Source organism: Ruegeria sp. CH8 (assembly GCF_056536985.1).
Genome location: NZ_JBQFQR010000007.1, coordinates 1 through 57,420 on the forward strand (window position 1 = coordinate 1; position 57,420 = coordinate 57,420).

The following is a 57,420-nucleotide window of genomic DNA, read 5'->3' on the forward strand; positions in this document are numbered from 1 at the left end:
GCAGCTCCATGCAATACCAGGCCGTAGAGAAGAACGATGATGCTCTTCGACTGGCCATGATCCGTCTGGCCAAGAGCTATGGCCGGTATGGCTACCGTAAGGTGGCGCAGCTACTTCGGGTCGAGGGCTGGCGTGTCAATCACAAGAAGATAGAACGGCTGTGGCGGGAGGAAGGTCTGCAACTCCCGCAGCGGCACAAGAAGAAGCGTCGCCTGTACCACAAGGACAGCTCGATCATTCGACTCCGACCGACGCATCCTAACCATGTCTGGAGCGTCGATTTCGTTCACGACAAGCTGAGCAATGGGCGGAGCTACAAGATGCTCACGGTTTTGGATGAATACACCCGCCAGGCGCTCGCAGTGGAAGTTCGGACCCGCATGGGTTCTGAAGATGTGCTGGAGGTTCTCTACGGGCTGTTCCTGCGCCACGGAAAGCCTGATTTCGTTCGAAGCGATAACGGCCCAGAGTTCTCTTCACGGGCAACCCAGAGTTGGCTCGAGAAGGTCGGTGTGAACCCGATCCGGATCTACCCGGGCTCTCCCTGGGAGAACGGATACAACGAGAGGTTCAATGGAACGCTCCGCCGCGAGGTTCTCAATTCCGAATGGTTCACAACGACCAAGCAGGCACAGATCGTGATCAATTGCTGGCTCAGGCAATACAACCACACCCGACCGCATCAGGCCCTCAACATGCGCCCACCAGTCCCCGAAACTCTAGTCCGAGATGGCCCAGAACAAGGGGGCTAGACAGGGTGCCGATCACAAAGCAATCCTTCGCACGGTCTCTGAGGAAAGCGGGTTCTCATACGAGGACCTTCGGACAGCCGTAATCGATGCCTCCACCGTGAGGGCCAACTGATGTCTGTCGACCTGCTCAATAGCCGCCCCTTGCCCACCGAGATCGATGGGCGCTGGTGGATGCCAATGGAATACACCGAGCAGGTCGAGGACGCTCTGCGCGAGGACATGCGCGAGAAAGCCGCCCTGCGCGGCTACATGGCCGAGATCAATAAACTCTGGAAGAACATCCCCGAAAAGTTTGACAGTGCGCCGTGGGCAAAGTCTGCGGACGCCTTCCGCAAATTCGGGCTGATCAAGACCGGATACTGCGACGTCTCGATTGATTGCTACGCAACAACAGAAGACGCAATCAGAGCAGCAGCGCGGATCGGATACATGGCCCGTATGGCGCATGGCTTCGCAATCACCCGCGCCAAGGGTGACACCGTGGAGTGCATCACCCCCCACAGCCAAAGCCTGAAAGACATGGGCAAGGAAGAGTTCAAGGCGTCGAAAAACGCTGTTCTCGACTACTGCCACGGGATCGTCGGGGTGATCGAATGACCGCGCGCCGTATGTCCACCTGCTCACGTCAAGGGGGCATGGCCGATCTTTGACCAATCAATTCACCAGCACGAGGGCACGACAATGAAGAACAAACTCGGAGATCTGAATAACCATCTGTTCGCGCAGCTTGAGAGACTGTCAGAGGAAACCCTGACGGCTGAGCAGATCGAGCAGGAAGTCAAACGTGCCGGCGCAATGGTCGACGTCGCTGACAAGATCACTGGCAACGCCGAATTGCAGCTGAAGGCGGCAAAACTCTACGCAGAGCATGGTGAGAAAATCGTCGGCCACCTGCCCCAAATCGGAAAGAGCGTAGAATGAAGGGGCGGCAAATCCACTATAGCGCCGAGGAACTGGCGTGGATCGAGGCGAACAAAACGAAGGTTCGCTGGAAAGCGCACGCCGAGTTTGTCGGGAAGTTCGGACGCGATGACGTATCGTTGACGAATTACAACGCTCTCTGCAAGCGCAAGGGTTGGATGACAGGAAGGACGGGCCAGTACGAGCCAGGACGCACGCCGGAAAACAAAGGCAAGAAGATGCCCTACAACGCGAACAGCGCTGCCACTCAGTTCAAGAAGGGTCAGGTGCCACCTAACCGGGTTCCGATGTGGACTGAGAGGATAGACAAATACGGGTACATCGAAATGAAAGTACCGTTGGTTAACCCGCACACCGGCCACTCAACCCGGTTCATGCACAAGCATCGCTATCTTTGGGAAAAGGAAAACGGTCCGCTGCCAGAAGGCCGTGCGCTCAAATGCCTGGATGGGGATCGCACCAACACGGATCCGTCGAATTGGGAGGCCGTACCGCGCGCCCTCCTGCCACGTCTGAGTGGCCGTTGGTGCCTCGGCTATGACGATGCTCCTGACGATCTGAAACCAACCCTTATGGCAACGGCGAAGCTCAAGCACGCCATGAACGAAGCGGTGAAAAATGCCCCCCCCGTCCTCGGTGAGGGCGCAAGGCCGCGCACCTAGGACCGACTACAACGAACGACATAAGGAGGCGGAATGAGCTTTCAGTTTCCACCAAGACTTATGCAGGCAAAGGCGGCCGCGTACTATTTGGGGGTGTCGACCTCCAAGTTTTACGGCCTCGATCTGCCGTGCAGAATCGACGGTGGAAACAAGTTCTACGATTTCGCCGACCTTGACGCCTACGCTGACAAACTCCCCTATGAGAAAGAACCAGAGAATCTAAATGAGTGGTGATGTGGTAAAATTGGGGTATGACGGGCTTCTGATCGAGCCCATGAAATCAGGGAACATGCGTTACCGGGTTCGGGTTCGAGGCGACAAGAGGCGCCGCATAACGCTGCCAGTAGGCCCGGAACACCCCGAGTTTCATCAGATCTACCTTGCCGCCCGTGAAGGCGTGAAGATCGCCCCCAGCGAAAGCCACTCAGGCGCGAGCCGTGGCACTTTGGAATGGCTGGTCGATGAATACCTTGCTAACCTGGCGCAACAGGTCGACAAGGGTCAATCCTCCCCCTTGACGCTCAAACAGCGCAGAAGCTATCGCCCCCTTCTGCTGGAACACACAAGTTCAACTGGTAAGAGCGTCGGTCGAAAGTATGCCGGCCTCCCTGCCGAAATGCCCGCGCACGAATTGATCCTTTTCCGTGACACGTTGATGGGCACGCCGGGTAAGGCAAAGAACGTGTTCAAGTTCCTGAAAGCCATGTTCAAATGGGCGGGTGAACGCGGCTACTGCCAGACCAACCCGGCCGCCACCATCAAAGTCGAATACAAGAACCAGGGCGGCGCAATTCCGTGGACGCTGGAAGACCTCAAAAAGTACCGGGAGAAGCACCCGCCGGGAACAATGGCACACCTGACTTTGACTGTGTTCATGTTCACCGCCTGTAGGATCAGTGACGCGGTTTGGCTGGGGCGCAGTCAGGAGAAGACCGTAAACGGTCAGACGTGGCTTGGATGGCAGCCCAGAAAGAAGGGCTCTAAATACGTCGAACTGCCCATGCTCGGGCCGCTGCTGACCGCCACTCGCGCGCAGAAGGTTGTCGGCCCGACCTATATTTTGAATGACCACGGCAAGCCATTCGCCACCCCCGAGGCATTGCGAAACAAGTTCAAGGATTGGTGCGTCGAGGCGGGCCTGCCCGACCGATCAAGCCATGGCATCCGGAAGGCAGCGGGACATCTCCTCGCCCTTCAAGGTGCCACCCAATACGAGATCATGTCCATCCACGGACACGCCCAAGCAAGCACATCCGAGGTCTATACCGAGAGCGTCGAGCGCATAAAACTGGCGGAAATGGGCGCGTCCAAACTGGCCAACATGGACTGGTAGTCACTCAGGAACGACTTCTCAGTGAATTTTCAAACAGAAGAAAACTATTCGGGATTGCTCGCATTTAATGAACGTCAGGCGAACCTGGTCCAACCGACATAGTGTAACCATTAGTGAGGTGATCGCTCAGCATCAGATGGCGCCCCAAGCCGAACTGTCCTTATCAAATGATATTGGCTTCGAGCCGTAGATGCGTCCGACGACGCACTGCAGAAAACGTCTGCAATGAGCCCAAAGCGGCCTATTGTGATCCATCGCGTGCCGGATCGATACGGTGGCAGAGACCATTGTATGACCTCAGCCTTATCCCTTTTTGGAAGGCGGGTTTTCTCCACCTTTCGACGCCCAATTTGGACCAACAATGCTAAGAGCTTTGGGGGGGCGGAAGCTGTGGGACGAGTTGTTCCATTGGTGGCGACATAAGAAACAACAGGTACGCCTTATGAGGTTGCGCTGCGGACGACGCCTATTTTTCAACAATTCCCACAGCGAGACCTTCCGTGAAGCTCAGAGCTACTCTGTCTCCCGGGCTAAGCTGTTCAACAAACTCACGACCAACATCCGTTTCAACCTCGATCATTTGTTCCGTGCCGCTGCTGTCCGTCACAGTGGCGATTGAGCTCGCGGCGTCGAAGGAAACAAAAGTCAGAATTAACGTAACCATCGTTCCGGCAGCCACGCCCGGTGTTGATCCCTCTGCAACCTGGGCTTCCAATTCAACCATACTGTCAACCTCGCCGGGGAACGCCATGCTTGCAGCTACCCCCAGTGTGTAAACCGCTTTGACTGTGTCGCCTTCTTCAATTTGGTCGAAGTTTACGACTTCCGGTCCCGCAACAATGGTCTCTTCTTCGCCCGTCTCTGAGTTTTGCAGCACGATAAGGCGAGTGTCCGGATCGACCGACTTAACTGTCGCATCGGCTTCGATGGTCACGCTGCGCTCAGCTGTTTGAGCGAAACTGAGCGCGGGCAAAATCAAGAAAAATGCGGACGCAAGAAGTTTGATTAGCATGTCTTCTCCTAATGAGATTGATGATGGAAGTCTGCAAAGTAGCACACAGTTTCGCAGGATAGCCAAACGTTGCCACACCGCTTCGCAGTTTCAAAGATGTTTGTCAGTCAGCATCAGCAAGGACCGAAGTTCTCGAGCATCAGATTTCCACCAGAGCGCACACGTAATCTTGAGTGCTTGGGCGGACAACGCTTCAGGTTTCGGTCTCTTGCTTGCCATTCTTGGTCCTCCGTTTCCTAAATATAGCAGTGGACCAATTCAGTTGGGGAAGCTCATACAAGGCTGACCGAACCGAGCCCTTTTCAGACTTTGGGTCAGGCGCAGCATCCGTTTCGAAGGCGGGTATCAGCTATTCGCTTCATCTGAATAAGCAATACTCTTACCGGCTTTCACTTCGCTAAAATAAAGTAATCGGCTTCACTGATGCGACATAATACGCATGCTAAAATCCTACGCAGAGAATGTTGGTTCATGAGAGGTGCGCGGTTTTTTTGCGCACGGTGAAGGATTTGAAACATGGAGCTTCTGGCGTTGAAACCACTGGCCTTGGCCGTCTTGGCGGCAGTGGGGTATGGCGTTGCAACCATCGGAATGAAACTGGCCTCAGCCGAATGGACGGCGGTGGCGCTCGCTCTGATCATTCTGGGTTTTCTTGCCGCCACCCAGTCCGAGGTGGTGCTGATGCGCACAGTTCCACTTTCCGAGCTGTATCTAATAATAATTGCGCTCGAGACGCTGATCGTACTGACCTACGCCTACAGTATCGGCGAAGGGCTAGAGCCGCGCGATTGGACAGGCGGCGCGCTCATATTTGCGGGGCTCGCGATCGTCTCGCACTGACCGGACATGGGGTGGCCGGCGCGATACGCTACGCTCGGGCCAACGATGACTTGTTTGCCCAATGGGGCCGGGAGCAATTTCTAAGTGTTCTGACGGCAACGGCGGGTATGTCCGCGTTGCGGTCATTCCCTAAGTCCGTCTCGAACGGCTGCTTCGAGTTCAGAGTGGTCAAAATTTTCTGCTATGGTGTGCCCGACGTCTGAAACTTTAGGTATCGGGACAATTGTATGATTTAGTCCCGACAACAAATTACCAATGAAGGTTTTCGATGGCACGCAGGCTTGCAGCAATTCTCGCCGCTGATATGGTCGGATACTCGCGGTTAATGGCAGCCGACGAACCGGGGACAGTCGAACAACTGAGAATCCGCCGTCGGCTGTATTTCGAACCCGAAATAAGTCGCTTTAGTGGTGAAATTGTCAAACTTACAGGTGATGGTCTACTTGTGATTTTCGACAGTGTCGTGAACGCGGTAGAAGCCGCAGTGGCCATACAAAATTCCCTGACTACAGCGAACGCGGACGTGCCTAGTAAAAGTAGAATTGACTTTCGCATTGGTCTTCACGTCGGCGACGTGATCCTTGGCGAGGATGATATCTATGGCGACGGTATAAATGTCGCCTCTCGACTGGAAGCTCTCGCAGAACCAGGTGGCGTAATAGTGTCCGACGACGTATATCGCCACGCGCGGGGAAAGACTGATCTTTCATTTGTTGACTTAGGCGAACTGGAATTGAAGAACATTCCCGAAGCTTTGCGCTGTTACAAGATCAGTCCGTTTGACAAAGCTGAATCCACTCTGTCGCTAACGGGGAAGTTTTCTTCCGACAAACCTTCGATCGCAGTGCTGCCATTTCAGAATATGTCAGCAGACCCGGAGCAGGAGTATTTTTGCGATGGTGTCGGCGAGGACGTAATTACCGAGCTTTCCAGGTTTCCCGAACTATTCGTGATCGCGCGAAACTCATCTTTTTCGTTTAAGAATAAAACGATAACTCATAACGATATCGCGCGCGAACTTTCGGTCCGCTACATGTTGGAGGGAAGCCTCCGACGTGCTGCGAACCGTGTGCGCATCACAGCTCAGTTAATCGAGTGCGAGACAGGCACACACATTTGGGCAGAACGCTACGACCGTAGCGTTGAAGATATATTTGAATTGCAGGATGAGATCACCAGCAGCGTGGTTGGCGCTATTGCACCGCAAATAACTCAGGCCGAGCTCGAACGGGCCAGTAGAGAGCGAAACATTCAGTTCAGTTCCTACGATCTTGCGCTTAGAGCAATGGCGCTTTTCCATGAAGGCGGTTTTTCGAGTAACGAGGGATACGAAGCTGTTGTGACCACGGCACAGCGAGCCCTGGATATTGACCCTCGCAATGCGCTGGCGCATTGGATTCAGGCTTACGCACACACGATGCGCTATCTCTTTCAGGTCGATGAGAAACCTGAAGACATGCTGAAACTGGCTCAAAAAGCTGCCGATGCTTTGTTCCAGCGCGATCGATTGGATCCTCGCGCCCTTACAATTCGGGGCATGATCAGGCATTTCCAGCAGGCCTATGATGAGGCGACCGCGGATTTTCAACGTGCGTTCGAACTCAATCCGAATTTCGCGCTGAACATTTTTTTTATGGCCTGGCACGAGTCTCTTGTTGGGCGTACCGATGAAGCAAAAATGCATGCAAAGCTAGCGCTGCGCCTGTCCCCGAGAGACGCAGATGTCTGGGTCGGCGATGCATATCTTGCTTTGGCTCAATCTCATTTCGCAGAAGGAGATTTCGAAAAGGTTCAGGAGTGGGGCAAACTTGCTGTACAATTCACCCCGCGAGCTCCAATTCGGCGGGCTTTGCTAATTGCCAGTGCGGCCCATCTTGGTCGGCCAGATGATGGAATTGTCCATGCCGAGGCATTGGCCAGTTTCGCACCAACTTTTTTGGACAGTATCGTTTCTGGGCGCCTCTCTCTTTACCGCCAACCCAAGCACAATGCCCTTCTGATTGATGGGATTGTGAAGTCGGGTTGCAACCTTACTTAGATTCCGCGTTGGTCGGCGGATAATTCTTGAGTGACCGCTTCTTGTTTCTTTACAGAACCAGAGGTTACCCCGCGCAGCCAATGGCTGCTCTGTCCGCACAGCCGCTGTTGATTACGTCACGGCAGGCCGAATGCCCCTCAGAATTCGACGGATGACCGCTTCGAGCCCAATGTGTCGAATGCTGTGCTTTGCTCGAATGTCCGAAAAGTGGAACAGTCCAGACAGTGAACAGACGTCGCCATGAAGTAATGCGGTCCAGAACAGCAACTTCTGCAATCTTTTCAGGACCTGCAAGCCTCAATCAGGGCATTGGAAGCTTCACGGGAGTAGACCATCCGTCTTTGACACGGACTAGAATAGATGATCTCTAAAACTTTAGATAATAAAGTCGTGGGGAATTCGCCGTGTTCTACGTCCCGGAAACAGCCCAACCCGGCTTGAGCCGAACGGCTCTTGGCGTCTGTGCCTTTTGCGCGATGGTGAATAGAAATCCGGCCTATCGCGATGTCTTTTACGATCCTTTTGCAGAGCGGCTGTTTGCTGAGGGGGCGGTCGATGGTCAGCGCATTCTACACGGATTGACCGACTGGCCATCCGTGCTCACTTTCGCAGACGAAAATGGTATAGCTCGGCGACTTGTCGCCCACGTTTTGTGGCGCAAGACTTTCATGCAGAGCCGGGCTGAACAAGCTGTGGCCAACGGCGCTCAACAAATCGTAGTCCTTGGTTCCGGACTTGACACAATTGGGCTGCGCTTGTCCGGCAGCTATAGCCAAGTCCCTGTTTTTGAAGTTGATCGGCCTGAAACGATAGCCGCCAAACGCGTGCTGATTTCCCGCAATTTCGGTGTTCCGCCGAATATCCGCTATACCGCAGTGGATTTTGCACGTGAGACGACACTGAATAAACTTTTGGAACTCGGCTATGACCACAACGCCGGTACCGTATTCATCGCCGAAGTCTCGCTGGAATATGTTCCGCCAGCTGAGGTCGCAAAGGTCTATCAGATGGTTAGGTCCAACCGGTCGCCTGCGACCCGTTTCCTGACAAGTTATGCGTCCACCGCCAGTGCCTCTCAATCGATGGGCGAAACAGACGGCATCGGAAATGCCGTCGCGGGGGCGGGAGAACCGTTCCTGTTCAATGTGGCTCCCGACGAGGTATCCAGCTTTGCTTCTGAGCAGGGCTTTTCCGTACTCGATCACCTTTATGGCAGCGCGCGCATCGGCGACTACATCGCGGCGCTCGGCCTAAGTGCCGAGATGATGGACTTTCCCATGAAACAACTTGACGCCTCTTCGTTTTCTCTTTGTCAGTTGAAGCCTGATTGAGTTCTGCGAAACAGCGAATTGTGAAGGTGTGTTTCATCAAGTTTTAGATAGCTGTTTCATTCTGTTGGTACCGCGAAAATAGGCGCAGCGGACATTCAAAGCGGCGCGAAGAACGGCAGCAATGTCCGCAGACCGGACGTCGAAGCCTTATTTCGCGCTGCTGCGTCGCCGCAAGTCCGATTTGACCCGTTGCTGCCTATTCGCTGGGGCGCTGCTAATGTCAGGTGCGCAAAACAACTCGAAGGAACAGGGGAAGACCAAATATCATCACGGCTCATTCCACTATTGCATCGAAACCGCGTCTGAGGCGTGCAAAGAAATCCTCATGAAAAGTCGAAATCGGATAAACCGTATCTGGCTCTTCAAGAAAAAAAAGACCGCACTGAAATTGCGAAGACACCAGCTGAGGATCTCAGTAGTGTTTCACCAAAATTGCATGCTGCGCCGCTGCCGAAACTCCGGCAACCGACGATGCAACGAGCAATTCCGACGGTTCAAACAACAAAAAAAATCAGGCAACCAGAAACCAAAAGCTAGCTAACAAAGTGATCGAGGTGTCCCACGGGGTGTTCCGCCGTGGGACACCAGCGTTGATAATAAACAATAAAATCTGGAAATCCGCAGTCCTGCCGGGCCTACCAAATCCTCGCCTTTTGTGATGGTCTTACCGATCCGCGAAATCGCTTCGGTGCTTGCGTCATCTCCCCAAATCGCTTTCCTTTTGATCTGAAGGAAATGCAAACAAGGGCAACAGGACATGGTTGAGACGATCCGGCGCACAACCCGCATAGCCGTGATCGTTGCGCCCAGCTTCAACATGTCGGCTACTATGGGCTTTATCGATCCATTCCGGGCGGCCAATTACTTAGATGGCCGCCCCTATTTCAAATGGGAGTTCGTATCTGAATCTGGTGGTCTCTGCGTATCCAGCAACGGTGCAGGAATTGAGACCAAGGCGCTGACTGACCTCAGCCCCGAGCGACCCGAGATCGCAATCGTCTCGACCAGTTGGAATCCCGAAAAACACCTGACCGACAGGCTGGGCGGTACGTTGCGTCAATGGGCTCGATCCGGCGCGACACTAGGTGCATTGGACACAGGCGCGTTTGTACTGGCACAGGCTGGGTTGCTGAAAGGTCGGCGCGCGACTGTTCATTATGAACATATCGACGCCTTCCAGGAGCTTTACCCGGATATCGAAGTCGTCGAGAATCTCTATGCGCTGGATGGCAACCGAATCACCTGTTGCGGCGGCGAGGCCTCGGTAGATTTCGCGCTGCAGATATTGCAGGGAATACATGGCAGCGCGCTGGCCAATGCGGCAGCGCGGTATATCTTCCATGACCGCCTCCGGGGGCCCGTCTCGATGCAGCAACCTGAAGGCAGTGAACCGCTGGGAACTTTGGTACCGGCCACTTTGAAAACGGCCATTCAGGTAATGGAAGCGCATCTGGAAGATCCCCTGCCCATCCCTGAAATCTGCCAACACGTCGGGATCTCACATCGCCAACTCGACCGGCTGTTCGCAATTTACATCAAGAAAACCCCTGCTCTCTATTATCGCGACATCCGGCTAGATCGCGCCCGCGGTTTAGTCACACAGACCGATCTACCAATTGCTGAGGTCGCTATCGCGTCGGGGTTTGCCAGTCAGGTTCATTTCAGCCGGTCCTACAAGGACCGCTTTGGGCTGCCACCCAGTCAGGACCGGACCGAGGGCCGCGTACCGTTCGAATACCGCGCCTGGCCAATGCATCGGAAACCAAAAACGTGAGCCTACTGTATGGCGCAAATAGTTAAACTGCTGGCGTAAAAAGTTTAGCGTCTCAGCACGTTTCCAGGGATCATACCTCCAGCAAGCCAACACTCCGGGCCAAACCCGGACGCGTCATGTGGAGCCCCGAAATGAGCGCGCTACCCTCCAAAGAGCAATTCGACCGGATTTCCGACGGGTTCAGCCCTGACCCGTTCAACACCCAATCCTTGAAGGCCGAGGCCTATGTAGATCCGGCGTGGCATCAGGTGGATCTGAACGATATACTCGCCAAAACGTGGCAATGGGTGTGCCATGTCGAAAAGCTCCGCGCGCCGGGGTCCTATGTGACGGTAGAGATTGCCAACCGTCCCATTGCCGTGGTGCGCGACCGCGAAGGCACGCTGCGCGCCTTCTACAACGTCTGCAAACACCGCGCCCATCACCTATTGTCTGGCGAGGGCGAAACGACCCGCATCATGTGCCCCTACCACGCCTGGGTCTACAAGCTGGACGGCCAACTGGTGCGCGCGCCGGAGACTGAAAGCCTAACCAACTTCAGCACCAAGGACATCTGCCTGGATCAGGTGCAGGTCGAGGAGTTCGCGGGCTTCATTTATGTCAATCTCGATCCGGACGCGCGGCCTCTGCGCGAAGTTTCCGGCAATCTGGAGACCGAGATCCGCCACTGGGCACCGGATATCGAAAACCTGACCTTTGGTCACCGCCTGACCTATGACATCAAGTCGAACTGGAAGAACGTCGTCGACAATTTCCTCGAATGCTACCACTGCCCGACCGCGCATAAGGACTTCTGCGATCTGGTGGACATGGATACCTACAAAGTGACGACCTACGGCATCTATTCCAGCCATATGGCTGAGGCGGGCAAAGGCGCGAACACCGCCTATGACGTGTCGAATGCGACAGTGCGAACCCATGCAGTTTGGTGGCTGTGGCCTACGACCTGTCTAATGCGTTATCCGGGGCGGTCGTCGATGATCGTACTGAACATCATTCCGGTCGGACCAGACCGGACTCTGGAAACCTATGATTTCTTCCTAGAAACCCCTGAACCGGACGAGGCAGAACTGGAGGCGATCCGCTATCTCGACGAGGTGCTGCAGCGCGAGGATATCGATATCGTCGAAAGCGTGCAGCGTGGCATGAGCACACCAGCCTTCACCCAAGGCCGCATCGTGCATGACCCGAACGGCTCGGGCAAATCCGAACACGCGGTGCATCACTTCCACGGGCTGGTGCTGGACGCCTACGCGCAGGCAGCGCCGTGAGGCGGCCGAATATCGTTGTGGTCATGGCTGACCAACTGGCGCCGCATTTCTGCGGTGCTTACGGCCATCCAACGGTGAAAACGCCCCACATGTACGCACTGGCCGCGCGCGGGATGCGGTTCGACGCAGCCTATTGCAACTCGCCGCTCTGCGCACCGTCGCGCTTTGCCTTCATGTCCGGGCAATTGATCAGTCGGATCGCAGCCTATGACAATGCCAGCGAATTCCGCGCCTCGGTCCCGACCTTTGCGCATTACCTGCAGGTCTTGGGCTATCGCACCTGCCTGTCCGGCAAGATGCATTTCATCGGCCCCGACCAAAAACACGGATTTCAGGACCGCGTGACTACTGACATCTATCCTTCGGACTTCGCCTGGACCCCGGATTGGGAGGCTCCGGACGAACGCATCGACAAGTGGTATCACAACATGCAGACGATCAAGGAAAGCGGTGAGGCCATCGCCACCTTCCAGACCGACTACGATGATGAGGTCGAATTTGCCGCCCGCCGCTGGTTGATCGACCGTGGGCGCGACCGGGCTGCGGGCGATGAGGCTCCGTTCTGTCTGGTCGCCAGTTTCATTCACCCGCATGATCCGTATGTCGCCAAACCGGAATGGTGGAACCTTTATTCGGACGACGACGTTCCGATGCCAGAATTCACCCTGACGCCCGAGGAACAGGACCCGTTCTCGCGCCGCGTGATGGACGGGATCGAGGCGAGCTATGTCCCTTTGACCAAAGAAGAGGTCCATCGCGCCCGCCGTGCCTATCTCGCCAATGTCAGCTATTTCGACAGCAAGCTGGGCGCGATGGTCAAAACGCTTGATGAGATTGGAGAGCTGGACAACACCATCATCATCGTCACCGCCGATCATGGCGACATGCTGGGTGAGCGTGGGCTGTGGTACAAGATGAACTTCTTTGAACACTCTGCTCGTGTGCCGCTGATCATGGCCGGACCGGGCGTCGCACACGGCACCGCTTCAAACGCCTGCTCACTGCTCGATCTGTTGCCGACATTCGTGGAAATCGCTGGGGGCAGCAAGGCGATGTTCGGAGAACCCGTGGACGGCCGCTCTCTGATGCCGCTGGCGAGCGGAGAGGTTGATCCTGTGGACGAAGCCATTGGCGAGTATTGCGCTGAGATGACACCCTACCCTGTCTTCATGATCCGGCGTGGGCCGTTGAAATACATCCACTGCGACCCGGACCCACCGCAGCTTTATGATCTGTCCATTGATCCACTGGAAAAAAGGAACCGCGCGACGGACCCAGACTACGCGGATCATGCCTCACACTTCGCTACTCGCGTTTCACAGCGCTGGGACAGTGAGAAACTACGCTCGGACATCATCGCGACGCAAAAATCCCGCCGCGCCCTGCACGCCGCGATGGAGGCCAATCCGGGGGAAAGCTGGGACTACAACCCGCCACGTGATGCCTCTCAGGACTATGTGCGCAATCACGTGGACTGGACTGTTGCGGCCAAACGCTATCGCTATCCACCATTGAAGGAAGCCAACGAATGATGCTGAAAGGCAAAACTGCCCTAGTCACCGGCGGTCGCGGCGGCATTGGGCGCGCTATCGTGGCCCGGTTTCTGCGTGAAGGCGCGCGGGTCTACGCCGCTGACTTGACCCCCGAAGGATCTCTGGCCGCGCATGACGACGACGGCAGCATCTTTGTCAAACTGGACGTGACACAGGAAGCGGACGCCATTGCGGCTGTGGAACAAGTCGCACAGGACACGAGCCAGTTGGATATTCTGGTCAACGCCGCAGGGATCGAGATCGAAAAGACCATCGAGGAAACAACATTAGAGGAATGGAACCTTTCTTTCGCGGTCAACGTCACCGGCACATTCCTGACCTCGAAACACGCGCTGCCGCTGATGCGGAAGGCAGCGAGCAACAGCACGGCGTCGATCATCAATTTCGGCAGCTATGACGGGTTTATCGCAGATCCCGGTCTCGCCGCTTATTGCGCCACAAAAGGCGCGGTTCATGCGCTGACCAAAGCGATGGCCTGCGATCATGGTCCCGAAGGTATCCGCGTGAACGCGATCTGCCCCGGCTATGTCGACACCCCTATGTTGCAGAGCTTTTTCACCGGTGATGGCTCAGGCGGTGGCGGTAAAACTATCGATCAGTTGCAGCAGGCCGTGCGCGATGTGCACCCGATGCGCACCTATGGGACGCCGGACGACATAGCCAATCTGGTCAACTGGCTGGCCTCAGACGAGGCGCGTTATGCCAGCGGTCAGCTATGGGTACTGGACGGCGGACTGAGCGCGCAGGTTCAGCAGATGAAGCTATGAGAATTCCGGGCCGACGGGGGAAGACATGCAGACAAAGATGCTGATCAACGGAGAGATGGTCGCCGGCAATGGCGAGGCACTGCCGGTTTTGGACCCGGCCACGGGTGAAACCGTCGCGCAGGTGCCCGAGGCCACGCCTGAACAGGTCGAGGCTGCGACACGCGCGGCGCATCAGGCGTTTGAAACCTATCGCCTGAGCACGCCCTCTGAACGGGCCGTGTATCTCAACGCAATTGCCGAAGTGATCGAAGAAAACATTGAGGAACTGGCCGAACTGGAAACGCTGGACGTCGGCAAACCCTGGCCCATGGCCCGGGATGAGGAAATGCCGCTGACAATCGACACGTTCCGCTTCATGGCTGGTGCTGCGCGTACCATGACCGGATCGGTCGCCGGGGAATACGCGGCGGGCCATACCTCGATGATCCGCAAGGACCCGATTGGCCCAGTTGCCTCAATTGCACCGTGGAACTATCCCCTGATGATGGCGGCATGGAAGATCGCAGCCCCGTTGGCGGCGGGGTGTAGCATCGTAATGAAACCTTCCGAGATCACACCTCTGGCCACATTGCGGTTGGCGGAACTGTTGGCCGATGTTCTGCCCAAAGGCGTACTGAATGTGCTGCATGGCCGTGGGGCGTCTGTCGGGGACCAGCTGATCAACGACCCGCAGATCGAAGGCATTTCTGTCACCGGCTCGCCCGCCACCGGGATGGCAGCGATGCGGGCGGCCTCGAACCAGATCCGCCACGTGCATCTGGAGCTTGGAGGCAAGGCTCCGATCATCGTGTTTGATGACGCTGATATCGACGCGGTGGCGGAAACGATCCGCTATGGCTCATTCTTCAATGCGGGTCAGGACTGTGCCCAACCTTGCCGGGTGATGGTACAGGACGGGGTGTACGAAAAGCTTGTTACCGCCGTCTCGGATCAGGTCAGCCAGATCAGGATCGGCGCGCCCAAGGCCGAGGGCACCGAAATGGGTCCCATCGTATCGGCCAACCAAAGGGATCGCGTCGCAGGCTTCGTCGACCGCGCACGTAGCAGTTGTGAGATCGCGGTAGGCGGACAGGTTGCAGATGGTCCCGGATTTTTCTACCAGCCGACCGTTGTGGCCAATGTCGACAACGATGCCGAGATCGCGTGCAGTGAAATCTTTGGCCCGGTCGTCACCTTGTCGCGTTTCTCCGAAGCCGAAGACGCCCTGAGGATCGCCAATGCCGGACGCTATGGTCTGGCCTCGTCGGTCTGGACAAAAGACGTCTCGACCGCGATGAAAATGACCGCTCAGCTACGGTATGGGATGACCTGGGTGAACACGCATGGGATGCCTACAGCGGAAATGCCTTGGGCCGCAATGAAGGGTTCCGGCACCGGCTGTGACATGTCGGTCTATGCGCTGGATGCCTATACCTCAGTGCGGCATGTGATGGTGGCACACTGATGCGATTGGCTGGGAAACGAGCACTGGTGACCGGTGGCCGCCAAGGTATAGGGCGCGGTATTGTCGAGGCCTTCCTGCGCGAAGGTGCAACCGTCACGACCTGCGGGCGGGGCCCACGCCCGGATGGGCTGACGGACAGCGTGATTTGGTTTCCGCTGGATGTCACCAACGCCGACTCTGTCGAGGAACTGGCGATTGCAACAGACGGGACAGACATTCTGGTTAACAACGCAGGCGTTCAGGTTGAAAAGACGGTGGCCGACAGCACCGACGCCGATTGGGACGCGGTGATCGGCACCAATTGCCGGGGCGTTTTCAACATGTGCCGCGCCTACATCCCAAGGATGCCCAAAGGCGGATCAATCATCAATATCGGCTCAATCTCGGGTCAGGTCGCCGACCCTTCGATGGCGTTGTACAACGCGTCAAAGGCGTTTGTACATGGGTTGACCCGGTCAATTGCGGTGGATCATGGCCCACAAATTCGCTGCAACGCGATCTGCCCCGGCTGGATCGAAACGGGAATGCTGGACGCCGGTTTCGATCTGGCAACCGACCCCAAGGCCGCGCGGCAGGACGCTCTGGCCCGCCACGCCACGCACCGCTTTGGCAGGCCCGAGGATATCGCCAGCATGGCGGTCTGGCTGGCCTCGGACGAGGCTGGATTTGCCACTGGGCAATTGTTCACCGTGGATGGCGGCCTAACGGCAGCTTCTCCTCTAAATCCGGGGATTTTCTGATGGAGTTCTCACACACGGCCTGTTTAGGCGGCGGCACCATCGGCGCCAGTTGGGCAGCACTGTTTCTCGCCTCGGGGCGTTCGGTGGCAATGTTCGACCCAGGTCCAGACGTTGAACGCAATGTACGGACCTACATCGAATCCGCTTGGCCCACGATGACCGAGCTTGGGCTGACCGCCCAGGGCGCCCCCGACGCCATCACGTTTCACAGCAGCGCAGCTCAAGCGGTCGAAGGGGCGGCGTTCGTGCAGGAAAACGTCCCCGAACGCCTGCCGATCAAACACGCCACTTTTGCCGAGATTGAGCCCGCTTTAGCCCCCGATTCCATTGTTGCCAGCTCTGCCTCGGGGCTGACACTCAGCCAGATGCAGCCGGGGTGGAACGACCCTGCGCGGTTCGTTCTGGGCCACCCGTTCAACCCTCCGCACCTGATCCCTCTGGTCGAGGTGCTGGGCAACGCGCGCACCGCCGATGGCGTAGTTGACGCGGCTGAACGTTTCTATCAGGCGGTTGGCAAAACAACGATCCGCCTGCACAAAGAGGTCCCCGGCCATGTCGCCAACCGCCTTCAGGCCGCAATCTGGCGCGAGGCGATCAGCCTCGTTGTTTCGGGCGTCGCCTCAGTCGAGGATGTGGACAAGGCCGTCTGGGCCGGACCCGGACTGCGCTGGGCGGCCATGGGACCGACCATGCTGTTCAACCTTGGCGCAGGCGAAGGCGGGTTGCAGGCATTTTGCGACCACTTCAGGGACACGTTCAACGGTTGGTGGGACGATCTGGGCCAAATCCATCTGACTGATGAGGTCACCCGCGTTCTGACGCAAGGGGTCGAGGCCGAAGCCGCGGGAAAATCGCCGACCGAACTGGCCCGGTCGCGGGACGCCCTGATTGTCGCCATGCAAAAGTCGGTTGCCGGATTGCGGTAATCGCCGCAGCATCAGCGCCCGATGATGATATCCGCGCAGAGCCCACCCAGACGCTCGCTCTTGCTCAGTCGCAGCACACCGCCGTGCGCGCGCGCGATATCCGAAACGATGGCAAGGCCCAGCCCGACACCGGTGCCCTGATTCTGATTGCGCGCTGGATCAAGGCGCGAAAAGGGTTTCACCGCCTCGGATCGTTGTTCCGGTGGAATGCCCGGCCCGTCATCCTCGACCCGAAAACGAACGGATTTGGGCGTGATCGACAGGCTGACGTCAGCACGCTTGCCGTATCGCACCGCGTTTCCGATCAGATTCTCCACCGCGCGCCGAATGGCGGTGGGCCGCAGCATGGCCGTCCCCTCGCCTTCAACTGAGATCAAATCGGCCTCATACCCGGCTCGACGCGCATCCTTGACTATCTGTTGCAGCAAAGCCTTAGGCTCAACGGTTTCCGGGGCTCCTTCGGCCGCACCTCGCGAGAATTCAAGGAAAGCGTCCAGCAGCAACTGCATCTCGTCAACGTCTTGCTGCAGGGGCGCGGCCTCATCCTCGGGCAACATCGACAAACCCAACTTCAGGCGCGTCAATGGGGTTCTGAGATCGTGGCTCACCCCCGACAACATCATTGTGCGCTGCTCCATCTGGCGTTCAATCCGGGCGCGCATGTCCAGAAAGGCGCTGCCCGCCGCGCGCACCTCAATGGCCCCGCCCGGCGAATACGGCACTACCCGGCCACGCCCAAAGGCCTGCGCCGCCTCGGCCAAACGGGTGATCGGACGCAATTGATTGCGCATGTAGAGAAACGAAATTGTGGTCATTATGACTGCGAAAAAGAGCATCGTCACGATCAACTGATGCGGAGCTACCGGCGACAGGCGGCGGCGATCAAATGTCAACTGAAGCAGGCCCAGGTCAGTCCGCATGTAAACACGGGCCTCTTGTCCGCTGGGTAATGCCACTGTTTCCAGGTCCGGTAGTTGAGCCTGCAGATCGTTTTCGACCTGCGGCGCGATGAAATCGTACCAGCGACGGTGCCCGATCACTGGCTCCTCGTTCACACCCAGAAACCGCGCCGTCATTTCCAGTGCCTGCAAATCAGGCTGAACCGTCTCCAGCGCCTGCTGTTGCGTTTCAGTTGCGTTCACCGCCTTAACCACAAGCATTACTTCGCGAGAGGCAGCCCGCGTCATTTGCGCGGTAACGTCCTCCAAATGTTTCTGCAGGAACGCGATACCAACCACCAACAACAGGACGACGACTGGTAGAACCAGTATCAGCGCAGCACGGGCATAAAGGCTGCGCGGCATATAGGGTTTAAGCCATTGCGTCGACATGCGCTAAACCTAACGGGCTGTTACGACAAGAGAAAGAGCACAGAATGCAAGCTCCTGACGATTTCAACCCGCCCGCCGGTCCCGCCATTGAGCTACAACCCGGTCTGCGTCGTATTCTGGCACCGAATCCTTCGCCCATGACATATCGCGGCACAAATACTTACCTGTTGGGAACCGATGGTCTGGCTGTCATTGATCCCGGGCCGCTTAATGACGTGCATCTGGAGGCGATTCTGGACGCAGTCCAACCAAACCAGCACATCAGTCATATCATCGTCACGCACAGCCATCTGGACCATTCTCCTTTAGCGCGCCCTCTAGCCGAGTGTACAGGGGCACCTGTCTTGGCTTTTGGTGGCCCCGAAGCGGGGCGCAGCGCGGTGATGACCGAACTGGCGCAAGGCGGATTGGTGGGTGGTGGCGAAGGCATCGACACCGCATTTCGTCCGGATGTCGAACTACCCGACGGTTCGCTAATTTCCGGCGACAGCTGGCAGCTTGAGGTAATTCACACCCCCGGACATCTTGGCAATCACATTGCTTTGGGCTGGGGGGAGGTTTGTTTCACCGGCGATCACGTCATGGGATGGGCAAGTTCGCTTGTTTCGCCTCCGGACGGAGACCTGACGGACTTCATGGCCGCCTGCCATCGCCTGGCCGCGCGCGACTGGGCAGTTTTTCACTCAGGACACGGTGCGCCGATTCCCAACCCCGCCGAACGATTGAGTTGGCTGATCAAACACCGCCTGACGCGTGAAGCGCAGATTCTGGCAGCGCTGGAGGACCAACCCGGCACAGCCAGAGATCTGGCTGAACGAATTTATGTAGATACCCCAACTGCGCTTCTACCCGCTGCAGAAAGAAACGTTTTCGCGCATCTGATTGATCTGGTTGGTAAATCCTTAGTGGCAACCGATGAGATTTTATCCTCCTCGACCCACTTTTATAGGCAGAACTGAGTCCGTCGAACTTTTTTATGAAAACGTCACATTCTTCTCTGGACGGCGAAAATTGGGATTGTTATACGCCCCTCAGTTCCGGCGTAGCTCAGCGGTAGAGCAGTTGACTGTTAATCAATTGGTCGTAGGTTCGATCCCTACCGCCGGAGCCAAATTTCACAGACTAAATCAAATATTTAGTTGAAAACCTCACATTCAAATGAAGGAATGTAGGTCCGTGCTGCCAGTTTGTTGCCACGAATAAGGTGGCAATGAAGTGATAACAGCTCTTAGAAAAGCAACCACCCAGCCAACAATTATCTGTTATCGATTGACTTCAAGGCAGACCAAAACGGTAGATCTATTGAACATAGACTGCCTCTAAGCTTATTTTACAGCACTTTTCGCGAACGTCCGAAATCGAGAAAAGTGGTCGTTTACTGCCGCCCGACCGAGGGGCTGCTATGCGGGACAAAGCCGGAATTGCTCGAATGTCCGCTCGAGAGCTTGATGATGGGCCGATTGGACGGCGGCTTCAACCTAGCCGCCATCCATCTGCTTCAAAGTCGATTAGATGGAGAGCTGGTAGTAGGCTGATAGCAACACCGCGATAATCACAAGTTCAACGACCAACGGGGGCAGAACAGCCTTGTCAAATCCGTCCGCCAGAATTCCGACAATACGCCCGACAGCAACAACCGCCATCAGAATCGCGACAGCCAGATAGCCCAGTGTCTGCCCGGTGGTCAGACCGATCACCAGCAATGCCACTGAGGCCAGAAACAACCCGCCAATCACCGAACGGATCGTGCTGAGCCCGGCGGTTCCCACCGGCTCGATAGCAAAGTTGGCGACCATGCGCCGGGGTGCAAACATCGACATGATACCGAGACCAGCTAGCATGAGGGTTGCGAGGATGACCAAGATGTTCAGTGTGGTTTCCATTTTGTTTCTCCTTTGAATCAGGCGAACTGGCGTAGTGCCTGGTTCGCGTTGTCCTGAGTGGTGATGTCTGACAGAGCCCCATCCATGCTGGCTTGATCCACGACTGGCCCGGTGGGATAGCCCGTTTGACTGGCATAGAAGTGGCCGGTCTTGAATTCCGGATTCAGCAACCCGTCCAGATACCGTTTTGCCCCGGCCTCAACGCTGTGCATCATGCCAAACAATGGCATCAGCACACCGCCCACATGTTTGAAGACAATGCGTTTCATAAGTGGCAGGTCGTCAAAGCCCGCAGTTCCGGCTGTGCCTCCGGGGCTCATGGTGACAAAGCGAATATGGGGATGCTGGCGCGCCATCGCCCCCATCCACAGGGTCGCTGTGAGCTTGGCATAGCCGTAGGTCTGCATCGGATCGCCCTCTGGGCCGAATTTGCTGCCGTCAGCGATTGACTTGAACTCGTCCACTGTTCCATCGGACAGCTCGGGGCGGTGCATACCCATTTTGGGAATGCCACGAGCAGCCTCAGACCCAGCGTAAAGGATAGTGGAAGTCACCAACTGGCGTTCCAGCAACGCGTTTACCAGCACGACATGGCCCAGTACATTTGTTGCGAAGATGTGGGTTACGCCATCGCTGGTGAGGCTATTTGGGTTCTGCCCGCCCGTTCCACCCGCATTCAGGATTATAGCGTCAATCGGGGTGGAAAGTTCGGCCACAGCGGCGCGAACCGAAGCCGGATCAATAACGTCCATCAAGACAACTTCAAAAATCTTGCGTCCGGTTTCATGTTCCAGCGATGATTTCGCAGCCTTGGCTTTGGTTGGGTTGCGGCAGGCCAGATAGACCTTGGATATGCCTTTCTGAAACGCAAGTTGCCGGGCCGCTTCTCGGCCCAGTCCGGCATTTGCGCCGGTTATCAATACAGATTGTATCTGGTTCATCGGGTAGGGTCCTTGGGTTTAAGTTCGACAGGCCCAAGGTAGGCTGGTCAGTAAATGAACTGTAGATGGGTAATTGTGGACAGCATGCTTCAATTATGAAACACAGGTTTCATGTCGATCAAGGAAAGCCACTCTCTCAACTGGGATGATTTGAAGTACTTTCTTGCTGTTGCACGAACTGGAACATTGCGGGGCGGTGCTGATAGCATTCAGGTCAACCACACGACATTGACCCGGAGACTTTCAGTTTTGGAGGAACGTGTTGGAAGTCGCCTCTTTGATCGCTCCAAGCAAGGATTGGTTCTGACACAGCTTGGCGAAGACCTGATGCCATATGCAGAGCGTGTTGAGGCTGAAATGACCGCTGCGTCTCGGGTGATTGTTGGCCGGGACGCGCAGCCAACGGGCACGGTATACGTTACGCTGCCCCATGGTCTGGCGATGACATCGCTTATGGATGATTTCGCCGCCTTCGCTGACCTCTACCCAGACATTACCCTCAACATGAACTTCACCAACGACATCCGCGATCTGACACGGCGCGAAGCAGATGTCTCGCTGCGCATTGCCAATGACGTGACTGATGACGTGGTAGGCAGAAAGCTGGTTCAAATGTCTCAAGCCGCCTATTGCACCAGAGAGTACGCCGAGAAAATCAGCGACAACGGCGGAGAAGGGCTGCATTTTATCGGTTGGCATGAGCCGGAAGAGGCAATTACGGCAAATTGGATCAAAGACAGCTACTACCCTAAAGCTCAGCTCAGGCACCGTGTTTCAGAACTTGTGCCCCTGATCACATTGGCTGCCTCCGGTCTCGGCATGGCCTATCTTGCGTGCAATCTTGGCGACCGCCATCCTGATCTGATCCGCGCGCCCTTCCAGAAGCCGATTCCGTACCGGAGCATCTGGCTGTTGCTGCATCGCGACCTTCGGAACACCGCACGGGTCCGGCTATTTGTTGATTTTCTAGCTGAACAGGTAAAATTAAGGCGTAACGAGTTCTGGGTCTCGGGAACAGCGCGCTCAAATAGCGGTCATTCGCTGCGTCTCAGCAAATGAGCAGGTTGGGCTCAAAGAGGCCGTTGGCTGTGCTGTATTGGAAGGTCCGCTTTGAGGCGCTGCTGGATCAGATGCGAGGCCGTGAACTTTACCCACAAAAAAGCTTTTTGCATCTAGACCTCCACTTTGACTGTTGATACACGCTCCCTCAGTTCCGGCGTAGCTCAGCGGTAGAGCAGTTGACTGTTAATCAATTGGTCGTAGGTTCGATCCCTACCGCCGGAGCCAAAATCTTTAGATCAGCCCACCAAGGCATCCTTGAAATCTGCCCGCAAGCTTCGCTTCAGAACCTTGCCAGTGGCGTTCAACGGCAGTGCATCTACGAACACAACCTTGTCCGGCACCTGCCACTTGGCGATTTTGCCGTCATAAAAGGCCAGCACTTCCTCTTCGGTAGGCTCTTCACCTTCGGCCCTGACCGCCACCAGTAAAGGGCGCTCATCCCATTTCGGGTGGGGCACGCCGACCACAGCAGCCGTCGCTAAGCTGGGATGCGCAACGGCAATATTTTCCAGTTCAACGGAACTGATCCACTCGCCCCCGGATTTGATGATGTCCTTGGATCGGTCGCGTATCGTCATGTATCCATCAGGGTCAACAGTGGCGACATCTCCGGTGGCGAACCAACCATCCTGCAATAGCTCCTGATCCTGCATTTGAAAATAACTGTCCAAAACCCAGTATCCGCGCACCAACAGATCGCCCTGAGTTTCGCCGTCATGCGGCAAGTCATTGCCATTGTCGTCAACGATCTTCAACTCGACACCATAGCAAGGTCGCCCCTGACTTTCTCTGAGCTTGTGTTGCTCTTCCAATGGCAGGTCACGGTGCTTTGCCAGAGGTTGGTTTGCAGTGCCCAGTGGGCTCATCTCGCTCATGCCCCATGCGTGAACGGTATCGACCCCATAGTTTTCGCGGAACGTTTCGATCATAGACGGCGGACATGCGGCCCCGCCAATCACCGTGCGTTCAAGACTGTCAAGTTTACTGCCAGACTGTTCGGCAAACGTGAGCAGGCCCTGCCAGATCGTTGGCACACCCATAGCCAAAGTAACTCGGTATGTGTCGATCAGATTCACCAGTGCCTCACCATGCAGGTCCGGCCCCGGCAGAACCATTCGAGAACCCGACATGGCGCAGGCATATGGTGACCCCCAGGCGTTGACATGGAACATTGGGACCACTGGCAAGACCACATCCAGCGCGGAAAACCCGATTACGTCACGGGTGTTTGCGCCAAAACTGTGCAGCACGGTCGAGCGATGCGAATACAGCACCCCCTTGGGGTTCCCGGTGGTGCCGGACGTGTAGCAAAGGCTGGACGCAGTGTTTTCGTCAAAGCTGGGCCATTGGAAATCCGCGTCACCGGTTTCGATCAGGTCGTCATAGAACTGAACGCTGGGGATCTGGACAACCGCGTCTTCATTCCGCGGTCCCATCAGGACAAAATATTGAACTTCAGTCAGATGCTCCTGCAACGCGGCCACCAACGGGATGAAGGTCGCATCGAAGAACAGCGCCCGATCCTGCGCGTGGTTGATGATATAGGTTAGCTGCTCGGGGAACAGGCGCGGGTTGACCGTATGGCAGACGAACCCTGCACCCGAAGTTGCGAAATAAATCTCAAGATGCCGCCGGTTGTTCCAGGCCAAGGTCCCGATCCGCGCCTGTGGCTCCAGCCCCAGCTTGGTCAGGGCCGAAGCCAGTTTCCGCGCGTTTTTCGCCACGCCCGACCAATTTGTCTCGGTCACCGTACTGTCGGTTTCGACCGAGTAGATTTCTGTCTGACCATGGTAATTTTCGGCGTGATTGATCAGCGACGAGATCAGCAAAGGCTGCGTCATCATCTGTCCCAGCATGGGCATCCTCCCTTTGGTGGCCCCGAGGCGGCGCCATTTATTACCTGCCCCGGAGTTTATGAATGCCCGGGGTCTAAAGGCTTTTCCTTGGGACGAATCCTGCCAATCATTTAATTTTCTGACAACAAAAGATTACAGCCCGCCGCTGCGGCAGGCCGCTGATAAACCCGAACTTAGTCCCGGTGACGCATCGCATAGGCGACCAGCGCGGCGGTCGAGCCATCCTTGTCGTCCGCGCTTTCCTCGCCGTCCACAATCGGGCCAAGCGAGGTTGCCAACTCTTTGCCCAGTTCCACACCCCACTGGTCGAACGAGTTGATCCCCAACAGCACCCCTTCGACAAACACGCGGTGTTCGTACAGGGCAATGATCTGGCCCAGCACAAATGGCGTGAGTTTCGGGTAGATCAGGGTGGTGGACGGTCGATCGCCCGAGAACACGCGATGACGGGCCTGCCGTTCCAGCTCGTCGCCTTGCAGGCCTTTGTCCGCCATGCGCTGCCGCGCCTCGTCCAGAGACCGACCACGCATCAACGCCTCGGACTGGGCCAGGCAATTGGCCAACAGCAGGCGATGGTGGTGGGCGAGTTCAGGCTCATGCCCCTCGGCGGCGACCATAAACTCGCAGGGGATGACATCGGTGCCCTGATGGATCAGTTGATAAAATGCGTGCTGGCCATTGGTGCCGGGCTCGCCCCAGACAACCGGGCCGGAGGGCATGTTCAGCGGACTGCCATCCATGGCAACTGATTTGCCATTCGATTCCATCTCAAGTTGTTGAAAATAGGCCGGAAGGCGCAGCAGGCGTTGGTCATAAGGCAGAACCGCGCGGCTGGTGTGACCCAGAACTTGCCGGTGCCAGATGCCGACCAGCGCCAGCATCACCGGCATATTCTCGACCCAGTTCGCGGCCCGGAAGTGTACATCCATCGCCTGTCCGCCGCGCAGAAACGCGTCAAAAGCGTTCGAACCTACCGCGATCATCACCGGCAGGCCTACAGGGCCCCAGACCGAATAGCGCCCACCAACCCAGTCTGCAAAACCAAACACACGGTCTTCGGGGATGCCAAAAGCTTCGGTTTTGTCCACAGCGCTGGACACGGCGGCGAATTGTCTGGCCGGGTCGCCACCGCCATCCATCATCCAGGCTCGCGCGGTACGGGCGTTGGTCATGGTCTCAATGGTGGTGAACGTCTTGGACGCCACGATCACAAGCGTCCGCATCGGATCAAGTTGGCGCAGCGTATCGGCGATATGGGCACCGTCCACATTGGACACGTAGTGCAGCCTTGGGCCGTCGTGATACGGAGACAGAGCATGGGTCGCCATCACCGGCCCCAGATCAGACCCGCCAATGCCGATATTCACCACATCGGTAAAGCTGCCCCCTGCCCCGACGATCGCACCGCCGCGCACCTCTTCGGCAAAGACCCGCATCCGTTGCAGCGTGTCCAGCACTTCGGGCATCACATCCAGACCGTCAACCTCAACCGGGCCACCATCAAGGTTGCGTAGCGCTGTGTGCAGCACCGCACGCCCTTCGGTTTCGTTGATCTTGGCACCCGAGAACATCGCCTCACACCGCTCGGCCAGCCCGGCTGCGTCGCATAGCTCAATCAGCGCGTCACGGATATCCGCGTCGATCTGGGTTTTCGAGTAGTCGAACAGCAGATCACCGGTCGAGGCCGAAAACGCCCCGGCCCGGTTTGCATCCTTGCCAAAAAGGTCAAGGATGGTCTGATCAATCCGTTCAGCGGCCAAAGCGGTGAGTTTATCCAACTGCATCGCGCTTACTCCGCCCAGTGAACCGTCATACCGCCGAGGACCGCCGCGATGGGGGCCTCTTCCGGTGGCAGAGACATCGCCCGCTCCAACGCGTCGCGCTTGGCGGTGCCAAAGATGATCAGGTGTTTCGACAAGGCGCCGTCCAGCACAGGAGCGGTCAGCGTGATCCGCGGTTCGGGCTGTACATCGGTCCGAGCCACCGCAAGCGGGCGCGCGTGGCTGTCCAGCGCGGCCTCAAGCCCATCCATGCCGGGGAACAGAGACGCAGTGTGCATATCCTCGCCCATCCCCAGCACGACTACTGACAAGGGACGGATCGGCGTGATCAGGCTGTCGAGTTCGGGCAGCACGTCCTCGGGCTCTTTGCCGGGCACGTAGAGCGGGATGTACTGCGCCGCCGAAGCGCGGTTGGTCAGCAACCGCTCGCGGATCAGGCGTTCGTTCGAACGCTCATGGTCGCCCGGTACACAGCGCTCGTCCGTGGGCAACACGTGCACCCGATCCCATTCCAAATTTGCCGCGCACAGAACGTCAAAAATCGGGCCGGGTGTGGTGCCGCCGGGAACCGCCATCGAGACCATGTCATGATGCAGCAGGGCAGATTCCAACTCGCCCGCCAACACGTTTGCAACGTCGATGGCCAGCATGTCCCTGTCGGCGTATTCCTGTATTTTCATGGGTTTATCCCTTGCCAGCGGCGACCGTCTCGTTTCATCAGCAGCTCGGCGTCGCCCGGACCTGTGCTGCCACTTTCATACGGTTTGGGGACATCCCCACGTGCCTGCCAGCCCGCGATGATGGGATCGGTCCAAGCCCAGGCGGCCTCAACCTCATCGCCGCGCATGAACAGAGTCTGGTTGCCCCGGATCACGTCCATCACCAGCCGCTCATACGCGTCCGGCGGATCCTGGTTTTCCGGCCCCAGCGCCTCGGCAAAACTCATGTCCAGGGGAACATCGACCAGACGCATCCCGCCCGGTCCCGGCTCCTTGATCGTTACCTTCAGCGTGATGCCTTCGTTGGGTTGCAGGCGGATCGACAACACGTTGGCATGGCGCCCGGCATCTTCACCAAAAATCGAATGCGGTGCATCCTTGAACATCACGTTGATGACCGAGGATCGCGCCACCAGCCGCTTGCCCGTGCGCAGATAGAACGGCGTTCCCGCCCATCGCCAATTGCTGACATGTGCCTTCAGCGCCACATAGCTTTCCGTGGTCGAACGTGGATTGCCTACAACCTCGCGATAGCTGGGGCCGTCACCTTCAAACTGGCCACGCACAATGTGGTGCGGCTCTACCGAGTCCATAGCACGGATCACCTTGAGCTTTTCATCCCGCACCGCGTCGGGGTCAAATTTGGCCGGAGGCTCCATCGCAATCAGACAGAGCAGCTGCATCAGATGGTTCTGCATCATGTCGCGCATGGCACCCGCGCGATCATAGTACTCCTCGCGCCCGTCTATACCAACAGATTCGGCCACCGTAATCTGGATGTGATCGACATACTGGCTGTTCCAAAGCGGCTCGAACAGCATGTTGCCAAACCGGACCGCCATAAGGTTCTGGACGGTTTCCTTGCCCAAATAGTGATCAATCCGGTAAATCTGACCTTCCGAGAAATGTTTGGCCAACGTTGCATTCAACGTCCGGGCACTTTCCAGATCGTGACCGAAGGGTTTTTCCACGACAATTCGTGTCTGATCCGTCGCAAGCTTATGCGATTGGATGCTTTCGGCCAAAGGACCAAACAGGCGCGGTCCGACCGAGAAGTAGAAGGCCCGCACCCGTTCGACAGTCAGCTTTGCCGCAAACAGGTCCCATCCCTCATCCGACAGCGCGTCCAGCGGGACATAGTCGACCCGTTGGAGAAAGGAATTCAACGCAACGGTGTCGCGACACTGCTTGGCCGCGTGGGTGCGCAACGATTCGGCGACCATGTCCCGGAAAGCATCCCGGCCATACACGGCACGGGCAGCCCCGATGATCTGCACGTCTTCGGGCCACTGCCCGGCACAAAACCTCCGGAACAGCGCCGGAAGGATCTTACGCTGCGCAAGATCGCCAGTACTGCCGAAGATGACCAGATCGAACGGGTCAACAGGTATGACACGAGAAACCATGTGTTTTCCCTACCTTACCCTTGCGAGCATGTCCAATGTTAGCGCAATCATAATCAGGTTTTTTTCCTATCATCAAAACTCTGTCAGGTGCAGCGTGATGCTCTTAACTAAACAGCGTTGAAGGGCTAAGTCATTTCTACGATATCAAAGAACCGGACACCGGGATGAAAGACAACGCCCCTCATAGCGCCAATATCGGCAAGTTTCAGGACAAATTGGTGACAGCTGACGGGCAAACGCGGGCCTCGGTGTCGCTTAACAACCCCCAAACGCTTTGGTTCAACACCGGAACCTTGTGCAACATCGAATGCGTCAACTGCTATATCGACAGCAGCCCGACCAATGACGCGCTGGTTTATATCACCGCTGATGAGGTGCGGGATTATCTGGACCAGATCGAGGACCGCAACTGGCCGGTTCACGAAATCGGGTTCACCGGCGGTGAGCCTTTCATGAACCCCGCAATGATCGACATGACCCGCGCCTGTCTTGAGCGCGGCTATGAGGTGCTGATCTTGACCAACGCAATGCAGCCGATGATGCGCCGTCGGGTGCAGGACGGTCTGGTGGAGTTACAGCGCGATTTTGGCGACAAGCTGACGCTGCGAATCTCGGTCGATCACTACCGTTCTGAATTGCATGACGAAGAGCGCGGCAAAGGCAGTTTTGCTAGGACCCTGACCGGGATGGAGTGGCTGCGCGACCATGGGCTCAACATGGCCGTCGCCGGGCGCACCGTCTGGGGCGACAGTGACGCCGACAGCCGAGTGGGATATGGCACCTTTTTTGCGGAACATGGGTTCAAGATCGACGCGCAAAACCCCGGCCAGACCGTTCTGTTCCCCGAGATGGATGAGACCGTCGAAGTCCCCGAAATCACCACCGCCTGCTGGGGCATTCTGAACAAATCTCCTGACGCTGTGATGTGCGCCAGCGCGCGCATGGTTGTGAAACGCAAAGGCGCTGAGCGTCCGGCGGTTCTGGCCTGCACCCTGCTACCCTACGCGCCTGAATTCGAGATGGGGAACACTCTGGCCGAGGCCGAAGCAGATGTGTACCTGAACCACCCCCATTGCGCCAAGTTCTGCGTATTGGGTGGGGCCAGCTGCTCGGGCTGATCAGTTCAGTTCGGGGGATTTCCAGAATTTCGTACCGGATGCTCCGGCCGAGACCCGCCAGCCTTTTTTACCCAGAACAAAAAACGACCGGCCATCGGTGAACCGCACGGTTTCTCCTTTGCGATCTTCCCCATACATGGCACCGGTTTCTGCGGTCGCATCATAGCCGTTTTCGATGAATTTCTCCAGATCGGCGGGGGTTTCGAACAGGATCACGAATTTGGTCTCGAACCCGCCGATACCCACGGCCGCGCCAACGCCGCCCGTTCCCATGTTCATATAGGTGTGCTGGCCGGTATCCTTTGAAACCGCCACACCGCGCCCATACCCGGCCGAGACCGGAAACACCGTCACCTTGCGCGAGTCGAACACCGCGTAGCCTGCGCTTATTCCGAACAACTCGTCAGCCTCAGAGTTTTCCGCCAGAAGCTGGGTCAGGATATCACTGGCCATCAGATCAAGTTTGGCGCGGGTCTCTTCCGGTGTGGCCTCATTCGTCACCAGATCGGCGGTCGAGTTGATGGTCCCATCGACGGCTTCCGCGCCTTTTTCCACTGTGCTCCCCACCTTTTCGGCCCCGTGCCCGATGGCGTCGGCCGCGCTTTCCGCACCCTTCTTGATTTTGTCCAGAACGCCCTCTGCGACGGCTGGTCCGCCGATCAACAAGGCGGCAGCAAGAAACAATACTCGGGACATAAAGCGATTCCGTATGTGGCCATGTGATTTGGCCGACACCTTAACCCAAGCATCAAAAAAATAATGCGTCTCAATCGTTACTGGCCGAAAAAAATGGCCTGATACTCAATTTACTCTGAATTCACCCACGACGTTGCGCCATTCTCCGGGCGCGATCATCTTGCGATGCGTGAACCGGACCGAATGCAGCGGACCTTCAATCTCACGCTGCCAGAATTCTACGAATTCAAAAAGCTTCGGGTGGTCCGGCGCCAGATCGTAATCCTGCCAGATGAACGTGTTCAGAACGTGGATGTAGTCGGGCATGTGGTAGAAGAATTCCGCCGTTGTCAGCCCGTACCCCTTGAGCATCAATTCGGTTTCGCTTTGCTCCATGCAGACCTCCAATTTTGTTGCAAGGTCCCTTCAGGGTAGCACAAAAACCCCCTAATCCTTAGTTAACAATATGTTACTCTGGTGTTACCGGGGTTTTTCGCGTGAAATGCGCTGCTTGCTTGCACCTTATGTGCCGGGTCTGATAAGGTACATCCACAAGATATAGACCCTGCACAAAGAACGGGCAGTTTACGTGAGCGATACGCCAGAAACCCCAGAAAACATGGATGAAACACCGCCCGAGCGCCCCGTCTATGACGGCCCAACGGTGTCCATCGAATCCGAAATGCGCACGTCCTATCTGGACTATGCCATGTCGGTCATCGTCTCCCGCGCGATCCCTGATTTGCGCGACGGCTTGAAACCGGTCCATCGACGCATTCTTTATGCGATGCACGAAACCGGGAACACGCATGACAAAGCGTACCGCAAATCGGCGCGTCCGGTAGGCGATGTGATGGGTAAGTACCACCCGCATGGTGACAGCGCGATCTATGACGCGCTGGTGCGGATGGCGCAGGATTTCTCGATGTCACTGCCACTGCTGGATGGACAGGGCAACTTTGGCTCGATGGACGGCGATAACCCGGCGGCCATGCGTTACACCGAAGTCCGGATGGACAAACCCGCCGCCGCCCTGCTGGCCGATATCGAAAAAGAAACGGTCGATTTTCAGGACAACTACGACGGCAAGGATAAAGAACCGACCGTTCTGCCCGCCCGCTTCCCGAACATGCTGGTCAATGGTGCTGGTGGTATCGCCGTCGGTATGGCGACGAACATTCCCCCGCACAATCTGGGCGAAGTGGTCGATGCCACGCTGGCGCTGATCGACGACCCGGACCTGACATCCGAGCAGTTGATCGAATACGTTCCTGGCCCTGACTTCCCGACCGGAGGCGTGATGCTGGGCCGATCCGGCGCGCGCAAAGCCTATCTGGAAGGCCGCGGCAGTGTAATCATCCGCGCCAAGACCCGCGTGGAAGAGATCCGCAGGGACCGTTACGCCATTGTCGTGGATGAGATCCCCTATCAGGTGAACAAAGCTTCGATGATCGAAAAGATCGCTGAAGCCGTTCGTGAAAAGCGCATCGAAGGTGTGGCTCACGTTCAGGACGAATCCGACCGTAACGGTGTGCGCGTGGTAGTCGAACTGAAGCGTGATGCAACGCCCGAGGTGGTGCTGAACCAGCTTTATCGATTCTCGCCGATGCAGACCTCGTTTGGCTGCAACATGCTGGCGCTGAATGGTGGCCGACCTGAGCAACTGACCCTTCGCCGGTTCCTGACGTCGTTCATCGACTTCCGCGAGGATGTTGTTGCTCGCCGCACGGCATATGACCTGCGCAAGGCGCGCGAGCGCAGCCATATCCTGTGTGGTCTGGCCGTGGCGGTCTCGAACGTCGACGAAGTGGTTGCCACGATCCGATCCTCCGCTGACGCTGCCGAAGCGCGCGAGAAGCTGATGACCCGCCGCTGGCCCGCAGCCGAGATCGAAGGCTATCTGCGTCTGATCGACGATCCTCTGTCCAAGATGAACGACGATGGCACCTATAACCTGACCGAGGTTCAGGCCCGCGCCATCCTCGACCTGCGTCTGCAGCGCCTGACCCAGATTGGAGTCAAAGAGGTCACGGACGAGCTGGAAGAACTAGCCGCCAAGATCAAGGAATACCTCGATATTCTGTCTTCGCGTGAACGCATCATGTCGATCATCGGCGATGAATTGCGCACCGTGCGCGAGCAGTTCGCCGTTCCCCGTCGCACCGAGATCGTCGACTGGTCCGGTGACATGGAAGACGAGGACCTGATCGAGCGGGAAGACATGGTCGTGACCGTCACCTCGGGTGGCTATATCAAGCGTACTCCGCTGGCCGATTTCCGCGCCCAGAAGCGCGGCGGCAAGGGCCTGTCGGGTATGCAGACCAAGGAAGAGGATGTCGTCACCAACCTCTTCGTTGCAAACACGCATACCCAGCTGCTGTTCTTCACGACCGAAGGCATGGTCTACAAGCTCAAGACCTGGCGTCTGCCGCAGTCCAGTCGGACCGGTAAGGGCAAGGCGATCGTCAATATCCTGCCGATCCCGACCGGTGTTTCCATCGCGGCAATCATGCCTGTGGATGTGCCGGACGAAGAGTGGGAGAACTTGCAGATCGTCTTCGCCACCAGCGCCGGTGACGTGCGCCGAAACCGTCTGTCGGATTTCACCAATGTCCGCCGCAACGGCAAGATTGCGATGAAGCTGCCGGAAGACGTGGAACTGGTGAATGCTCGCATCTGTTCGGAAGACGAAGACGTGATGCTGGTTACCAATTCCGGCCGCGCGATCCGTTTCCGGACCACCGATGTACGTGTCTTCAACTCGCGCGAGTCGACCGGTGTGCGTGGCATCAAGCTGACCAATGGAGACCGTGTCGTTTCCATGTCCGTCATCCGCCACTTTGAGGCCGGGCCGGATGAACGCGCCGCGTATCTGAAAATGCGCCGCGCCGTAGCGGGTATCGCCGATGATGGCGAGACCGATGAGGATGAAGCAACCCCCGGCACCATCACGCAGGAACGCTATGCCGAAATGTCGGCCGCCGAAAACCTGATCCTGACGATCACGACCGGCGGTTCAGGCAAGCTCAGCTCCAGCCACGACTACCCGGTTCGCGGACGCGGCGGGATGGGGGTCGCGGCTATGGACAAGGCGATGCGTGGCGGTGAACTTGTGGCCTCATTCCCGGTTGAGATCGACGACCAGATCATGCTGGCCACTTCCAAAGGCCAGTCGATCCGGGTGCCGGTCGATGGCATTTCCTTCAGGTCCCGCAGCGCGGGCGGCGTGAAAGTGTTCAACACGGGCAAGGGCGAAGAGGTCGTCAGCGTCGCCTGGATCGCTGATCAGGCTGATGAAGACGAGACCGAAGAATAAAATCAGAAAAACCCGAGATCGGCAGATCTCGGGTTTTTCTCTGAAATTCTGGCCAGCCGAACTAGGCGTATTCGACCAACTGATATTCTACCGCTGAAGTGCAGCTTTTCTTGAGAAGAGCATCCACAAGCACCTTCGCTTCGAAATGACGAAGCCGCCGCCGGGCGGTGGTCGTTTCGAGGTGATGTTGCGAAATCTCATTCCGCATCTCATTACGCGTGTTTTCCAGCGTCAGCAGTGCCACATCTCCAACAAAGAAGCTCTCGCTGGGATGACCATTGGAATACACAATCTCATGTTCTTCCATAAGCAGATGGTAGTAAGTGACCAGTTGCGGCTTTGATATATGTTCAATACCGGGCATCCTGATCAGGTCCTTCGCGGCGACAAGAACCTCTGATACACCAAAAAGAAGCTCACAAATGTGATGCGAGAAAACGACGTGATGCAGGGGTGAAATAAAAAGATCCTGATCATTGTCGAGTATGTTTTTCGATATCTTGACCGGCAAAGCGTCACCACAGGCAACAAATCTGGATCGCAGCAATGCGATCATGGGTTTGAAACACCCGTTAGCGGTCAAAATCTGGTCACCTTTGCGCAGCCATTGTACTGGCTTCGGGCCATCCTTTGTGGTGATCAGGGTATCTTCAACAAAGCACACCACGTCATCATCGTTGACATAGAGGTCGAAAATGCCATCCGGACGATTGGGGTCAAGGTCTGAGTTTGGTAAGTTCAGCAGGTCCGTGGCATTCCCAGACCCCTGGACGATTATATCATTGCCTGCGCCATCCGTGACGCCAACCTGTGCTTGCGCCCCAAACCCATTGGAAAACTCTATGTTTTCATAGATATACTCAATTCCAATCGTTCCATTGTTAAGCTCGGTCAGCACAACCTGAAAGGTGTTGTTACCGGTCGCACTATACGCTGCAACTTCATACCAGGTAATCGTTACCTTTCCATTGGCCGGATCAATGTCCCAAAAGATGTCGTTAACGCCGGTTCCAGCATTATTGCTGATATCGATATCCGTCCAGAACGGCGCGATGGCTGGTTCGGACAACTGCGATAAATCCGTCCCATTATACGTCAGGTTTGGTCCGTCAAAAGTGATTAGACCATTGGTGTTGATAAAGATGCTGTTATAGGTCGTGCCAAAGAAATTCATACCACCGGAAAACACAGAGGTGATATCGACCTCAATTGCGCCATCGTCATAATTGCCCGCATCCAGAGACGAAGCCAGAAAACTGTTTTCTCCGTATCCCTCGGAACCACCTAAACCTGAATTGACCGGAGGCATGTTAAACTCACCTAATCTTATCTAATTCATTTCTTAAGATTTTTACATCACAATCCCTGAATAAGCTCAACCTATAGAAAAGCAGAATTTCTACACTCAACCGAGACTTGTTGCAGATTGCGCAGTCTTTGAGCGCTGAAAACCCGCATACTTAGTGAGTTTAAGTCGGGTTCTGTTCAAAGAGCGTAAAGCTCGCCAAATTTCTCTTCAAGATATGCCAACAGGGGCTCTGGCCCCGGCTCCACCCCACTGGCCCGTCGGATGGTTTCGCGTGGCGCGTAGAGCCCGCCAAACTGTTGCAGGTTTTCCCGCAGCCAACCGGTTGCACCGGACGTATCACCCTCGGCCAGTTCGGCATCCAGATCCGGCACCGCGGCGCGCAGCGCCTGATTGAGGCACCCGGCATATACATTGCCCAGCGAATAGGTCGGGAAATAACCGAACAGCCCGACCGACCAGTGCACATCCTGCAGGCACCCGTTCGAGGGCTTGTCGACCGCATAGCCGAAATCGGCCTTGAACCGGTCGTTCCACGCGGCCTCCAGGTCGCTGACCTGCAGGTCACCGCTCATCAGAGCGCGTTCCAGATCAAAGCGCAGCATGATGTGCAGGTTGTACTGCACCTCATCCGCCTCGGTGCGGATATAGCCGTTGTGGACTCCGTTGACTGTGGCATAGAAGGCGTCGGCATCCGCGATCCCGAAATCTCCGAACGTCTCGACCATCTGACCAAAAAGCCAGCCGGTGAAAGCACGCGAGCGGCCCAACTGGTTTTCATAAATCCGGCTTTGGCTTTCATGCACGCCCATCGACACGCCCTGCCCCAGCGGCGTTAGTGCAAAGGCCGGGTTGATGCCTTGTTCGTAAGCGGCGTGGCCGACCTCGTGAATGGTCGAATAGAAGCAGTTGAACGGATCAGTCTCACTGGTACGGGTGGTGATGCGCACATCCAGCCCGCTGCCCGAGCTGAACGGGTGTACGGCTTTGTCCACGCGACCGGTGTTCAGGTCATAACCGAAGGTGGTCGCCAGCTTCTGCGACAGCTGCATCTGCGCCAGTTCTTCGAACTTTCCGGTCAATGCTTGCGGCGCAGGTTTATCCAGAACGGCCGCGCGCAGGGCCACCAGACGCGGGCGCATCTGGTCGAAAATTTCGGCGATCTGAGCCCCCGTTGTGTACGGCTCATAGTCTTCGACCATGGCATCATAGACATCTCCGCCTTGCGCCAGCGCCACACCTTCTTCGCGTTTTAGGGAAACGACCTCTTGCAGCACAGGCAGGAACGCCGCCACGTCCTCATCGGCGCGTGCCTGCGCCCAGGTTCCCTGCGCGGCGGAAGTTAAACGCGCGATAGCTTTGGCCAGATCGGCAGGCACCTTGATTGTCCGCTCGTAAGACCGGCGGATTTCACGAATCTGAGCCTTGCCCACTTCGTCCTGAGGGGCGGCTTGGGCCAACCACTCAGCCACGCGCGGATCGGAACGACGTGCGTGCAAAACGGCTTCGATCGCGGCCATTTCCTCTGCGCGTTGCGGGGCCGCGCCGCGCGGCATCACCGTTTCCTGATCCCAGCCCAGCCGACCCGCAATCTGCCCAAGGGCCGAGGTTTCGCGTTGAAAGGCCATCAGGTCGTCATAGGCGGTCATCGGGGTCAGGCTCCGCGGATTGAAGTGGCGATTGGATACGCAGTCAGGAACCGCGCGCGCAGGATCAGGGTCCAGACAACAACGGCCATGAACTGGTGGAAGATGGCAAGCTGCCACGGGGCTGCGTAGACCACGGTCAGGATGCCGATGACCACCTGCAGTGACAGCGCCGCAAAGGCCGCGTTGAAGGCAAAGCGCGTCTGCGGGTGTGCGCTTGCGCCGCCGCGCCGCCAGACGATGATGGCGAAGATGAACAGCAAGTATCCCGCACACCGATGAATGAATTGTACCAGACCTGGGCTTTCAAAGAAGTTGCGCCACATCGGTTCCAGCATCGCCGCGTCAGGCGGCAGCAGTTGCCCGCCGATCAGCGGCCAGTCGGTGTAAGACCGCCCGGCGTCGATCCCGGCAACGAGCGCGCCAATGAGTATTTGTAAAAAGGCGAAGTGCATCAGACCGGTCGACAACGAGAACAGTTTTGCCTCTTTCGCGCGACGGGCCTGCATCAGGTCGCGTTCCTCGCGGCCTAGCTCGAATATGTACCACGCAAGGAAGCCTAGGATCACGAAGGCCAGCCCCAAATGCACCGCCAGACGATAGCTGGCGACGGCGATCATGCCCTCACCCTGTGTCACGCCCGAGGCGACCATCCACCAGCCGACGGCACCTTGTACGCCGCCCAAAACGCCGGGAATCAACAGCTTGCCGGTCCAACCGGTCGGGATTTTTCGCGCCACGAGGAAGCCAAAGAACCCCAGCGCCCAGACAAGACCGATCACGCGGCCCAGTTGGCGATGGCCCCATTCCCACCAGTAGATTGTCTTGAAATCCTCCAGCTCCATCCACTGGTTCTGGATGCGCCACTGATCGATCTCTTTGTACTTGTCGAACTCGGCCTGCCAGTCGGATTCGGTCATCGGCGGGATGGCTCCGGTGATCGGACGCCATTCGGTGATCGACAACCCGCTATCTGTCAGACGGGTCAAGCCGCCCACGGCGATCATCACAACGACCAGCACAAACAGGATCATCAGCCAAATGCGGATCGCGCCGCGCGCGCCGCCGCGGCCCCGGTCGATCATGCCCGGTTGCACCGCCTGTTGTTTCTCGGTGTCCGAGACCTCTTCGAAGATGCTGCGCTTACCGCTCATGCCGTCCTCATGTCCTGATTTTCGTCGCAAGCTAGGGCCATGACGGGCCGAGGTCCAGCCTCAGCCCTTTTCCTTCCAGCGGACCATCTGCCGCATGATCCCGTGCAACATCTGCACATCCGCCCGTGTCATCCGCATCCGGGACCACAGGTTGCGCAGGTTGGTCTTCATCCCTTCGGCCTTTTCGGGCGGGTAGAAGAAGCCGGCCTCTTCCAGCCGGTCCTCGTAATGTTCGACCAGCTTTTCGATCTCGATCCCCGTGGCCCAGTCGCCCTTGCCCAGATCAGTAGCCTCATGCACTACGTCTCCGGTCTGGCGCATCCACTCATAAGCGGTCAGCAACACGCATTGGCCAAGGTTTAGCGAGGCATATTCCGGGTTGACCGGCACCGAGATGATGGCGTTGGCCTTGGCGATATCCTCGTTCTCAAGCCCTGCGCGTTCGGGGCCGAACAGCACGGCCACTTTCTCACCCGCCGCAACCTTTTCGGCTGCGATCTGCATGGCGCGTTCGGGGCTATAGACTGGTTTCGTCAGCCCCCGTTGCCGCGCTGTGGTGGCAAACACAAATGTGCTATCGGCCAACGCGCCTGCCAAATCGTCGAACAGTTGCGCCTCATCCAGCAGCCGCCCCGCCCCGCTGGACATCGCCACCGCCTTGGGGTTCGGCCACCCGTCCCGAGGGGCCACGATCCGCATCCGGTCCAGCCCGAAGTTCCACATCGCCCGCGCGGCGGCACCGATGTTTTCGCCCATCTGCGGGCGCACGAGCACAAAGGAGGGCTGAGATTTGTCGCTGGGCATGGCTGTCTCCGAAAGTTCCGCTTGCTGTAATCGGCACGCTGGCGCAGGGCAAGGCGTCCGAGCGGCCAATTGCGCCATTATCCCGCATAAAAGTTTGCTTCCCCGGCGCAATCCGCTAAACCGCGCCAAAGACTGAAAGCGAAGGACGCGCCGATGGACACCCCCGAGCAGCCGCAAATTTACCTGATCACCCCGCCCACGATCACCCTGAGCACTTTCCCCGACCAGCTTGGCCGCGTGCTGGACGGTGCTGACATCGCCTGCATCCGTCTGGCGCTGGCGGGCAACGACGAAGACACCATCGCCCGCGCCGCTGATGCGTGCCGCGAGGTAGCTCATGCGCGGGATGTGGCTATTGTGATCTCGAACCACGTCCTGCTGGCGCAACGGCTGGGTCTGGACGGGGTGCATTTGGATGACGCAGCCCGTTCCATTCGGGCCGCGCGCAAGGAATTGGGTGCGGATGCCATCGTCGGCAGCTTCTGCGGTGCGTCCAGCCATGACGGTATGAGCGCCGGAGAGGCTGGCGCGGATTACGTGGCTTTCGGCCCGGTCGGTGCATCGGCTCTGGGCGATGGCACTATCGCCGAAAAGGACCTGTTCCAGTGGTGGTCCGAGATGATTGAGGTTCCGGTCGTCGCCGAAGGTGGCCTGACCACTGACCTGATCCGCGAACTCGCACCCCATACCGATTTCTTCGGCATTGGCGACGAAATCTGGTCACAGGATGACCCGGTCGCCGCGCTGAAGACTCTGACCGACGCGATGTGAGCGTTAACCCTTGCACCCGCTTCGGGGCTGCGGCATGAGTTTGTCATGACTCAGAACAGTGAAATCCTGTGTATCGGCTCGGTCCTGTGGGATGTGATCGGGCGCTCGGCCAGCGCCATGCGGCAAGGTTCCGACGTGCCGGGGCGGATCACCCGCCTGCCCGGTGGCGTGGCTATGAACATCGCCATGACTCTGGTGCGGTTCGGCATGACTCCGACCCTGTTGACCGCCATTGGCCGCGACCCCGAAGGCGACGAGTTGGTCAACGCTTGCGCCCGCTTGGGCATGGTGACGGACCACATCTATCGCTCGCAGGATTTGCCGACTGACCGTTACATGGCCGTTGAAGGCGCTAACGGGCTGATCGCAGCCATTGCCGATGCGCATTCACTTGAGGCTGCAGGGGCCAAAATCCTGCGCCCGCTGATGCACGGCCCTTTGGGTAATGAAAACACACCGTTCGACGGCCCCATCGCGCTGGACGGCAACCTGACGCTGACGCTGCTGGAAGAAATCGCCCAAAGCCCGGCCTTCGCGCGGGCCGATCTGCGCGTCGCTCCGGCCTCACCCGGTAAAGCTGAACGCTTGCTGCCGTTCCTGAAACACGCCCGCGCGACGCTCTATGTGAACCTCGAAGAGGCCGGCATCCTGTGTCAGAGCGAGTTCACCGATTCCGAAGCTGCCGCCAAGGGCCTGCTGGACCGCGGAGCGCTGCGGGTGCTGGTCACGGATGGCGGCAACTCGGCCACCGTTGGCAGCGCCGATGAAATTTTGACCCTAACCCCACCCTCCGTTCTGGTCACCCGCGTGACCGGCGCAGGGGATACCTTTATGGCGGCCCATATCGCCTCAGAATCCGGTGGTGCATCCAGCGACGAGGCCCTGACCCGCGCCCTGAACGCCGCCGCAACCTACGTTTCCGGAGAAACCCCACTGTGATCGACATCCAATACTCTGCTGAGGTCCGCGCTGCCAAAGACGCAGGCCACCCCATCGTCGCGCTGGAAAGCACTATTATTACCCATGGGATGCCCTACCCTCAGAACATCGAAGTTGCGGCACAGGTCGAGCAGGACATTCGCGATGCAGGCGCCTTTCCGGCCACAATCGCCGTGCTCAGCGGCAAATTGCATGTTGGTCTGGAAACCGACCAGTTGCAGGCATTGGGTCAGGCGAAGGGCGTTGCCAAACTGTCCCGCGCAGACATGGCAGCCTGCATCGCCACGGGAGGCACCGGGGCTACCACAGTGGCTGCGACCATGATCGCCGCAAACTTTGCCGGGATTGAGGTGTTCGCCACCGGCGGCATCGGCGGTGTGCATCAGGGGGCGGAGACATCATTCGATATCTCGGCCGACTTGCACGAACTGGCGCAGACGCCGGTGAGCGTAGTGGCTGCGGGCGCGAAAGCGATCCTTGATCTCGCCAAAACACTGGAAGTTTTGGAGACACTGGGGGTTCCCGTCATTGCCCATGGCCAGGACGAATTCCCTGCCTTTTGGTCGGCCAAATCGCCCTACGCCGCGCCCTTGCGAATGGACGACGCTGAAGACATCGCCAAGGCCCACGCAACCCGCCGCGCGCTGGGTTTGCCCGGAGGGCAACTCATCGCCAACCCAATTCCCGCCGCGGATCAGATCCCGGCCGAAGAACTGGCCCCCATCATCGCCTCAGCCCAGGCCGACGCCAACACGCACCGGATCACCGGTAAAGGCGTAACGCCTTACCTGCTACAACGTATTTACGAGCAGACCGAGGGGCGTTCGCTAACCGCGAACATCGCTCTGGTGCGCAACAACGCGAAACTGGCCGCCGGGATCGCGCGTGCGCTCACAGAACGGTCAGAGTGACATAAACCTATTGTACCAAGGCACCGGACTGCTTAACTAATTCGGCAAATCACTCAGGACTGCAATGAATACGCCTTTTGACGAAGAACCTCACCGCCGACCGGGTCTGTTTTCCCGTCTGCGCGCGTCATTTCTGACGGGTATCGTCGTCATTGCGCCGGTGTGGCTGACGATCTGGCTAATCTGGTCCGTGGTGGGATGGGTCGATAGCGCGGTGTTGCCGCTGATCCCGCAGCAATTCCAGCCCGAGGAATATGTGGGCGTCAACCTGCGCGGCGTCGGTGTGGTGATCTTCCTGATCTTCACCGTTCTCGTTGGCTGGATCGCCAAGGGCATCCTTGGCCGTTCACTGATCCACTTCGCCGAAAGCGTCGTCGACAGAATGCCCGTGGTCCGCTCGGTCTATTCCGGAATCAAGCAAATATCGGAAACGGTATTTGCTCAGACGGAACGGTCATTCGAAAAAGCCTGCCTGATCCAGTACCCCCGCCGTGGCATTTGGGCGATTGGATTTGTCTCGACCACCGCCAGAGGCGAAGTCAGCGAGCGTGCTGAAACCGGCGGTGAACTACTCAGCATCTTCGTCCCGACCACGCCCAACCCGACCTCGGGCTTTCTGCTGTTCTTCCCCGAAGAGGACGTGATCCTGCTGGACATGTCGATTGAAGAGGCCGCAAAGCTGGTGATTTCCGCCGGGCTTGTCTATCCGAACGAAAAAGACCCAACGCAGCCGCCGGAATAATCAGCCAAACATTTCAGGCAGATCGACGGTACTGCGTTCACCCAGATCGGCTTTGTGATCGTCTATGAACCGATGAGCCGCCGCACGTCCGGCCTCTTTCAGCTTGTGCAAGATCACCGGATTCGGCACCGTCTTGGTGGCCACCGACAGATCGTTCATCAGTTCGTCATCCGCGATCATGTGAATCAGAACACGGCTCATCTCACCGACCTTCAGCTTGCCATCAGCCAGCAGCCGCTGAACAAAACTGATCGCGCGTAGCTCGCGGAACAGCGATGAGTTAAAGCTGATCTCGTTTATCCGGTTCTGGATTTGCTGCGGCGTTTTCGGCACCTCGTCGCGTTCCAGCGGATTGATGTTCACGATCACTACGTCATCGGGCAGGTCGTTGTTGAACAGCGGGTAAAGCGCCGGGTTGCCGGTATAGCCGCCATCCCAATACGCCTCGGTCCGGCCCGATTTGGGATCAAATATCTCAACAGCCTGAAACAGGGTCGGCAAGCAGGCCGAGGCCAGAATCGCATCCGTCGAAATCTCATCCCCGGTGAACACCCGGATCTTGCCGCTACGCACACAGGTCGCGCAGACATGCAAACGCGGGCCTTCCTCGGCGCAGATTTCATCAAAGTTGAACCGGTCCACCACCGGCTCCAGCGGATTGCGATAGAACGGCCCGTAGGCGTAAGGCGACACTAGCCGCGACCACGCATCCCCTATTGAAAAGGGCAAGGAATACTCCATCGCCTGCGCAACCTGAGCCGGCTCAATCGCCTGCATCCAATTGGCAAGGCGCATGTCACCGACCGCGCCCATCCTTTCCCACAGCCCGTTCAGATTGGCGCGTGCTCCGTCACGCCCATCTCGGACCATCCCTGATTTGAAGGCTGCTCCGTTCAGCGCCCCGGCCGAGGTTCCGGTGATTGCCGCAACCTCGATGTCTTCCTCATCCAGCAGCCGGTCCAGAACACCCCAAGTGAACGCCCCATGCGCTCCCCCACCTTGCAAAGCCAGGTTGATCCGTTTCACTGTGGACCTCCTAGGTCAAAGGGCCGTCCAGCCGCCATCCACGGAAATCGTAGTCCCTGTAATCTGCGCGGCAGCATCCGAGCACAGGAACACCGTGGTGCCACCCAGTTGTTCGACGGTCGCAAACTCTTTCGAGGGCTGACGCTCCAGCATGACGTTCTTGATTACGTCTTCGCGGCTCATGTCGTATTCTTTCATCGTGTCGGGGATCTGCGCCTCGACTAGCGGTGTCAGTACATAACCCGGACAGATTGCGTTGCAGGTGATCGGCTCTTGCGCGGTTTCAAGCGCCACGGTTTTGGTCATCCCAACAACACCGTGCTTTGCCGCAATGTAAGCCGCCTTATACGGCGACGCCGTTAATCCATGCGCCGAGGCGATATTCACGATCCGCCCCCATCCGGCCGCCCGCATCATCGGCAGTGCCGCCGCCATTGTGTGATAGGCCGAGTTCATGTTAATCGCGATGATCGCGTCCCATTTATCAACCGGGAACTGATCAATCGGCGCGACATGCTGAATGCCGGCGTTGTTCACCAGAATATCGCAGGCACCCGCCTTTTCGATCAACGCGCGGCATTCACCGCCAACAGACATATCCGCCTTGATGTATCGTGCCTTGGTTCCGGTCTCTTGCGCGATCTCTGCGGCTAGCGCGTGATCCTCTTCCCGGTCGGTGAACGAGTTCAGAACCACATCGGCCCCGGCCTTCGCCAGCTCACGCGCGACACCCAAACCGATCCCCGAATTCGATCCCGTGATGATCGCTGTTTTTCCTGAAAGGTTCATGAAGTCTCTCCCTCAAAATCCAGTTTGGTCGCACAGTGCCATGCTGCAACCGCAAAGGGAACGGGGAAACATCCGTGTTCTTCGTCCGAGAGAAAAGCCGCCAAAAAAAACGCCCGCACGAAGCGGGCGTTAAGTTATTGAGGCAGGTTTCATACAGGCAAGAAACCTATCGAGCAGTGCACCCTTTATACGCAATTCCTTGCATCCGTCCAAGCTAAAAGTTTGAAAATAAGAAAAATCATCGGTACGGTGAATCCCAACAAAATAAGGCCAGAGCAGGATTGTTTCCAAAATGCGCCCCGATTTTCTACGCCCCGTTCGCCCTGTGATCGCGGGAATCGCCTCTGTTTTTGCCGCCGCAATTGCCCACGCAGAATCGGCTCATGGCATAGCTATGTACGGGGACCCCGCCCTACCACCGGATTTTGTGTCGCTACCCTACGCGAACCCCGAGGCACCTAAAGGCGGTCGAGTTGTTTTCGGAAACACCGGCGGCTTTAACAGTTTGAACCCATTTGTGCAAAAAGGCACCTCTCCGTGGCAGTTACGTTTCTGGACCCACGAAAGCCTGATGGGCCGGTCTTGGGACGAACCTTTCACTCTTTACGGGTTGTTAGCCGAATCAGTTGAGACTGCGCCGGACCGTTCTTGGGTCGAATTCACCCTGCGCGAAGACGCCCGGTTTTCGGATAGTAACCCGGTCACTATCGACGATGTCATCTGGTCGTATGAGACGTTGGGCACCGATGGTCACCTGCGTTATCGCGGATTGTGGGGGAAGATCGAAAACATTGAGCAGACCGGTCCCCGCTCGGTTCGCATTACCTTTAACGAACCAGATCGGGAACTTGCATTGATCACCGGCCTGCGTCCGATCCTGCAGAAAGCGCAATGGGAGGGGAAGGATTTCGCCAACGCTGCGCTGCACGATATACCTGTCGGATCTGGGCCTTATGTGATCGAAGACTATGAGGCTGGTCGCTACGTGACCCTGCGCAGAAACCCAGACTATTGGGGCACCGATGTCCCCTTTCGCCGCGGCACTATGAACCTGGATGAGATGCGGATCGAGTTCTACGGCGACGGCACCGTTCTTTTCGAAGCCTTCAAAGCCGGCGAATTAACTGCGATACGTGAATTCAACGCCGACAAATGGGACACCCAATACAACTTCCCCGCCGTTCAACGCGGTGATGTCATCAAAACCGAGATCCCGCATGGCAAGCCCTCCGGTATGACCGGGTTTGTCATGAACACACGCAAGGCACCATTTGACGATTGGCGTGTGCGAGAGGCGATGCTGCTGGCGTTCAACTTCGAATATATCAACGACACGATTACAGGCGGCGCGCAATCCCGGATCACATCGTATTTCTCGGGCTCTGATCTTGGAATGCAGCCTGGCCCAGCCACCGGCCGCGTTTCAGAGCTTTTACAACCCTATGCCGAAGACCTGCCACCCGGCGCACTTGAAGGGTATGCTCTGCCTGTGGGCGACGGCTCGGCTCGAAACCGCGCCAATATCCGCAAGGCAAACCAGCTGTTGACCGAGGCTGGCTGGACCGTTCAGGACGGTGTGCTGCGCAATCAGAACGGCGAAGACTTCACTATTTCCGTGCTGCTTCAACAGGGTGATACCGAAGGTCAAACGGCAATTGAAATTTATACACGTGCGCTTGAACGGCTGGGCATACAGGTCACCGTAGACCAGGTGGACAGCGCCCAGTTCACCGGCCGCAATGCCGAGTTGGATTTTGATATGACATTCTTCCGTCGCGCTCTGTCCTTGTCTCCTGGCAATGAGCAGCGCTTGTACTGGGGAAGTGAAAATGCCGACACACCAGGTACGCGGAACCTGATGGGCGTCGCCTCCCCGGCCGTAGATGGGCTGATCGACGCGATGCTAGCATCGGAATCTCACGAGGATTTCGTAGCAGCGACGCGCGCGCTCGACCGTGTCCTGACTGCCGGACGCTATGTCATACCGATTTGGAATTTCGATGTCGGGCGCATCGCGCATGCCAAAGAGCTGAAGCGGCCTCAGACTTTGCCGATCTACGGAGATGGACCAGAGTTTATGCCTCAAGTTTGGTGGTACGAAAACTGACCCGAAAAGGCTGATCGTCGGCCCGATGCGCACTTGGTCCTTGGGCACGACGATTCCCTATATCTGCTGATTTAATTTACGAGCAGCTTCCCAGCCAAATGGTCGCACCTTTCGGCGGATTTCGGCACAAACATCGAGTTGTGCAAGATATTGTGGCGCCATCACGCAACATCACCATATACAGAGTGTACGCCTATTTCCAGCTAAGCCCGAAATCTTACCTACAAAAGCTTTGCGGATCGTATCCTCGCGATGTAGCCTATCAGAAATCAGGCGTTCCATTTGACCGAATTAACTTAAAGAAAATCGATAGATAGCGGATCAATAGGCGCGTCATACCAAGGCTTCACGGACCGGCCTCCACTCACTCACACCTCAGGTCCGTAGGCCCGTCGCGCGACCAGCGTGGCGGGCCTCTTTGACCCCACGTAAGCCAAGATAAGGTGCGACATTTTGTCATGCGCTCGGATTCCGACACCGTCCGTACCCTGAATTGAGGGCCGAGCAGCCGTGAAACCCGAACTACGGAAAGCTGACTAATGTTGAACTGGACTGACCTGACGCAAGACTGGGACGCTATGTATTCCCGTGCAAAACGGCGTTTTCCGAACCTGCGCGATCAGGACAAGGTGCGGCTGAGTAAAGATCGAAAAGGGTTCGAAGCATATTTGGCCGAACGCCATCACCTGACCGTGAATGAAGCACACGAAGAGCTTGAGGATTTTCTGTTTACCGAAGGCCTGAACCGCGAGTTCAGCCGGTCTTTAAGCAAGTGACGTGACCCAGAGGATCGTTGCATCCTCGTCACTGACCGAAATCACGTTGTGCCCCATGCTGCCGTCGTAATAAGCGCTGTCCCCCCGACGCATTTCGACGGGTTCGTAAAACTCGGTATAAAGCTGGACAACCCCTGTCAGCACATAAAGGAATTCTTCGCCATCGTGGCGAACCCAGCCTTCAAACTCATCCATTGACCGCGCGCGTACGCGGGCGCGATAGGGTAGCATCTGCTTTTTCGTCAGGTTTTCAGCCAGCAGTTCATGTTCGTACGTCGTTGTGGGATGCGCAGCGCCTTCGCCCATCCGTGTTACCGACATGCGCCCGATCACCTGATCGCGTTGCGGTGGCGTGAAAAGCTGCGGCACCGAGATCTCCAAACCGATCGCCAGCTTTTTCAGCGCGTCATAAGTGGGCGACATTTGCCCATTTTCAATCTTGCTGAGGGTCGAACGTGCAAGCCCGGCCTGCGTGGCCGCCTGTTCCAGTGTCCAGTTCCGCGCCTTGCGCAATTGGCGCACGCGCGCGCCAAGATCAAGCGGTTCAAGCTCGGCATGGTCGCCCGAGTCCCGGGCAATACGGATCAGAGAAGGCTGTTCATTGGTGCTCATGGGTCAACTCTATAGGCCCAGCCCGTCCTGCTTGCAACGCGCCAAGCACCAAGGTAGCCAGTTGCCATGCTGTCTGTTTTTGATCAGGGGCCGCCGTTGCCCTGCCCCGCGCCCTTCAATCTGGCCGCACATGTGCTGCGGCGCACGGATGATGATCCCGATAAGATCGCGCTGTCGGTTCTGCGGTCCGACGGTGCCGAGGACTGGAGCTATCGCGCGCTCAAATCGGCCATTCTGGGTACCGCCACCGGGTTGCTGCGCGCAGGGTTGAAACCGGGTGACATTGCGCTGATGCGGTTGGGGAACACAGTCGATTTTCCGATTGCCTATCTTGGGGCGATTGCGGCTGGGATCGTGCCCGTCCCGACATCCTCACAACTGACCGAGCCGGAAACGGCGCGCATGATCGCGGATCTGCAACCGGCCGCCATTTTGAGGGACCCGGCCGTCGCCTGCGCGCCACATCCACTGCAGATCACGTTGTCCGCATTGACCGAAATGCGCACCCTACCCCCGGCCGCGTTTCAAATGGGCGACCCCGAGCGGCTGGCCTATGTCGTCTATACCTCGGGCACGTCCGGCAAGCCGCGCGCCGTGGCCCATGCGCATCGCGCGATCTGGGCACGCCAGATGATGGTCGATGGCTGGTACGGGCTGCAGGATACGGATCGCTTGTGCCATGCGGGCGCGTTCAACTGGACCTATACGCTGGGCACTGGTTTGATGGACCCTTGGACCATCGGCGCAACCGCCCTGATCCCTGAACCCGGAACCGACCCGGACGCCCTGCCCGGCTTGCTGCGGGAGCATCGAGCGACGATCTTTGCGGCGGTCCCCGGCGTGTTTCGCAAGCTGCTGAAAACACCGGATGACCTGCACCTGCCGACGCTCCGCCACGGTCTCTGCGCCGGTGAAAAACTGTCGCGGCACCTGCACGCGCAGTGGGTCGAGGCGACCGGGACCGAACTCTACGAAGCCTACGGCATGTCCGAATGCTCCACATTTATCTCGTCCAGCCCGGCCCATCCGGCGCGGGGCGAGTCCCTGGGACAGCCGCAACCAGGCCGCCGGATCGCGATCCTTGGGCCGGATGGCCCTGTGCCTCAGGGGCAAGAAGGCACCATCGCCATTCACCGCTCGGACCCCGGCCTGATGCTGACCTACCTGAACGCTCCGGACGAGGCCGAGGCGCGGATGCAGGGCGATTGGTTCCTGACCGGTGATCAGGGCGCCATGGCTGTCGATGGGCAGATCACCTATCTGGGTCGCGACGATGACATGATGAATGCGGGCGGCTACCGCGTCTCTCCGGTCGAGGTCGAGGCCACCTTGTCCAAATTCCCCGGCATCACACAGGTCGGCGCGGCGGCGGTTGAGGTCAAAGAAGACACATTCGTGATCGCCGCTTTCTATACCGGGCCGGAAAAGCTGGACGATTCCGCCTTGCAAACCTATGTGGAGGCAAACTTGGCGCGGTACAAACAGCCGCGCGCGTTCATTTACCTGCCTGAACTGCCCACCGGCGGGAACGGAAAACTCCTGCGCCGGGCGCTGCCGGCCTATTTCAAGGCGAACACACCATGACCCAGACCGTCAAACTCGACATCATGTCCGACCCGATCTGCCCATGGTGCTATATCGGCAAGACCCATCTGGACAAGGCGCTGGCCGCGATTCCAGATCATCCGATGGTGATCGAATGGCACCCGTTCCAACTGAACCCCGACATGCCTGACGAAGGTATGGATCGGCGCGAATATCTGGAACGCAAGTTCGGCGGTAAGGACGGTGCCGTGCAGGCCTACGCGCCGGTGGTCGAACATGCCGAGAATGCCGGGCTGAGCATTGATTTCGAAGGCATGAAACGCACCCCAAACACGGTGGATGCTCATCGCCTGATCCACTGGGCCGGGATCGAGGGCAAACAGAATGAGGTCGTGGACGCCCTGTTCGACGCCTATTTCGTGCAGGCCCGCGATATCGGCGACCACGAAGTTCTGGCCGATATCGCCGACAGTGTCGGCATGGACGCAGCTGTCGTGCAGAAACTGCTGAAATCCGACGCCGACCGCGAGGACATTCGTACGCGCGACACCCATTCGCGCCAGATGGGCGTAACCTCGGTGCCGACCTTCATCGTGGCCAATCAACATGCTGTTCCGGGCGCGCAACCGCCTGAAATGTGGGAAAAAGTGATCGGCGAGATCATGTCTCAACTTGAGGCTTCCCCTGCAAATTAGCACAGGAGTCTGTGCGCATTGAGACCTAGCGCCGCCTGACATGTCGTGATAGCGCGATCAGATCAGGAGGGCGCAATGGCCAATCGCATGTCAAAAGGTGAGTTCATCGCACTTGTCGCAATGATGTTTGCTACTATCGCGTTTTCTATAGACTCGATGCTGCCCGCGCTGCCCGAAATCGGCGCGCAACTCAGCCCCGATGACATCAATCGGGCGCAGCTGATCCTGACCTCGTTCGTGTTGGGCATGGGGATTGGCACGTTCTTCATGGGGCCGCTGTCCGACGCGTTTGGGCGCAAGCCGGTAATCTATGTTGGCTCGGCTTTGTACATCGTGTCCGCGGCCGTCGCCTGGGCCAGTTCTTCGCTGGAGCTGCTGCTGATCGCCCGGGTCGCGCAGGGTGTCGGCTGTGCCGCACCGCGCGTGGTTGCCATGGCCATCATTCGCGACCTGTACTCGGGCCGTGAAATGGCGCGGATCGTGTCCATCGCCATGATGATCTTTACACTGGTGCCTGCCGTGGCGCCGATGCTGGGGGCCGGGATGATCGCCCTAACCGGCTGGCGCGGAATCTTCGTCTCGTTCATCCTGTTCTCAATGATAACCATCGTCTGGATGGGCCTGCGCCTGCCGGAATCCCTGAAGCCCGCGAACCGCAGGCCGCTGCGCCTGCCCCTGATGGCCTCATCCGCTCGTGAGATGTTCACACATCCCACCGTCCGGGTGTCGATTTTTGTGCAGACCCTGTGTCTGGGCATGTTGTTCACCACACTGACCATGGTGCAACCGGTCTATGACGTAATACACGACAGCGCCGACAGCTTTCCTTTCTGGTTTGGTTTTGTCGCTCTGATGTCCGGTTCCGCCAGCCTGCTGAACGCGGCGCTGGTGATCCGCGTGGGAATGCGGCGGCTGGTGACCTGGGCTTTGGGCGCGCAGATCGTCATCACCTTGGGCGTCATCAGCCTGAATGCGATGCCCCTGTCGCCGAACCTGTCTTTTGCGGTGTTCGTCTTTTGGCAGACCTCGATCTTTTTCATGGCGGGCATGACGATGGGCAACCTGAACGCCATCGCGATGGAGCCGATGGGCCATATCGCCGGCATGGCGGCCTCGGTCATCGGTGCGGTCTCAACCGTTCTTGCCGCAGCCATCGCAGCCCCCATCGGGTTGCTGTTTGACGGCTCGCTGACCCCGCTCACCACCGGTATTCTGGTCATGAGCGTGACCGGCTTTGGCCTGATGCTGCATATGGGCCGGATCGAAAACAGACTGCCCGCCTGACCTGTGCAGACAGCGCGAATCCCGCTAACTTTCCCTTGATCCGAGCGGAGGTTTTCAATGCGTTACGATTACGATCTGGGGTCCCATTCCTGTCCGGTCAGCACATCCTCGCCCGAGGCGCAGCTCTGGTTCGACCGGGGCTTGGTCTGGACCTACGGCTATAACCACGAGGAGGCCGTCGTCTGTTTCCAGCGCGCGGCTGAACATGACCCGGGTTGTGCCATGGTCTACTGGGGGATCGCTTACGCCGCCGGTCCGAACTATAATCTTCCCTGGGATTTGCGCGACGCGCGCGGGCAGCAAAAAGCGTTGGCACAAGCCTATGATGCGACGCAGCAGGCCATGGCTCTGCTGGACAGTTGCACCCCGGTCGAACAGGCCCTGATCCGGGCCCTGCCCGCCCGATACCCGCAGCGCGACCCGATTCCGGACATGCACCGCTGGGATCACGACTTTGCTGACGCAATGCGCACGGCCTTTGCCGAACAGCCCGACCATCTGGACCTGCGTACAATCTATGTCGAGTCATTGCTGAACCTGACCCCTTGGCAGATGTGGGATCTTAAATCTGGTCAGCCCGCCGAAGGCGCCGCCACGCTTGAGGCGCAGAAGGCGCTGGAAGACGCGATGGCCAACGACCCCGCTGCCATGTCTCATCCGGGTCTGCTGCACCTTTATGTACATCTGATGGAGATGTCGCCGACACCGGAAAAGGCGCTCAAGGCTGGTGATGCGTTGCGTACGCTGGTGCCTGACGCAGGCCATCTGGTGCATATGCCCACCCATATCGACGTGCTATGCGGGCACTATCACAATGTGGTTTATTGGAACGAAAAGGCTATCGAGGCCGATCTGAAATATTATGAGCGTGAAGGCGCGTTCAACATCTATACCGGCTATCGCCAGCACAATTATCACTTTGTCATCTATGGCGCGCTGTTTCTGGGCCAGATGGAACCCGCTCTGCGCGCAAATCAGGGGATGTGGGACACCACGCCCGAAGACATGCTGCGCATAGAGAGCCCTCCAATGGCGGACTACTTCGAAAGTTACATGTCGATGGGCCCGCACATCCTGATACGCTTTGGCCGGTGGGAAGAGGCCAGGGCGCTTGAACTGCCCTCGGACCCTGACCTCTATCGCACGTTGACGGCGACCACCCATTACGCCCGTGCCATCGCCCATGCCGCCACGGATCAGGTAGCTGAGGCCGAGGCCGAGGAACAACTGTTCCTGTCTGCCAAGGCCTGCGTCCCCGAAACCCGCCTGCTGCACAACAACCGCGTGATCGATCTGTTAGAAATCGCCGGCGAGATGCTGCGTGGTGAGATCGAGTACCGAAAAGGTAACTATGAGATCGCCTATGCCCACCTGCGCCGCTCGGTCGAGTTAGACGACACGCTGCCCTATGACGAACCATGGGGGTGGATGCAGCCCACCCGCCATGCGCTGGGGGCGTTGCTGTTCGAACAGGGGCATGTGGCCGAGGCCGAAACGGTCTATCGCGAGGATTTGGGATTGGGCGGGACGCTCAGCCGCGCTTCGATCCATCCTGACAATGTCTGGAGCCTCAAGGGCCTGCATGACTGCCTGAAAGCGCGTGCTGAAACCGTTGAGATCGTTCAGATCAAACAACGGCTGGATCTAGCGCTGGCCCGGGCCGACCGTGCAGTCGGTGCGTCGTGCTTCTGCGCTCAGGCAGCAATGAGGGCTGCCGAATGAGATACGTACTGCTGTTAACTGCCCTTCTCTGCGGCCCTGCCCTTGCGGATCGTCAGTCTTTCCCTCCGGTCGATCAAGCCACGCAGGACCCGTCTCTGGTGGCCTTTCGTGATGCGCTGCTGGCCAAGGTGGCCGCGCGGGACACCGATGCAGTTGTCGCGGCAGCCTGCCCCGACATCTACCTGAGTCACGGTGGAAATGGCGGCCCGGAAGAGTTACGGGCCAATCTGACCCTCGACCCCGAGACCTTGTCGGAAGAGTACCGCGAAAACGCGGACACCCTGCGGGACGCGTATTGGACTGATCTGGAAAACACACTCTCCCAGCCCGGTTATTTTGATGATGAGGGTGAGTTTTGGATGCCGCATCAGTGGCAGATCATCCTGCCCGCCTCGCTGGACCCGTTCATGGCCTATTTCGTCACCGGCTCAAATGTGGCTCTGCGGCAGGCGGCTGACCGCGACGCGCCAACCTTGGGTCTCATCAGCCACGAGATCGCAATCATTCGCGACTACCAGGACGACGTGGAATACCAACGCGTTCTGCTCACCGATGGAACACAAGGTTACATCCACAGAGACTACCTCTGGTCGATGGTCGGTTACCGCGTCGCGTTTGTGAAATCGGACGCGGGCGCTTGGCAACTATGTACCTTTGTCAGCGGCGATTAAGGTAACTCGTAAATCTGCGGAGAACCGTTTTCCGGGCCATCAAAAAAGACCACCACCCGGTTTTCATCAAGAGGTAATAACCCTTCAGCTTTCCAGTCAGACTCCGGTGGAACGATGTCCATCACACGCTCGGCGGCATCGGGGCCGGGCGTCCAGCGGTGCAACGAAAACGTGTCGAACCTATGCGGGCTGTTCTGATCGCAACCTTCCTCGTCTCCCTCACCCGCGGCAACTCCAGCGTCCCCCACCAGCAAAAGAAGATCATCGCCTTGGGCTTCCATACCACGAATACCGCGTCCGGGTTCGGCGTTGAGCTGCACTTCGTGTAGCTTGGCACCAGAAAAATCCTCATTCTCCAACGCGTCGAGCGTAGTTTCGGCAATCAGTACACGGGTTGGTTCATCTTCGGGATAAGGGGCGCGGAAGCCGATAAACAAGCGATCACCCACGGCGCCGACGGCTTCGATATTCAATCCATTTTGCTGCAATGGAACATTGAAGGCTGCGCTCAACTGATCGAATTTCCCAAACAGCGGCTCAAGCGATACCTCTTGTTGCGACAACGGTACCCGGGTGCCGATATGCTGCGGCGTAACCTCGCCCCAGAAAATACGCGTGTTGCGCGTTGGCGATTTGCAGCTTTTCCGCCCGCGCGAATGCGAACCCACCACGATCAGGTTATCGCCCGCGACCGTCACCCCCTCCAGATCAAAGTCCTTCAGCTCGGACTTTTCTTGTCCTTGGTTTCGGCCATGTAAACCCGCTGCCCGACGAACAGAGCGTCCTTCTCAAGCTTAAAGGTCTGAACAAAGCGCCCCTCATCGGCGGCAGCAAAACACAATCCGTTGACCATACAGGCCACACCGCTGACATTCACCGACGCGCCTCGTTCGATTTCATCGCCATGTTCTTCGTACTCTTCAAATGTTCCTGTGACATTCAGCGATTTGGGCGATTCAGCAAAAGCCGGGAGAGCGGCAAGAATAACTGTCGACATGAGCCAACGCATGCAAGTCCTCCAATACTGTCAATCAATGTTTCCAGTTTAGCACGACTTTGCTGTTGCCGCTCAGGCCTTGGTTTTTTTCTTCTCGGCCAGCACTTTTTCAGCCAGATCTCGGGCGATCGCGAAGGCTCCCTTGATCTTGTCGCTGTCCTTCTTCCAGTCGCGGCGTACGACAATTTTGTTGTCCTTGACCTTGGCCAGCCCGCGCTGGTTCTGGATGAATTCGACCAGACCCTGAGGCGACGCGAACTTGTCATTGTGGAACTGGATCGTGGCACCTTTCGGTCCGCCGTCCAGCTTGGCAATGCCCGCGCGTTTGCACATGGCCTTGATACGCACGACCAGCATCAGGGTGTTCACTTCTTTCGGCAGAGTGCCGAAGCGGTCGATCAACTCTGCAGCAAAGCCTTCTAATTCGACCTTTGTCGATAGCGATGACAGGCGGCGGTACAATCCCAGACGCACGTCCAGATCTGGCACGTAGTCCTCGGGGATCAGAACCGGAACGCCCAGATTGATCTGCGGTGCCCATTGGTCATCGGCATCCGACAGCCCCTCCATCTCACCGGCTTTGATCTTGGCAATCGCCTCTTCCAGCATCGACTGGTAGAGTTCATAGCCCACGTCGCGCATCTGACCGGACTGTTCTTCGCCCAACAGGTTGCCGGCGCCGCGAATGTCCAAATCCTGCGAAGCCAGCGTGAACCCGGCGCCCAAAGTATCCAGTGAACCCAGCACGCGCAGGCGCTTTTCGGCCGTGGCGGTCAGTTTCTGGCGGGGTTTCGTGGTCAGATAGGCATAGGCGCGGGTTTTCGACCGCCCCACCCGGCCGCGAATTTGATAGAGCTGCGCAAGGCCGAACATATCCGCCCGGTGCACAACCATCGTGTTGGCCGTGGGAATATCCAACCCGCTTTCCACAATCGTCGTGGCCAGCAGCACATCATACTTGCCGTCATAAAAAGCGTTCATCCGGCCGTCGAGCTCCCCCGCCGCCATCTGCCCGTGCGCCACCACGTAGGTCAGTTCCGGCAGTTGCTCTTTCAGGAATTCCTCGATCTCGGGCAGGTCCGAGATGCGCGGGACCACATAGAAGCTCTGTCCGCCGCGATAGTGTTCGCGCAGCAGCGCCTCGCGGATGGTGACCGCATCGAACTCGCTGACATAGGTGCGGATGGCCAAACGGTCGATGGGCGGAGTGCCGATGATCGACAGATCGCGCACACCGGTCAGCGACAGTTGCAACGTCCGAGGGATCGGCGTGGCGGTAAGGGTCAGCACATGAATGTCCGAGCGCAGTTGTTTCAGGCGCTCCTTATGGCCGACGCCGAAATGCTGTTCTTCGTCGATGATCAGAAGGCCGAGGTTATTGAAGCGTATCCCCTTAGCCAACAGTGCATGGGTGCCGATGACAATATCCACCTTGCCGCGCGCCAGCCCGTCACGGGTTTGCTGCGCCTCTTTGGTCGAGACAAAGCGCGACAGTTGCCGAACCTCCAACGGGAAGCCCCGAAAGCGCTCCTTGAACGACGCCGCGTGTTGGCGCGCCAGCAGCGTGGTCGGCGCGACGACCGCGACCTGAACGCCGGACATGGCGGCGACAAAGGCCGCGCGCATGGCGACTTCGGTCTTGCCAAAGCCCACATCACCGCAGATCAGACGATCCATCGGCGCGCCAGAGTGCATGTCTTCCATTACTTCCGAGATGGCACGCAACTGGTCATCCGTTTCCTGGTACGGAAAGCGCGCGCTGAACTCCTCCCAAGCGTGTGGGGGCGGGTCCATCACCGGGGCTTTGCGCAAGGCGCGTTCGGCGGCGATGCGGATCAGCTTGTCCGCCATCTCGCGGATGCGTTCTTTCAGCTTGGCCTTTTTGGCCTGCCATGCGCCGCCGCCCAGACGGTCCAGCAGCCCCTCGTCATGGCCGTATTTCGACAGCAGTTCGATATTCTCGACCGGAAGATACAGCTTGGCCTGTTCGGCGTATTCCAGCAACAGGCATTCATGGGCGGCACCAGCGGCGGTGACCACCTCCATCCCCTGATAGCGCCCGATGCCATGATCCACATGCACCACCAGATCGCCGGGGGAAAGCGATTGCGTCTCGGTAAGAAAGTTCTCGGCCTTGCGGCGTTTCTTGGGCTGGCGGATCAGACGGTCGCCCAGCACGTCTTGTTCGGCTATGACCGTCAGATCGGGGGTTTCAAACCCGTGTTCCAGCGCCCAAACAGCCAGATGTAGACCTCGCTTGCCCACACGAGTCCCATCGATGACGGGGATCGCCTCGGCCAGACCTTCATCCTCGATCAGCCCAGTCAGACGTTCGCGCGCGCCTTCGGAATAAGATGCAATCAGCACTGGCCCTTTTGACATCTTGTCCGTGATATGCCCGGCCAAAGCACCAAACAGGCTGATGCTTTCCTGCTGCCGTTCCGGGGCAAAGTTGCGTCCGATCCGACCACCGGCGTCGATCACTCCGGGACCGCTGGCTTGCGGTAGTGGGCTGAATTGCAGCACCCGCCGGTCGCCCACAGCCTGATCCCACGCGGCCTCGTCCAGATAGAGCAGGCCGGGCGGCGTGGGTTTATACACCGTGTCCATGCGCGAGCGGTTCTCAAGCGCCAGCCGCCGGGTTTCGTACTGATCGGCAATTGTATCCCATCGCGCAAGCCGCGCGGGCGTGACCTGATCGTCAACCGTGATGGTCGCATCCGGTAGATAGTCGAACAGAGTTTCCAATTTCTCGTGAAAGAATGGCAGCCAGTGTTCGATGCCCTGATGCTTGCGGCCTGCGCTAATGGCCTCGTACAGCGGATCGTCGGTGCCTGCGGCACCAAACTCGATGCGATAATTCTGACGGAACCGGGTGATGGCGGCTTCGTCCAGAATGACTTCGGACACCGGCGCCAGTTCCACCACGTCCAGCTTCTCGGTGGTGCGTTGTGAGACCGGATCGAACCGGCGCGCCCCATCCAGAACATCTCCGAACAGGTCCAGCCGTACGGGGCCCGATTCGCCCGGAGGGAAGATGTCTATGATTCCGCCCCTGATCGCGTAGTCACCGGGCTCCATCACCGTTGGGCTTTGTGTGAACCCCATCCGCACCAGAAAGTTCCGCAGCGCGGTTTCGTCAACGCGATGGTCCACGCGTGCGGTAAAAGCAGCCTCTCGCAACACTTCCCGCGCAGGTACGCGCTGAGTCGCGGCGTTCAGCGTGGTCAGCAGAACAAATCGGTCCGGCATCTGATGCACCAGCGCGGCCAGCGTCGCCACGCGGGCAGCAGCGATATCAGCATTGGGCGAGACACGGTCGTAAGGCAGACAATCCCATCCCGGGAAAACAAAGACCGGCATATCCGGCGCAAAGAAGGCGAGTGCGGCGCGCATCGCCTCCATCCGCTTGTCGTCGCGTGCAACGTGACAAACCGGCCCGCCGGACCGCGCGATCTCGTTCAGGACAAG

Annotated in this window: 51 protein-coding genes and 2 tRNA genes (1 of these 53 only partly in view); 33 read left to right on the forward strand and 20 right to left on the reverse strand. The window is 57.9% G+C overall.

What is annotated here, in order from left to right; translation table 11 throughout:
* The 6 genes from ACR0ER_RS09480 to ACR0ER_RS09505 all read left to right on the forward strand — a co-directional run.
* Positions 1 to 752, forward strand: a 752-nt coding sequence (locus ACR0ER_RS09480) for an IS3 family transposase (protein WP_480768710.1), incomplete at its 5' end; no start/stop codon positions are given.
* Between the two features lie 111 nt (positions 753 to 863).
* A complete protein-coding gene (locus ACR0ER_RS09485) occupies positions 864 to 1,349 on the forward strand; it encodes a hypothetical protein (protein ID WP_480768711.1) in 486 nt (161 codons plus the stop codon).
* Between the two features lie 84 nt (positions 1,350 to 1,433).
* A complete protein-coding gene (locus ACR0ER_RS09490) occupies positions 1,434 to 1,673 on the forward strand; it encodes a hypothetical protein (RefSeq protein WP_480768712.1) in 240 nt (79 codons plus the stop codon).
* Positions 1,670 to 2,335, forward strand: a complete 666-nt coding sequence (locus ACR0ER_RS09495) for an HNH endonuclease signature motif containing protein (protein ID WP_480768713.1) — start codon at positions 1,670 to 1,672, stop codon at positions 2,333 to 2,335. Before ACR0ER_RS09490 ends, ACR0ER_RS09495 begins: the two co-directional genes overlap by 4 nt.
* A 33-nt stretch (positions 2,336 to 2,368) precedes the next feature.
* Entirely contained in the window at positions 2,369 to 2,569 is a 201-nt protein-coding gene (locus ACR0ER_RS09500) for a DNA-binding protein (protein ID WP_480768714.1), read from the forward strand.
* Positions 2,559 to 3,668: a site-specific integrase gene (locus tag ACR0ER_RS09505; RefSeq protein ID WP_480768715.1), complete on the forward strand. Its 1,110-nt coding sequence runs from the start codon at positions 2,559 to 2,561 to the stop codon at positions 3,666 to 3,668. Before ACR0ER_RS09500 ends, ACR0ER_RS09505 begins: the two co-directional genes overlap by 11 nt.
* Before the next feature lie 466 nt (positions 3,669 to 4,134).
* Here ACR0ER_RS09505 and ACR0ER_RS09510 read toward each other — a convergent pair whose 3' ends face one another.
* On the reverse strand, positions 4,135 to 4,680 hold the full coding sequence (locus ACR0ER_RS09510; protein ID WP_010443748.1) for a hypothetical protein: 546 nt from the start codon (positions 4,678 to 4,680) through the stop codon (positions 4,135 to 4,137).
* A 516-nt stretch (positions 4,681 to 5,196) separates the two neighbouring features.
* On the opposite strand from ACR0ER_RS09510, the gene ACR0ER_RS09515 reads away from it, so the two are divergent.
* The 10 genes from ACR0ER_RS09515 to ACR0ER_RS09560 all read left to right on the forward strand — a co-directional run bounded on the left by ACR0ER_RS09515 (position 5,197) and on the right by ACR0ER_RS09560 (position 17,364).
* A complete protein-coding gene (locus tag ACR0ER_RS09515; protein WP_010443746.1) occupies positions 5,197 to 5,520 on the forward strand; it encodes a hypothetical protein in 324 nt (107 codons plus the stop codon).
* Positions 5,521 to 5,788: 268 nt separating this feature from the next.
* Positions 5,789 to 7,558: an adenylate/guanylate cyclase domain-containing protein gene (locus tag ACR0ER_RS09520; RefSeq protein ID WP_480596057.1), complete on the forward strand. Its 1,770-nt coding sequence runs from the start codon at positions 5,789 to 5,791 to the stop codon at positions 7,556 to 7,558.
* Between the two features lie 404 nt (positions 7,559 to 7,962).
* The gene (locus ACR0ER_RS09525) at positions 7,963 to 8,889 is read left to right on the forward strand and encodes a class I SAM-dependent methyltransferase (protein WP_480768716.1); all 927 of its coding nucleotides are present in this window, start codon (positions 7,963 to 7,965) and stop codon (positions 8,887 to 8,889) included.
* Between the two features lie 757 nt (positions 8,890 to 9,646).
* Positions 9,647 to 10,663, forward strand: coding sequence for a GlxA family transcriptional regulator (locus ACR0ER_RS09530; RefSeq protein WP_480768717.1), 1,017 nt, complete (start codon positions 9,647 to 9,649; stop codon positions 10,661 to 10,663).
* A gap of 131 nt (positions 10,664 to 10,794) precedes the next feature.
* Positions 10,795 to 11,934 carry an aromatic ring-hydroxylating oxygenase subunit alpha gene (locus ACR0ER_RS09535; protein ID WP_480768718.1) on the forward strand — a complete coding sequence of 380 codons (1,140 nt, stop codon included), beginning with the start codon at positions 10,795 to 10,797 and terminating at the stop codon, positions 11,932 to 11,934.
* Positions 11,931 to 13,466, forward strand: coding sequence for a choline-sulfatase (gene betC, locus ACR0ER_RS09540; RefSeq protein WP_480768719.1), 1,536 nt, complete (start codon positions 11,931 to 11,933; stop codon positions 13,464 to 13,466). The genes ACR0ER_RS09535 and betC overlap by 4 nt, the downstream gene beginning before the upstream one ends.
* On the forward strand, positions 13,466 to 14,254 hold the full coding sequence (locus tag ACR0ER_RS09545) for an SDR family NAD(P)-dependent oxidoreductase (RefSeq protein WP_480768720.1): 789 nt from the start codon (positions 13,466 to 13,468) through the stop codon (positions 14,252 to 14,254). The genes betC and ACR0ER_RS09545 overlap by 1 nt, the downstream gene beginning before the upstream one ends.
* Before the next feature lie 25 nt (positions 14,255 to 14,279).
* Entirely contained in the window at positions 14,280 to 15,698 is a 1,419-nt protein-coding gene (locus ACR0ER_RS09550) for a gamma-aminobutyraldehyde dehydrogenase (protein WP_480768721.1), read from the forward strand.
* Positions 15,698 to 16,438 carry an SDR family NAD(P)-dependent oxidoreductase gene (locus ACR0ER_RS09555; RefSeq protein WP_480768722.1) on the forward strand — a complete coding sequence of 247 codons (741 nt, stop codon included), beginning with the start codon at positions 15,698 to 15,700 and terminating at the stop codon, positions 16,436 to 16,438. The genes ACR0ER_RS09550 and ACR0ER_RS09555 overlap by 1 nt, the downstream gene beginning before the upstream one ends.
* A complete protein-coding gene (locus tag ACR0ER_RS09560; RefSeq protein WP_480768723.1) occupies positions 16,438 to 17,364 on the forward strand; it encodes a 3-hydroxyacyl-CoA dehydrogenase NAD-binding domain-containing protein in 927 nt (308 codons plus the stop codon). The genes ACR0ER_RS09555 and ACR0ER_RS09560 overlap by 1 nt, the downstream gene beginning before the upstream one ends.
* 11 nt (positions 17,365 to 17,375) lie before the next feature.
* Here the strand turns inward: ACR0ER_RS09560 and ACR0ER_RS09565 are convergent, their stop codons facing one another.
* Positions 17,376 to 18,695, reverse strand: a complete 1,320-nt coding sequence (locus ACR0ER_RS09565) for an ATP-binding protein (protein ID WP_480768724.1) — start codon at positions 18,693 to 18,695, stop codon at positions 17,376 to 17,378.
* A 44-nt stretch (positions 18,696 to 18,739) separates the two neighbouring features.
* Here ACR0ER_RS09565 and ACR0ER_RS09570 point away from each other — a divergent pair, with 44 nt between their 5' ends.
* Both ACR0ER_RS09570 and ACR0ER_RS09575 read left to right on the forward strand, forming a co-directional pair.
* Positions 18,740 to 19,654, forward strand: a complete 915-nt coding sequence (locus tag ACR0ER_RS09570; RefSeq protein ID WP_480768725.1) for an MBL fold metallo-hydrolase — start codon at positions 18,740 to 18,742, stop codon at positions 19,652 to 19,654.
* A 77-nt stretch (positions 19,655 to 19,731) separates the two neighbouring features.
* A tRNA-Asn gene (locus ACR0ER_RS09575) sits at positions 19,732 to 19,806 on the forward strand.
* Positions 19,807 to 20,203: 397 nt separating this feature from the next.
* Here the strand turns inward: ACR0ER_RS09575 and ACR0ER_RS09580 are convergent.
* The gene (locus ACR0ER_RS09580) at positions 20,204 to 20,578 is read right to left on the reverse strand and encodes a DUF4345 family protein (protein WP_480768726.1); all 375 of its coding nucleotides are present in this window, start codon (positions 20,576 to 20,578) and stop codon (positions 20,204 to 20,206) included.
* A gap of 17 nt (positions 20,579 to 20,595) precedes the next feature.
* Positions 20,596 to 21,519, reverse strand: coding sequence for an SDR family NAD(P)-dependent oxidoreductase (locus ACR0ER_RS09585; RefSeq protein ID WP_480768727.1), 924 nt, complete (start codon positions 21,517 to 21,519; stop codon positions 20,596 to 20,598).
* A 111-nt stretch (positions 21,520 to 21,630) separates the two neighbouring features.
* Here ACR0ER_RS09585 and ACR0ER_RS09590 point away from each other — a divergent pair, with 111 nt between their 5' ends.
* Both ACR0ER_RS09590 and ACR0ER_RS09595 read left to right on the forward strand, forming a co-directional pair.
* Positions 21,631 to 22,578, forward strand: coding sequence for a LysR family transcriptional regulator (locus ACR0ER_RS09590; RefSeq protein ID WP_480768728.1), 948 nt, complete (start codon positions 21,631 to 21,633; stop codon positions 22,576 to 22,578).
* A 153-nt stretch (positions 22,579 to 22,731) separates the two neighbouring features.
* Positions 22,732 to 22,806, forward strand: a tRNA-Asn gene (locus ACR0ER_RS09595).
* Between the two features lie 11 nt (positions 22,807 to 22,817).
* Here ACR0ER_RS09595 and ACR0ER_RS09600 read toward each other — a convergent pair.
* The 4 genes from ACR0ER_RS09600 to zwf form a co-directional block, all read right to left on the reverse strand.
* Positions 22,818 to 24,437, reverse strand: a complete 1,620-nt coding sequence (locus tag ACR0ER_RS09600; RefSeq protein ID WP_480768729.1) for a long-chain-fatty-acid--CoA ligase — start codon at positions 24,435 to 24,437, stop codon at positions 22,818 to 22,820.
* A 173-nt stretch (positions 24,438 to 24,610) separates the two neighbouring features.
* A complete protein-coding gene (gene pgi, locus ACR0ER_RS09605) occupies positions 24,611 to 26,221 on the reverse strand; it encodes a glucose-6-phosphate isomerase (RefSeq protein ID WP_480768730.1) in 1,611 nt (536 codons plus the stop codon).
* A 5-nt stretch (positions 26,222 to 26,226) separates the two neighbouring features.
* The gene (gene pgl / locus ACR0ER_RS09610; protein WP_480768731.1) at positions 26,227 to 26,898 is read right to left on the reverse strand and encodes a 6-phosphogluconolactonase; all 672 of its coding nucleotides are present in this window, start codon (positions 26,896 to 26,898) and stop codon (positions 26,227 to 26,229) included.
* Positions 26,895 to 28,343, reverse strand: coding sequence for a glucose-6-phosphate dehydrogenase (gene zwf, locus ACR0ER_RS09615; RefSeq protein ID WP_480768732.1), 1,449 nt, complete (start codon positions 28,341 to 28,343; stop codon positions 26,895 to 26,897). The genes pgl and zwf overlap by 4 nt, the downstream gene beginning before the upstream one ends.
* 164 nt (positions 28,344 to 28,507) lie before the next feature.
* Between zwf and ACR0ER_RS09620 the strand changes: the two genes are divergently transcribed.
* The gene (locus ACR0ER_RS09620) at positions 28,508 to 29,461 is read left to right on the forward strand and encodes a radical SAM protein (RefSeq protein ID WP_480768733.1); all 954 of its coding nucleotides are present in this window, start codon (positions 28,508 to 28,510) and stop codon (positions 29,459 to 29,461) included.
* Here ACR0ER_RS09620 and ACR0ER_RS09625 read toward each other — a convergent pair whose 3' ends face one another.
* Positions 29,462 to 30,157 (reverse strand): lipid-binding SYLF domain-containing protein, encoded by a 696-nt coding sequence (locus ACR0ER_RS09625; RefSeq protein WP_480768734.1) that lies wholly within the window; start codon positions 30,155 to 30,157, stop codon positions 29,462 to 29,464.
* A gap of 105 nt (positions 30,158 to 30,262) precedes the next feature.
* The gene (locus tag ACR0ER_RS09630; RefSeq protein ID WP_170328811.1) at positions 30,263 to 30,532 is read right to left on the reverse strand and encodes an usg protein; all 270 of its coding nucleotides are present in this window, start codon (positions 30,530 to 30,532) and stop codon (positions 30,263 to 30,265) included.
* 193 nt (positions 30,533 to 30,725) lie between these two features.
* On the opposite strand from ACR0ER_RS09630, the gene gyrA reads away from it, so the two are divergent.
* Positions 30,726 to 33,452 (forward strand): DNA gyrase subunit A, encoded by a 2,727-nt coding sequence (gene gyrA, locus ACR0ER_RS09635; RefSeq protein WP_480768735.1) that lies wholly within the window; start codon positions 30,726 to 30,728, stop codon positions 33,450 to 33,452.
* A 61-nt stretch (positions 33,453 to 33,513) separates the two neighbouring features.
* Here gyrA and ACR0ER_RS09640 read toward each other — a convergent pair whose 3' ends face one another.
* The 4 genes from ACR0ER_RS09640 to ACR0ER_RS09655 form a co-directional block, all read right to left on the reverse strand.
* Positions 33,514 to 34,761, reverse strand: a complete 1,248-nt coding sequence (locus tag ACR0ER_RS09640; protein ID WP_480768736.1) for a Hint domain-containing protein — start codon at positions 34,759 to 34,761, stop codon at positions 33,514 to 33,516.
* A gap of 176 nt (positions 34,762 to 34,937) precedes the next feature.
* The gene (locus tag ACR0ER_RS09645; protein ID WP_480768737.1) at positions 34,938 to 36,407 is read right to left on the reverse strand and encodes a carboxypeptidase M32; all 1,470 of its coding nucleotides are present in this window, start codon (positions 36,405 to 36,407) and stop codon (positions 34,938 to 34,940) included.
* A 5-nt stretch (positions 36,408 to 36,412) separates the two neighbouring features.
* Positions 36,413 to 37,558 (reverse strand): heme A synthase, encoded by a 1,146-nt coding sequence (ctaA, locus tag ACR0ER_RS09650; protein ID WP_480768738.1) that lies wholly within the window; start codon positions 37,556 to 37,558, stop codon positions 36,413 to 36,415.
* A 60-nt stretch (positions 37,559 to 37,618) separates the two neighbouring features.
* Positions 37,619 to 38,362, reverse strand: coding sequence for an RNA methyltransferase (locus ACR0ER_RS09655; protein WP_480768739.1), 744 nt, complete (start codon positions 38,360 to 38,362; stop codon positions 37,619 to 37,621).
* Between the two features lie 153 nt (positions 38,363 to 38,515).
* Here ACR0ER_RS09655 and ACR0ER_RS09660 point away from each other — a divergent pair, with 153 nt between their 5' ends.
* The 4 genes from ACR0ER_RS09660 (at position 38,516) to ACR0ER_RS09675 (ending at position 41,725) form a co-directional block, all read left to right on the forward strand.
* A complete protein-coding gene (locus ACR0ER_RS09660; RefSeq protein ID WP_480768740.1) occupies positions 38,516 to 39,133 on the forward strand; it encodes a thiamine phosphate synthase in 618 nt (205 codons plus the stop codon).
* Positions 39,134 to 39,178: 45 nt separating this feature from the next.
* On the forward strand, positions 39,179 to 40,072 hold the full coding sequence (locus tag ACR0ER_RS09665) for a PfkB family carbohydrate kinase (protein ID WP_480768741.1): 894 nt from the start codon (positions 39,179 to 39,181) through the stop codon (positions 40,070 to 40,072).
* Positions 40,069 to 40,983, forward strand: coding sequence for a pseudouridine-5'-phosphate glycosidase (locus ACR0ER_RS09670; protein ID WP_480768742.1), 915 nt, complete (start codon positions 40,069 to 40,071; stop codon positions 40,981 to 40,983). The genes ACR0ER_RS09665 and ACR0ER_RS09670 overlap by 4 nt, the downstream gene beginning before the upstream one ends.
* Positions 40,984 to 41,047: 64 nt before the next feature.
* Positions 41,048 to 41,725: a DUF502 domain-containing protein gene (locus ACR0ER_RS09675; protein ID WP_170328830.1), complete on the forward strand. Its 678-nt coding sequence runs from the start codon at positions 41,048 to 41,050 to the stop codon at positions 41,723 to 41,725.
* Here the strand turns inward: ACR0ER_RS09675 and ACR0ER_RS09680 are convergent, their stop codons facing one another.
* Positions 41,726 to 42,751: a patatin-like phospholipase family protein gene (locus ACR0ER_RS09680; protein ID WP_480768743.1), complete on the reverse strand. Its 1,026-nt coding sequence runs from the start codon at positions 42,749 to 42,751 to the stop codon at positions 41,726 to 41,728.
* Between the two features lie 15 nt (positions 42,752 to 42,766).
* Positions 42,767 to 43,540 carry a 3-hydroxybutyrate dehydrogenase gene (locus tag ACR0ER_RS09685; RefSeq protein ID WP_170328833.1) on the reverse strand — a complete coding sequence of 258 codons (774 nt, stop codon included), beginning with the start codon at positions 43,538 to 43,540 and terminating at the stop codon, positions 42,767 to 42,769.
* 292 nt (positions 43,541 to 43,832) lie between these two features.
* Here ACR0ER_RS09685 and ACR0ER_RS09690 point away from each other — a divergent pair, with 292 nt between their 5' ends.
* Together ACR0ER_RS09690 and ACR0ER_RS09695 are read left to right on the forward strand one after the other, a co-directional pair.
* Positions 43,833 to 45,647: an extracellular solute-binding protein gene (locus tag ACR0ER_RS09690; protein WP_480768744.1), complete on the forward strand. Its 1,815-nt coding sequence runs from the start codon at positions 43,833 to 43,835 to the stop codon at positions 45,645 to 45,647.
* Positions 45,648 to 46,186: 539 nt separating this feature from the next.
* On the forward strand, positions 46,187 to 46,423 hold the full coding sequence (locus ACR0ER_RS09695) for a hypothetical protein (protein ID WP_170325112.1): 237 nt from the start codon (positions 46,187 to 46,189) through the stop codon (positions 46,421 to 46,423).
* Here ACR0ER_RS09695 and ACR0ER_RS09700 read toward each other — a convergent pair.
* Complete coding sequence (locus tag ACR0ER_RS09700) at positions 46,412 to 47,035, reverse strand: helix-turn-helix domain-containing protein (protein WP_170328837.1); 624 nt, start codon at positions 47,033 to 47,035, stop codon at positions 46,412 to 46,414. The two genes, ACR0ER_RS09695 and ACR0ER_RS09700, sit on opposite strands and share 12 nt — an antisense overlap.
* A gap of 66 nt (positions 47,036 to 47,101) precedes the next feature.
* On the opposite strand from ACR0ER_RS09700, the gene ACR0ER_RS09705 reads away from it, so the two are divergent.
* The 5 genes from ACR0ER_RS09705 (at position 47,102) to ACR0ER_RS09725 (ending at position 52,952) form a co-directional block, all read left to right on the forward strand.
* Entirely contained in the window at positions 47,102 to 48,619 is a 1,518-nt protein-coding gene (locus ACR0ER_RS09705; protein WP_480768745.1) for a class I adenylate-forming enzyme family protein, read from the forward strand.
* The gene (locus ACR0ER_RS09710) at positions 48,616 to 49,275 is read left to right on the forward strand and encodes a DsbA family oxidoreductase (protein ID WP_480768746.1); all 660 of its coding nucleotides are present in this window, start codon (positions 48,616 to 48,618) and stop codon (positions 49,273 to 49,275) included. The genes ACR0ER_RS09705 and ACR0ER_RS09710 overlap by 4 nt, the downstream gene beginning before the upstream one ends.
* Positions 49,276 to 49,350: 75 nt before the next feature.
* A complete protein-coding gene (locus tag ACR0ER_RS09715) occupies positions 49,351 to 50,559 on the forward strand; it encodes a multidrug effflux MFS transporter (protein ID WP_170328843.1) in 1,209 nt (402 codons plus the stop codon).
* A 57-nt stretch (positions 50,560 to 50,616) separates the two neighbouring features.
* Entirely contained in the window at positions 50,617 to 52,281 is a 1,665-nt protein-coding gene (locus ACR0ER_RS09720; RefSeq protein ID WP_480768747.1) for a hypothetical protein, read from the forward strand.
* Positions 52,278 to 52,952: an SH3 domain-containing protein gene (locus tag ACR0ER_RS09725; RefSeq protein ID WP_480768748.1), complete on the forward strand. Its 675-nt coding sequence runs from the start codon at positions 52,278 to 52,280 to the stop codon at positions 52,950 to 52,952. Before ACR0ER_RS09720 ends, ACR0ER_RS09725 begins: the two co-directional genes overlap by 4 nt.
* On the opposite strand, the gene ACR0ER_RS09730 is transcribed toward ACR0ER_RS09725, so the two are convergent.
* The 3 genes in view from ACR0ER_RS09730 to mfd are tightly spaced (at most 60 nt apart) and all read right to left on the reverse strand, a layout consistent with a single transcriptional unit that may run on beyond the window.
* Positions 52,949 to 53,650 carry a DUF3616 domain-containing protein gene (locus tag ACR0ER_RS09730; protein ID WP_480768749.1) on the reverse strand — a complete coding sequence of 234 codons (702 nt, stop codon included), beginning with the start codon at positions 53,648 to 53,650 and terminating at the stop codon, positions 52,949 to 52,951. The genes ACR0ER_RS09725 and ACR0ER_RS09730 overlap by 4 nt on opposite strands.
* Positions 53,651 to 53,670: 20 nt before the next feature.
* Positions 53,671 to 53,961 (reverse strand): hypothetical protein, encoded by a 291-nt coding sequence (locus ACR0ER_RS09735; RefSeq protein ID WP_480768750.1) that lies wholly within the window; start codon positions 53,959 to 53,961, stop codon positions 53,671 to 53,673.
* A 60-nt stretch (positions 53,962 to 54,021) separates the two neighbouring features.
* Positions 54,022 to 57,420: the 3' portion of a transcription-repair coupling factor gene (gene mfd / locus ACR0ER_RS09740; protein WP_480768751.1), read on the reverse strand. Its footprint extends 57 nt past the window's final position; 3,399 of the gene's 3,456 nt are visible here — the last part of the coding sequence; its start codon lies off the right edge, out of view; its stop codon occupies positions 54,022 to 54,024.

What these genes read in the sequence shown, in the direction of transcription:
- ACR0ER_RS09675 (WP_170328830.1), top strand. Translation starts at nt 41,048, where the DNA reads ATGAATACGCCTTTTGACGAAGAACCTCACCGCCGACCGGGTCTGTTT.
- ACR0ER_RS09520 (WP_480596057.1), top strand. Translation starts at nt 5,789, where the DNA reads ATGGCACGCAGGCTTGCAGCAATTCTCGCCGCTGATATGGTCGGATAC.
- ACR0ER_RS09630 (WP_170328811.1), bottom strand. Translation starts at nt 30,532, where the DNA reads ATGGAGCAAAGCGAAACCGAATTGATGCTCAAGGGGTACGGGCTGACA.
- ACR0ER_RS09570 (WP_480768725.1), top strand. Translation starts at nt 18,740, where the DNA reads ATGCAAGCTCCTGACGATTTCAACCCGCCCGCCGGTCCCGCCATTGAG.
- ACR0ER_RS09735 (WP_480768750.1), bottom strand. Translation starts at nt 53,961, where the DNA reads ATGCGTTGGCTCATGTCGACAGTTATTCTTGCCGCTCTCCCGGCTTTT.
- zwf (WP_480768732.1), bottom strand. Translation starts at nt 28,343, where the DNA reads ATGGTTTCTCGTGTCATACCTGTTGACCCGTTCGATCTGGTCATCTTC.
- ACR0ER_RS09545 (WP_480768720.1), top strand. Translation starts at nt 13,466, where the DNA reads ATGCTGAAAGGCAAAACTGCCCTAGTCACCGGCGGTCGCGGCGGCATT.
- ACR0ER_RS09530 (WP_480768717.1), top strand. Translation starts at nt 9,647, where the DNA reads ATGGTTGAGACGATCCGGCGCACAACCCGCATAGCCGTGATCGTTGCG.
- ACR0ER_RS09560 (WP_480768723.1), top strand. Translation starts at nt 16,438, where the DNA reads ATGGAGTTCTCACACACGGCCTGTTTAGGCGGCGGCACCATCGGCGCC.
- ACR0ER_RS09600 (WP_480768729.1), bottom strand. Translation starts at nt 24,437, where the DNA reads ATGCTGGGACAGATGATGACGCAGCCTTTGCTGATCTCGTCGCTGATC.
- ACR0ER_RS09580 (WP_480768726.1), bottom strand. Translation starts at nt 20,578, where the DNA reads ATGGAAACCACACTGAACATCTTGGTCATCCTCGCAACCCTCATGCTA.
- ctaA (WP_480768738.1), bottom strand. Translation starts at nt 37,558, where the DNA reads ATGAGCGGTAAGCGCAGCATCTTCGAAGAGGTCTCGGACACCGAGAAA.
- ACR0ER_RS09565 (WP_480768724.1), bottom strand. Translation starts at nt 18,695, where the DNA reads ATGTCGACGCAATGGCTTAAACCCTATATGCCGCGCAGCCTTTATGCC.
- pgl (WP_480768731.1), bottom strand. Translation starts at nt 26,898, where the DNA reads ATGAAAATACAGGAATACGCCGACAGGGACATGCTGGCCATCGACGTT.
- ACR0ER_RS09700 (WP_170328837.1), bottom strand. Translation starts at nt 47,035, where the DNA reads ATGAGCACCAATGAACAGCCTTCTCTGATCCGTATTGCCCGGGACTCG.
- ACR0ER_RS09555 (WP_480768722.1), top strand. Translation starts at nt 15,698, where the DNA reads ATGCGATTGGCTGGGAAACGAGCACTGGTGACCGGTGGCCGCCAAGGT.
- ACR0ER_RS09695 (WP_170325112.1), top strand. Translation starts at nt 46,187, where the DNA reads ATGTTGAACTGGACTGACCTGACGCAAGACTGGGACGCTATGTATTCC.
- ACR0ER_RS09705 (WP_480768745.1), top strand. Translation starts at nt 47,102, where the DNA reads ATGCTGTCTGTTTTTGATCAGGGGCCGCCGTTGCCCTGCCCCGCGCCC.
- ACR0ER_RS09690 (WP_480768744.1), top strand. Translation starts at nt 43,833, where the DNA reads ATGCGCCCCGATTTTCTACGCCCCGTTCGCCCTGTGATCGCGGGAATC.
- pgi (WP_480768730.1), bottom strand. Translation starts at nt 26,221, where the DNA reads ATGCAGTTGGATAAACTCACCGCTTTGGCCGCTGAACGGATTGATCAG.
- ACR0ER_RS09645 (WP_480768737.1), bottom strand. Translation starts at nt 36,407, where the DNA reads ATGACCGCCTATGACGACCTGATGGCCTTTCAACGCGAAACCTCGGCC.
- ACR0ER_RS09665 (WP_480768741.1), top strand. Translation starts at nt 39,179, where the DNA reads ATGACTCAGAACAGTGAAATCCTGTGTATCGGCTCGGTCCTGTGGGAT.
- ACR0ER_RS09715 (WP_170328843.1), top strand. Translation starts at nt 49,351, where the DNA reads ATGGCCAATCGCATGTCAAAAGGTGAGTTCATCGCACTTGTCGCAATG.
- ACR0ER_RS09490 (WP_480768712.1), top strand. Translation starts at nt 1,434, where the DNA reads ATGAAGAACAAACTCGGAGATCTGAATAACCATCTGTTCGCGCAGCTT.
- ACR0ER_RS09620 (WP_480768733.1), top strand. Translation starts at nt 28,508, where the DNA reads ATGAAAGACAACGCCCCTCATAGCGCCAATATCGGCAAGTTTCAGGAC.
- ACR0ER_RS09660 (WP_480768740.1), top strand. Translation starts at nt 38,516, where the DNA reads ATGGACACCCCCGAGCAGCCGCAAATTTACCTGATCACCCCGCCCACG.
- ACR0ER_RS09505 (WP_480768715.1), top strand. Translation starts at nt 2,559, where the DNA reads ATGAGTGGTGATGTGGTAAAATTGGGGTATGACGGGCTTCTGATCGAG.
- ACR0ER_RS09725 (WP_480768748.1), top strand. Translation starts at nt 52,278, where the DNA reads ATGAGATACGTACTGCTGTTAACTGCCCTTCTCTGCGGCCCTGCCCTT.
- ACR0ER_RS09550 (WP_480768721.1), top strand. Translation starts at nt 14,280, where the DNA reads ATGCAGACAAAGATGCTGATCAACGGAGAGATGGTCGCCGGCAATGGC.
- ACR0ER_RS09590 (WP_480768728.1), top strand. Translation starts at nt 21,631, where the DNA reads ATGTCGATCAAGGAAAGCCACTCTCTCAACTGGGATGATTTGAAGTAC.
- ACR0ER_RS09585 (WP_480768727.1), bottom strand. Translation starts at nt 21,519, where the DNA reads ATGAACCAGATACAATCTGTATTGATAACCGGCGCAAATGCCGGACTG.
- ACR0ER_RS09535 (WP_480768718.1), top strand. Translation starts at nt 10,795, where the DNA reads ATGAGCGCGCTACCCTCCAAAGAGCAATTCGACCGGATTTCCGACGGG.
- ACR0ER_RS09710 (WP_480768746.1), top strand. Translation starts at nt 48,616, where the DNA reads ATGACCCAGACCGTCAAACTCGACATCATGTCCGACCCGATCTGCCCA.
- ACR0ER_RS09515 (WP_010443746.1), top strand. Translation starts at nt 5,197, where the DNA reads ATGGAGCTTCTGGCGTTGAAACCACTGGCCTTGGCCGTCTTGGCGGCA.
- ACR0ER_RS09720 (WP_480768747.1), top strand. Translation starts at nt 50,617, where the DNA reads ATGCGTTACGATTACGATCTGGGGTCCCATTCCTGTCCGGTCAGCACA.
- ACR0ER_RS09625 (WP_480768734.1), bottom strand. Translation starts at nt 30,157, where the DNA reads ATGTCCCGAGTATTGTTTCTTGCTGCCGCCTTGTTGATCGGCGGACCA.
- ACR0ER_RS09495 (WP_480768713.1), top strand. Translation starts at nt 1,670, where the DNA reads ATGAAGGGGCGGCAAATCCACTATAGCGCCGAGGAACTGGCGTGGATC.
- ACR0ER_RS09655 (WP_480768739.1), bottom strand. Translation starts at nt 38,362, where the DNA reads ATGCCCAGCGACAAATCTCAGCCCTCCTTTGTGCTCGTGCGCCCGCAG.
- ACR0ER_RS09510 (WP_010443748.1), bottom strand. Translation starts at nt 4,680, where the DNA reads ATGCTAATCAAACTTCTTGCGTCCGCATTTTTCTTGATTTTGCCCGCG.
- ACR0ER_RS09640 (WP_480768736.1), bottom strand. Translation starts at nt 34,761, where the DNA reads ATGCCTCCGGTCAATTCAGGTTTAGGTGGTTCCGAGGGATACGGAGAA.
- ACR0ER_RS09500 (WP_480768714.1), top strand. Translation starts at nt 2,369, where the DNA reads ATGAGCTTTCAGTTTCCACCAAGACTTATGCAGGCAAAGGCGGCCGCG.
- ACR0ER_RS09685 (WP_170328833.1), bottom strand. Translation starts at nt 43,540, where the DNA reads ATGAACCTTTCAGGAAAAACAGCGATCATCACGGGATCGAATTCGGGG.
- ACR0ER_RS09485 (WP_480768711.1), top strand. Translation starts at nt 864, where the DNA reads ATGTCTGTCGACCTGCTCAATAGCCGCCCCTTGCCCACCGAGATCGAT.